Annotated in this window: 66 protein-coding genes, 2 other RNA genes and 1 riboswitch (2 of these 69 cut by a window edge); of the genes, 51 read left to right on the plus strand and 17 right to left on the minus strand. The window is 69.3% G+C overall.

The genetic code is table 11. The annotated features are described in order from the left end of the window. The 6 genes from CIB93_RS09000 to CIB93_RS09025 form a co-directional block, all read right to left on the minus strand. Positions 1-379, minus strand: partial view of a hypothetical protein gene (locus tag CIB93_RS09000; protein WP_257002104.1) — the start only. 704 nt of this gene lie to the left of the window's left edge; only the first 379 of its 1083 coding nucleotides appear in the window; it begins with the start codon at positions 377-379; its stop codon lies beyond the left edge, outside the window. A 66-nt stretch (positions 380-445) separates the two neighbouring features. Next, positions 446-943, minus strand: a complete 498-nt coding sequence (locus CIB93_RS09005) for a hypothetical protein (RefSeq protein ID WP_096625855.1) — start codon at positions 941-943, stop codon at positions 446-448. Positions 944-945: 2 nt separating this feature from the next. Continuing rightward, positions 946-1890, minus strand: coding sequence for a hypothetical protein (locus CIB93_RS09010; protein WP_257002105.1), 945 nt, complete (start codon positions 1888-1890; stop codon positions 946-948). Between the two features lie 188 nt (positions 1891-2078). Then, positions 2079-3494: a phage portal protein gene (locus tag CIB93_RS09015; RefSeq protein WP_096625859.1), complete on the minus strand. Its 1416-nt coding sequence runs from the start codon at positions 3492-3494 to the stop codon at positions 2079-2081. Between the two features lie 36 nt (positions 3495-3530). Further along, entirely contained in the window at positions 3531-5177 is a 1647-nt protein-coding gene (locus tag CIB93_RS09020) for a terminase (RefSeq protein ID WP_096625861.1), read from the minus strand. A 17-nt stretch (positions 5178-5194) separates the two neighbouring features. Beyond that, entirely contained in the window at positions 5195-5548 is a 354-nt protein-coding gene (locus CIB93_RS09025; RefSeq protein WP_257002106.1) for a hypothetical protein, read from the minus strand. Between the two features lie 842 nt (positions 5549-6390). Here CIB93_RS09025 and CIB93_RS09035 point away from each other — a divergent pair. The 41 genes from CIB93_RS09035 to CIB93_RS09240 all read left to right on the plus strand — a co-directional run bounded on the left by CIB93_RS09035 (position 6391) and on the right by CIB93_RS09240 (position 31678). After that, complete coding sequence (locus CIB93_RS09035; protein ID WP_096625867.1) at positions 6391-7395, plus strand: hypothetical protein; 1005 nt, start codon at positions 6391-6393, stop codon at positions 7393-7395. Between the two features lie 29 nt (positions 7396-7424). Continuing rightward, on the plus strand, positions 7425-8234 hold the full coding sequence (locus CIB93_RS09040; RefSeq protein WP_143660013.1) for a hypothetical protein: 810 nt from the start codon (positions 7425-7427) through the stop codon (positions 8232-8234). 79 nt (positions 8235-8313) lie between these two features. Continuing rightward, the gene (locus tag CIB93_RS09045) at positions 8314-8757 is read left to right on the plus strand and encodes a hypothetical protein (protein ID WP_096625871.1); all 444 of its coding nucleotides are present in this window, start codon (positions 8314-8316) and stop codon (positions 8755-8757) included. Between the two features lie 1250 nt (positions 8758-10007). Next, positions 10008-10265: a hypothetical protein gene (locus tag CIB93_RS09050; RefSeq protein ID WP_096625873.1), complete on the plus strand. Its 258-nt coding sequence runs from the start codon at positions 10008-10010 to the stop codon at positions 10263-10265. Positions 10266-10563: 298 nt separating this feature from the next. After that, on the plus strand, positions 10564-11133 hold the full coding sequence (locus tag CIB93_RS09055; RefSeq protein ID WP_179500041.1) for a hypothetical protein: 570 nt from the start codon (positions 10564-10566) through the stop codon (positions 11131-11133). A 79-nt stretch (positions 11134-11212) separates the two neighbouring features. Then, on the plus strand, positions 11213-11527 hold the full coding sequence (locus CIB93_RS09060; protein WP_096625877.1) for a hypothetical protein: 315 nt from the start codon (positions 11213-11215) through the stop codon (positions 11525-11527). Between the two features lie 90 nt (positions 11528-11617). Then, positions 11618-11983, plus strand: a complete 366-nt coding sequence (locus CIB93_RS09065) for a hypothetical protein (protein WP_143660015.1) — start codon at positions 11618-11620, stop codon at positions 11981-11983. A 13-nt stretch (positions 11984-11996) separates the two neighbouring features. Continuing rightward, positions 11997-12317: a hypothetical protein gene (locus tag CIB93_RS09070; protein ID WP_096625881.1), complete on the plus strand. Its 321-nt coding sequence runs from the start codon at positions 11997-11999 to the stop codon at positions 12315-12317. Then, complete coding sequence (locus CIB93_RS09075) at positions 12317-12739, plus strand: hypothetical protein (RefSeq protein WP_096625883.1); 423 nt, start codon at positions 12317-12319, stop codon at positions 12737-12739. The genes CIB93_RS09070 and CIB93_RS09075 overlap by 1 nt, the downstream gene beginning before the upstream one ends. A 9-nt stretch (positions 12740-12748) precedes the next feature. Beyond that, an RNA gene (locus CIB93_RS09080) (hammerhead ribozyme type II) lies at positions 12749-12813 on the plus strand. A gap of 22 nt (positions 12814-12835) precedes the next feature. Then, positions 12836-13024, plus strand: coding sequence for a hypothetical protein (locus tag CIB93_RS09085; protein WP_096625885.1), 189 nt, complete (start codon positions 12836-12838; stop codon positions 13022-13024). A 62-nt stretch (positions 13025-13086) separates the two neighbouring features. Continuing rightward, the gene (locus tag CIB93_RS09090; RefSeq protein ID WP_096625887.1) at positions 13087-13632 is read left to right on the plus strand and encodes an antirestriction protein ArdA; all 546 of its coding nucleotides are present in this window, start codon (positions 13087-13089) and stop codon (positions 13630-13632) included. Between the two features lie 22 nt (positions 13633-13654). Beyond that, positions 13655-14404, plus strand: coding sequence for a DUF2786 domain-containing protein (locus CIB93_RS09095; RefSeq protein WP_179500042.1), 750 nt, complete (start codon positions 13655-13657; stop codon positions 14402-14404). A 12-nt stretch (positions 14405-14416) separates the two neighbouring features. Continuing rightward, positions 14417-14770, plus strand: coding sequence for a hypothetical protein (locus CIB93_RS09100; protein WP_143660018.1), 354 nt, complete (start codon positions 14417-14419; stop codon positions 14768-14770). Next, positions 14767-14988 carry a hypothetical protein gene (locus CIB93_RS09105; RefSeq protein WP_096625893.1) on the plus strand — a complete coding sequence of 74 codons (222 nt, stop codon included), beginning with the start codon at positions 14767-14769 and terminating at the stop codon, positions 14986-14988. The genes CIB93_RS09100 and CIB93_RS09105 overlap by 4 nt, the downstream gene beginning before the upstream one ends. Before the next feature lie 17 nt (positions 14989-15005). Next, on the plus strand, positions 15006-15278 hold the full coding sequence (locus CIB93_RS09110; protein WP_096625895.1) for a hypothetical protein: 273 nt from the start codon (positions 15006-15008) through the stop codon (positions 15276-15278). A 75-nt stretch (positions 15279-15353) separates the two neighbouring features. Next, a complete protein-coding gene (locus tag CIB93_RS09115) occupies positions 15354-15902 on the plus strand; it encodes a hypothetical protein (RefSeq protein ID WP_096625897.1) in 549 nt (182 codons plus the stop codon). Between the two features lie 10 nt (positions 15903-15912). Next, positions 15913-16182, plus strand: a complete 270-nt coding sequence (locus CIB93_RS09120; RefSeq protein WP_096625899.1) for a hypothetical protein — start codon at positions 15913-15915, stop codon at positions 16180-16182. Positions 16183-16203: 21 nt separating this feature from the next. Continuing rightward, positions 16204-16521, plus strand: a complete 318-nt coding sequence (locus CIB93_RS09125; protein WP_096625901.1) for a hypothetical protein — start codon at positions 16204-16206, stop codon at positions 16519-16521. A 1-nt stretch (position 16522) separates the two neighbouring features. Next, on the plus strand, positions 16523-17836 hold the full coding sequence (locus CIB93_RS09130) for a DNA cytosine methyltransferase (RefSeq protein ID WP_096625903.1): 1314 nt from the start codon (positions 16523-16525) through the stop codon (positions 17834-17836). Between the two features lie 95 nt (positions 17837-17931). Next, the gene (locus tag CIB93_RS09135; protein ID WP_143660019.1) at positions 17932-18264 is read left to right on the plus strand and encodes a hypothetical protein; all 333 of its coding nucleotides are present in this window, start codon (positions 17932-17934) and stop codon (positions 18262-18264) included. A gap of 14 nt (positions 18265-18278) precedes the next feature. Next, positions 18279-18854 carry a hypothetical protein gene (locus tag CIB93_RS09140; protein WP_096625907.1) on the plus strand — a complete coding sequence of 192 codons (576 nt, stop codon included), beginning with the start codon at positions 18279-18281 and terminating at the stop codon, positions 18852-18854. Further along, entirely contained in the window at positions 18851-19177 is a 327-nt protein-coding gene (locus CIB93_RS09145) for a hypothetical protein (RefSeq protein ID WP_096625909.1), read from the plus strand. Before CIB93_RS09140 ends, CIB93_RS09145 begins: the two co-directional genes overlap by 4 nt. A gap of 17 nt (positions 19178-19194) precedes the next feature. After that, an RNA gene (locus CIB93_RS09150) (hammerhead ribozyme type II) lies at positions 19195-19258 on the plus strand. An 11-nt stretch (positions 19259-19269) separates the two neighbouring features. Beyond that, positions 19270-19563: a hypothetical protein gene (locus CIB93_RS09155; RefSeq protein ID WP_096625911.1), complete on the plus strand. Its 294-nt coding sequence runs from the start codon at positions 19270-19272 to the stop codon at positions 19561-19563. 373 nt (positions 19564-19936) lie between these two features. Continuing rightward, positions 19937-20500, plus strand: a complete 564-nt coding sequence (locus CIB93_RS09165) for a hypothetical protein (RefSeq protein ID WP_096625915.1) — start codon at positions 19937-19939, stop codon at positions 20498-20500. Positions 20501-20555: 55 nt separating this feature from the next. Continuing rightward, on the plus strand, positions 20556-21026 hold the full coding sequence (locus tag CIB93_RS09170; protein ID WP_143660020.1) for a hypothetical protein: 471 nt from the start codon (positions 20556-20558) through the stop codon (positions 21024-21026). Further along, positions 21023-21451 (plus strand): hypothetical protein, encoded by a 429-nt coding sequence (locus CIB93_RS09175; protein WP_096625919.1) that lies wholly within the window; start codon positions 21023-21025, stop codon positions 21449-21451. The genes CIB93_RS09170 and CIB93_RS09175 overlap by 4 nt, the downstream gene beginning before the upstream one ends. A gap of 11 nt (positions 21452-21462) precedes the next feature. Beyond that, positions 21463-21699, plus strand: coding sequence for a hypothetical protein (locus tag CIB93_RS09180; RefSeq protein WP_096625921.1), 237 nt, complete (start codon positions 21463-21465; stop codon positions 21697-21699). After that, the gene (locus CIB93_RS09185) at positions 21696-21971 is read left to right on the plus strand and encodes a hypothetical protein (protein ID WP_143660021.1); all 276 of its coding nucleotides are present in this window, start codon (positions 21696-21698) and stop codon (positions 21969-21971) included. The genes CIB93_RS09180 and CIB93_RS09185 overlap by 4 nt, the downstream gene beginning before the upstream one ends. Positions 21972-21991: 20 nt before the next feature. Beyond that, positions 21992-22150, plus strand: a complete 159-nt coding sequence (locus tag CIB93_RS09190; protein WP_257002107.1) for a helix-turn-helix domain-containing protein — start codon at positions 21992-21994, stop codon at positions 22148-22150. Positions 22151-22183: 33 nt separating this feature from the next. Beyond that, complete coding sequence (locus tag CIB93_RS09195; RefSeq protein ID WP_179500043.1) at positions 22184-23350, plus strand: site-specific integrase; 1167 nt, start codon at positions 22184-22186, stop codon at positions 23348-23350. Between the two features lie 35 nt (positions 23351-23385). Beyond that, a complete protein-coding gene (locus CIB93_RS09200; RefSeq protein WP_096625929.1) occupies positions 23386-24201 on the plus strand; it encodes an SOS response-associated peptidase in 816 nt (271 codons plus the stop codon). Between the two features lie 17 nt (positions 24202-24218). Continuing rightward, positions 24219-24878: an alpha/beta family hydrolase gene (locus tag CIB93_RS09205; protein WP_373558725.1), complete on the plus strand. Its 660-nt coding sequence runs from the start codon at positions 24219-24221 to the stop codon at positions 24876-24878. Between the two features lie 273 nt (positions 24879-25151). Then, positions 25152-25808 carry a sigma-70 family RNA polymerase sigma factor gene (locus CIB93_RS09210; protein WP_010061546.1) on the plus strand — a complete coding sequence of 219 codons (657 nt, stop codon included), beginning with the start codon at positions 25152-25154 and terminating at the stop codon, positions 25806-25808. Then, complete coding sequence (gene rsrA / locus CIB93_RS09215) at positions 25805-26125, plus strand: mycothiol system anti-sigma-R factor (RefSeq protein WP_096625935.1); 321 nt, start codon at positions 25805-25807, stop codon at positions 26123-26125. The genes CIB93_RS09210 and rsrA overlap by 4 nt, the downstream gene beginning before the upstream one ends. A gap of 98 nt (positions 26126-26223) precedes the next feature. Next, positions 26224-27645, plus strand: coding sequence for an HD-GYP domain-containing protein (locus tag CIB93_RS09220; RefSeq protein ID WP_096625937.1), 1422 nt, complete (start codon positions 26224-26226; stop codon positions 27643-27645). Next, positions 27642-28928, plus strand: coding sequence for an HD-GYP domain-containing protein (locus CIB93_RS09225; protein ID WP_096625939.1), 1287 nt, complete (start codon positions 27642-27644; stop codon positions 28926-28928). Before CIB93_RS09220 ends, CIB93_RS09225 begins: the two co-directional genes overlap by 4 nt. A 92-nt stretch (positions 28929-29020) precedes the next feature. Further along, positions 29021-30016 (plus strand): hypothetical protein, encoded by a 996-nt coding sequence (locus CIB93_RS09230; protein WP_096625941.1) that lies wholly within the window; start codon positions 29021-29023, stop codon positions 30014-30016. 120 nt (positions 30017-30136) lie between these two features. Further along, a complete protein-coding gene (def, locus tag CIB93_RS09235; protein WP_096625943.1) occupies positions 30137-30775 on the plus strand; it encodes a peptide deformylase in 639 nt (212 codons plus the stop codon). Between the two features lie 165 nt (positions 30776-30940). Continuing rightward, the gene (locus tag CIB93_RS09240; protein ID WP_096625945.1) at positions 30941-31678 is read left to right on the plus strand and encodes a D-Ala-D-Ala carboxypeptidase family metallohydrolase; all 738 of its coding nucleotides are present in this window, start codon (positions 30941-30943) and stop codon (positions 31676-31678) included. Between the two features lie 34 nt (positions 31679-31712). Here CIB93_RS09240 and CIB93_RS09245 read toward each other — a convergent pair whose 3' ends face one another. Continuing rightward, positions 31713-32693: a GlxA family transcriptional regulator gene (locus CIB93_RS09245; protein ID WP_096625947.1), complete on the minus strand. Its 981-nt coding sequence runs from the start codon at positions 32691-32693 to the stop codon at positions 31713-31715. Positions 32694-32774: 81 nt separating this feature from the next. Between CIB93_RS09245 and CIB93_RS09250 the strand changes: the two genes are divergently transcribed. Continuing rightward, the gene (locus CIB93_RS09250) at positions 32775-32990 is read left to right on the plus strand and encodes a hypothetical protein (RefSeq protein WP_096625949.1); all 216 of its coding nucleotides are present in this window, start codon (positions 32775-32777) and stop codon (positions 32988-32990) included. A 14-nt stretch (positions 32991-33004) separates the two neighbouring features. On the opposite strand, the gene CIB93_RS09255 is transcribed toward CIB93_RS09250, so the two are convergent. The 5 genes from CIB93_RS09255 to CIB93_RS09275 all read right to left on the minus strand — a co-directional run bounded on the left by CIB93_RS09255 (position 33005) and on the right by CIB93_RS09275 (position 40404). Further along, on the minus strand, positions 33005-34021 hold the full coding sequence (locus CIB93_RS09255) for a ribonucleotide-diphosphate reductase subunit beta (RefSeq protein ID WP_096625951.1): 1017 nt from the start codon (positions 34019-34021) through the stop codon (positions 33005-33007). Further along, positions 34021-36435, minus strand: a complete 2415-nt coding sequence (locus CIB93_RS09260) for a ribonucleoside-diphosphate reductase subunit alpha (RefSeq protein ID WP_096625953.1) — start codon at positions 36433-36435, stop codon at positions 34021-34023. The genes CIB93_RS09255 and CIB93_RS09260 overlap by 1 nt, the downstream gene beginning before the upstream one ends. A gap of 136 nt (positions 36436-36571) precedes the next feature. Continuing rightward, a riboswitch (cobalamin riboswitch) is annotated at positions 36572-36707 on the minus strand. Between the two features lie 179 nt (positions 36708-36886). Further along, on the minus strand, positions 36887-37090 hold the full coding sequence (locus tag CIB93_RS09265) for a YbdD/YjiX family protein (RefSeq protein WP_096625955.1): 204 nt from the start codon (positions 37088-37090) through the stop codon (positions 36887-36889). Further along, positions 37087-39312, minus strand: coding sequence for a carbon starvation CstA family protein (locus CIB93_RS09270; protein WP_096625957.1), 2226 nt, complete (start codon positions 39310-39312; stop codon positions 37087-37089). Before CIB93_RS09270 ends, CIB93_RS09265 begins: the two co-directional genes overlap by 4 nt. A gap of 117 nt (positions 39313-39429) precedes the next feature. Further along, on the minus strand, positions 39430-40404 hold the full coding sequence (locus CIB93_RS09275) for a helix-turn-helix transcriptional regulator (protein ID WP_096625959.1): 975 nt from the start codon (positions 40402-40404) through the stop codon (positions 39430-39432). A gap of 230 nt (positions 40405-40634) precedes the next feature. Here CIB93_RS09275 and CIB93_RS09280 point away from each other — a divergent pair, with 230 nt between their 5' ends. Beyond that, positions 40635-41567 carry an aldo/keto reductase gene (locus tag CIB93_RS09280; protein ID WP_096625961.1) on the plus strand — a complete coding sequence of 311 codons (933 nt, stop codon included), beginning with the start codon at positions 40635-40637 and terminating at the stop codon, positions 41565-41567. 109 nt (positions 41568-41676) lie between these two features. On the opposite strand, the gene CIB93_RS09285 is transcribed toward CIB93_RS09280, so the two are convergent. Further along, complete coding sequence (locus tag CIB93_RS09285; RefSeq protein ID WP_096625963.1) at positions 41677-42837, minus strand: endonuclease/exonuclease/phosphatase family protein; 1161 nt, start codon at positions 42835-42837, stop codon at positions 41677-41679. 123 nt (positions 42838-42960) lie between these two features. On the opposite strand from CIB93_RS09285, the gene CIB93_RS09290 reads away from it, so the two are divergent. The 7 genes from CIB93_RS09290 to CIB93_RS09320 are packed head-to-tail and all read left to right on the plus strand — an operon-like array spanning position 42961 to position 50705. After that, the gene (locus CIB93_RS09290) at positions 42961-44004 is read left to right on the plus strand and encodes a glycosyltransferase (protein ID WP_257002108.1); all 1044 of its coding nucleotides are present in this window, start codon (positions 42961-42963) and stop codon (positions 44002-44004) included. Continuing rightward, entirely contained in the window at positions 44001-45098 is a 1098-nt protein-coding gene (locus CIB93_RS09295) for a lysylphosphatidylglycerol synthase domain-containing protein (RefSeq protein WP_096625967.1), read from the plus strand. The genes CIB93_RS09290 and CIB93_RS09295 overlap by 4 nt, the downstream gene beginning before the upstream one ends. Beyond that, on the plus strand, positions 45085-46485 hold the full coding sequence (locus CIB93_RS09300; RefSeq protein WP_096625969.1) for an aspartate aminotransferase family protein: 1401 nt from the start codon (positions 45085-45087) through the stop codon (positions 46483-46485). The genes CIB93_RS09295 and CIB93_RS09300 overlap by 14 nt, the downstream gene beginning before the upstream one ends. Continuing rightward, positions 46479-47501, plus strand: coding sequence for an NAD(P)-dependent oxidoreductase (locus tag CIB93_RS09305; RefSeq protein WP_096625971.1), 1023 nt, complete (start codon positions 46479-46481; stop codon positions 47499-47501). Before CIB93_RS09300 ends, CIB93_RS09305 begins: the two co-directional genes overlap by 7 nt. A gap of 11 nt (positions 47502-47512) precedes the next feature. After that, a complete protein-coding gene (locus CIB93_RS09310) occupies positions 47513-48409 on the plus strand; it encodes a UbiA prenyltransferase family protein (RefSeq protein ID WP_096625973.1) in 897 nt (298 codons plus the stop codon). A gap of 38 nt (positions 48410-48447) precedes the next feature. Continuing rightward, positions 48448-49455 carry a glycosyltransferase family 2 protein gene (locus tag CIB93_RS09315; RefSeq protein WP_096625975.1) on the plus strand — a complete coding sequence of 336 codons (1008 nt, stop codon included), beginning with the start codon at positions 48448-48450 and terminating at the stop codon, positions 49453-49455. Further along, entirely contained in the window at positions 49452-50705 is a 1254-nt protein-coding gene (locus CIB93_RS09320; RefSeq protein ID WP_096625977.1) for an endonuclease/exonuclease/phosphatase family protein, read from the plus strand. The genes CIB93_RS09315 and CIB93_RS09320 overlap by 4 nt, the downstream gene beginning before the upstream one ends. A gap of 41 nt (positions 50706-50746) precedes the next feature. Here CIB93_RS09320 and CIB93_RS09325 read toward each other — a convergent pair whose 3' ends face one another. The 4 genes from CIB93_RS09325 to CIB93_RS09340 form a co-directional block, all read right to left on the minus strand. Next, the gene (locus CIB93_RS09325; protein WP_096625979.1) at positions 50747-51496 is read right to left on the minus strand and encodes an AfsR/SARP family transcriptional regulator; all 750 of its coding nucleotides are present in this window, start codon (positions 51494-51496) and stop codon (positions 50747-50749) included. 90 nt (positions 51497-51586) lie between these two features. Next, complete coding sequence (locus CIB93_RS09330) at positions 51587-51847, minus strand: hypothetical protein (RefSeq protein WP_257002109.1); 261 nt, start codon at positions 51845-51847, stop codon at positions 51587-51589. A 70-nt stretch (positions 51848-51917) separates the two neighbouring features. After that, positions 51918-52130: a hypothetical protein gene (locus CIB93_RS09335; RefSeq protein WP_096625981.1), complete on the minus strand. Its 213-nt coding sequence runs from the start codon at positions 52128-52130 to the stop codon at positions 51918-51920. Positions 52131-52464: 334 nt separating this feature from the next. Then, positions 52465-53229: a GntR family transcriptional regulator gene (locus tag CIB93_RS09340; protein WP_096625983.1), complete on the minus strand. Its 765-nt coding sequence runs from the start codon at positions 53227-53229 to the stop codon at positions 52465-52467. A gap of 279 nt (positions 53230-53508) precedes the next feature. Between CIB93_RS09340 and CIB93_RS09345 the strand changes: the two genes are divergently transcribed. After that, a protein-coding gene (locus tag CIB93_RS09345) for an extracellular solute-binding protein (protein WP_096625985.1) crosses the window boundary here: on the plus strand, positions 53509-54029 show its start. It continues 769 nt past the right edge of the window; the window shows 521 of its 1290 coding nt (coding positions 1-521); it begins with the start codon at positions 53509-53511; its stop codon lies off the right edge, out of view.

Consider the following 54029-nt stretch of genomic DNA (forward strand, 5'->3'; position numbering starts at 1 on the left):
GGGCCACGGCCTTGACCTGTGGGCGCAGGAGCTTGGACCACTGGGTGATGTCGAAGTCGTTCTGCTCGTCCGTCAGCTTGACGCCGTTGTAGACGTTGCCGCCGAAGGTGACGGGGATCGTCCGCTCGGCGTACTCGTCGAACACGACGCGCTGACGGGTGCCAGGCGTGGAGCTGCCGGCCGAGCCGGAGCGCCACTCGTAGTCATGGAACGGGAGAACGCCTTCGACCTTGACGTTGATCGTGTCGTTCTTGGCGCCCTTGAAGCGGTCGACGCCTTCCTTGGTGAACAGGTTCGGGACGAGGAGTTCCTGCTCCAGCATCCCGATGGCGGTGGCGATCAGCTTCTCCGGCTTGATTACCTGATGTTCGGCTGTCACTAAGCCTCCTGGGGGCATGAAAAAAGCCCCCGGCGACCGGAGGCGTGGCTAATGGGTGGGGCAGGTTCAGCGGGTGGTGAGCCGGGCGAGCTTGCGCGGGTCCAGCTCCCCGTCGTCCCCGTCGTTCGGGTCGAGGCCGCCGCTGAGGCTTTCCGGGGGAGCCAGGCGCAGGAGAGCACTCAGGGCCTTGGCGTCGGCTTCCAGCTCGTCCACGGACTCACCCCGCAGCCGGTTGGTCAGCTCGTCGGGGAGGCCGTGCTTACGGGCGACCGCTGACACGCGCAGCTCGCGCTCCAGTTCGGTGTTCTTCGCTCGGACCTCGGCGAGTGCGGCCTCCACCTCCTCCGGAGTCTTGGCCTGACCGAGCTTGGTCTCGGCGTCGCGCAGGCGGGTCCGGTAGGAGGCGGCCTCGCCGCGGACCTTGGTCAGCTCTTTGCGGGCCCACTCCGGAAGCTCGTCCTCCGAAGGGTCCTGCGGTGCTGCCGACTGCGGCTCACCCTGCGGCGGCTCGCTCTCGCCGGGCTTCGCGCTGTCGTCCTCGGGGGTGGGGGTCTGCTGGGTCACGGTCACGCCTCCTGGGTCGTGGTCGCGGCACGCCGCGCCTCCAGGGCAGCGGCCTTGTGCCTCTCGCGTTGCTTCTGGCGGATGAACCGCCGCCAGACGGTCACGGCTGCCTTGCCGGTGTGGCCCTTGGTGACCTTGGGCCACAGGGCCTCGTACTCGCGGTTCAGGGCGAAGAGTTCTGAAGAGCCGTACTGCTGGCGGGAGAAGACCGGCTCCGCGTAGCAGTGACACCGGTCGTGGTAGAGGTCCCCGTCCCTGAAGGTCGCCGACGCCTCGCTCTTGTAGGACACGCCCCGGCTGATCAGCATGGCGCACCAGCCGCACGGAGTGCCGGTGCGGGAAAGCCGTACGTACCCCAAGGCCCGACGGTCCCGCTGCATGTGGTTCCAGGTGGTCGACCGGCCGCCGTTCATGGCGACTCGGGATGCCGCTGCGGCCTGCTGAGCCCCGGCTTGCCGGTGGGCTTCGCCGCGTTGCCGGTCGGCGTCCTTTGCGGTCTGCTCGTCGTCGACCTGGGCCAGTCGACGGTCGAGGTTCCGGGTGCCGAGTGCGTCAAGGACGGTGCGAAGTTCCTCCTCCGCCTCCCGCTCGATCCGCTCCTCGTCCTCCCTGAGTCCGTCGAGCTCCTCGACGAGGATGTGCTCCCAGTCCTCTGCGTCGTCATCGAGTTCCAGGCCGTCGTCATCGGGCGCGTCCTGGCCGTCCTCCTCTGCTGGCGCCGACGTGTCGAGGGGAGCGGGCGAGGCTTCCCCGGACTCGCCGGTCGCGGCCTCGCCCGCAGGCTCGGAGGCCGGGGGCTGGTAGGTGCCGGCCAGGGCGGTGAACTCGCGGCGCAGGTCGCCGAGCGTCACATGCGTCGGCTCGGGGTGGTACGGGTCCGCCACCGTCGTGCGGGTCTGGAGCGCTCGGGCGAGCCGGTAGTAGGCCCGCGCGAGATCCCGCGACATGCGCCGACGGGACATCACCAGCGTGATAGCCCTACGTAGCCATCCGATTGCAGTAGGGCCCTGCAGGGCGATGGGAACCTCCGCCCACAGGTCCAGGGCCTCAGCTGTGGTCGCCGCGCCGACCTGCGCCAGCGCGAGGTGGAAGGCGACTGATGCCCGCTCAGCCTCCGCCTGCCGCGCTGTGCTCGTCACGCCGCTTCCGGGACACTGCGGTCAGCGGTCGCCCGAGTCAGCGCCGTCGAGAGCTGCGCCACGGAGTCGTCGTCCTCGCGCATCTGCTCCCAGTCCTCAAGTTCGGTCTGGGTGACACCGGGGACGCGGCGCCAGAGCCCTCGCTCGGGGATGCCGAGCTGCTCGCGGAGCTTTCCGAGAGCGTCGGCGGCGTGAGCCAGGGAACGGGACTCCATGTCGCGCCAGACGACTTCGCCGCGGAAGTCGTCGGCGGACGAGGCATTGCCGGCCAGCTCGGCGGCCAGACGGAAGACCCTTTCCCAGGACTCGCCGAAGCTGGTCCGGAACTCCGCGATCATGCGACTCAGAGACACCTCGGCGGCCTGGAGGGCCTCGGCTGAGAGGTTGGCGATCTGCCCCAGCATCGCGTGCGGAGGCACCTGTGCGATAGCGCTCAGGTGTCGGACGGACATGTCGATCGACTCGATGAATCCGGCGAGCGGAGTTTCGTCGAGAGATCCGAATCGAACATCCGGATCTTCGGCAAACAAAAACCTGCGGGAATTGTGGTTGATCTGAAGGGGGATCGGATTGCCCAGTTCATCGAGAACGGGCTCACCAGTCTCAGAGTCGCGCTGGACCGGCGGAGCCATTCCGCTGACCGTCCGCACCTTCGTGCTGCCGTAGGTCTGGGCCAGGAGCAAGTCGAATACGGTCTGATTGATGCGGTCTTGAAGCGCGATCATCGGCTCGATGACGCCCAGCGTGCGACCTTCCAGGTCGACGCTCGCGGCGAAGCGGGTCACGGGGCATTCCTGCGCGCCGTGAAGAACGCTGCCGCGGACACGGACCGACTTCTCGTCGCTCAGGGACAGGAAGGAGACCTTGTACTCACGTCGGGTATCCCACAGCCGGGCGCGGCCCGGCTGCTCGTCCTTCGGCCATGCGGTGACGGTCAGCGCCGCCGCAGGGGTGTCGTCGTTGGCCGGGTCCTCATAGAGCGCAGCCGTCTTCAGTGCGGAAAGGCCCTTGGTGACGATGGCGCCGGACCGGCCCTTCTCGGTCACCGTGAAGGCGTGCCCGAAGGCCAGAGCGCCTCGGTAGACGGCGGCCTGACGTGCGTCGAGGCGGCTGCGCTGCCAGTGCTCCCACTCGGGCGTGGCACTGTCTGGCTGTGAGGCTGCCGTGGCATCGGCACCGGCGCGGTAGCCATCAACGTAGAGAGCCTGCGCCGGAGTTCCCACCAGCAGGGGCATCCAGTTCGACACGGCCCTCTTGGCGAGGAGCCGGTACTCGTCGTCAGCCATCGGGGGCATGTACGGGTCTGCGTGCCGGCCGTGCAGGTAGGCGTCGATCTGCGCCAGCCGTCCACCGTCGCGATGGAGGATTGCGAGGAGCTGCTGCGCAAGCGTCAGCGGGCCAAGGGAGGCCATGGGTCACCGCCCTTCGTGCACGGTTTAGCGGGTGAATCACAGGAAGTAGCCACGGCCAGTCCGCTTGCGGACCTTCCGGCCACGAGCGCGGAGATCGAAAAGGGCCTCGTGAGCCAACATCAACGCTGCGTATGCATCGACCTTCTTCGGACTCTCGCGGCTTTCCTTGCCGAATGAGACGCCGAAATTGTTCACGCGGCGTCGTGCATTGAGTACGTGTCGGCGAAGTTTGCGGTCGCCGTCGTGGGAGACCTTTCGGTCGAAAATCGAGCGCATCAATCGCTCGTTCGCGCGCGTCGAAGCCTTCAGGCTGGTGCGCATGTCCCAGCCGATTGCGTCCTTGCCCGGAGCCTTGATGGCCAGGCCCTCGCCGTAGAGTTCGGCCCACTCGGAGATGTAGCTCTCCCAGAGAGCCACGTCCGCGTACATGCCCTGCACGCTGAAGGTGCTGAACGCTTCGTGGACGGCGCTGTCGACTTGGTCGCGGGGGACCTCCCAGTCCTTCCCTGCGGGGCCGTCCGGCTTCTCCCAGAGCCCGAGGGTGAAAGCGCACATGTCGCTCACGCGGAGGGCCATCAGGCATGTGGAGTCGTCGCGGAGACCACCATCGAACCCGAGGGTGATCGCGTCGCCGGGCTGAAGGGTCTTGCTGTCGTCGCGAAGCACATCCCACTCGGCCGGGCCGAACAGCGCGTCTTCGGACGCCACGATCTGGTTCAGCCACATCCGCCGCGAGCGGCTCGGCGCAATGGTCGTGTCGAGGATGGACTGAAGAATCGTTTCGACTCGCAGCCACACCGCGTCGCCGCGGATCTTCGGCAGCACGATCCTGATCGCCTCGGGCGTCAGGGGAGTTGCCGGGTGTGCCTCGATGCTGTCGTAGAGGAAACCCACATCGGCGGCGCGGCCTTCGAGGATCTTCTCGTACGCCTCGCGCATCTTCTCGGCGACCGAGTCTTCGCCGGGGAGGTACGCGTTCGTGATCGCCAGGTAGCGCGAGTCCTTCTTCGTCGCGTTGCCGTCGATCGTCTCGTACATCCGGTCGCCGGAGTTGCCCGTGACCCAGTGGTGCGTTTCGTTGAGCACCGTGAAGGTCACGCGCCCGCCTTCGAGGGCGCGGAAGGACGAGGTGACCGCTTCGAGTCTCTGCCGGCCGCCGTGCGCGCGGATCAACTCGGCCCCGGCCTTGATGCCGTACGTCTCGATCATCTTGTCCGAGATCAGGGATGGCATCAGGGTCATGGTGTTGCGGGTCTGGTCCCGACTGACGGCCGCCACCTGCACCCACGCCTGCGGATGGGGGACGCCGACCGGTTGACCATCCGGGCCCCAGTGCGAGAAGCGACTCGGGCCGACGAACTCGACGAGCGAGATCACGGCCAGCAGGGGGTCCTTGCCCCAGCCCTTGAGGCGCTGCAAGACGCCCTTGCGGTGTGTGAACCGGCCGTTCTCGTCCACCGCGTACCAGTGGAGGAGGAAGCGAAGCTGCTCGCGCGTGAAGCGCCAGGGGCCGCCGTCCTCGGCCTTCAGATACTCCGCGCACCACCCGGCGATCTGCCATCCGAGCGTGCGCGTCGGCAACGACCAGGAGCCGTCCGGCTCGCGCCTCCACGTAGGCCCGAGGAACGTAGGCTCAAGTCTTTCGATGTCCTCGGCCGCGAGCGCGGGGGGAGCCTTCGGCATACGGCTCACCTCCGGCGCTACTCGGCGAGTCCGAGATCCTTCTTGTAATCGGCGATGGCGAGCACGGCCGCCGACTGCTCCTCCGGCTCCGGCTCGTGCAGTTCGATGCGCACGCGGCGCCGGTCGCCCTCGGCGACGAGGAGTCGCTCAAAGGCGGAGTAGATGGTCTGAAGCATCTGGCCGGACCTTTTTCCTGACTTCTTGTAATAGGAGAGGTCTTCGCACAGCGAGTAAGCGAAAGCCCAGTCGCTGTTCTGGTAGAAATCGACCTGCCCACTCGACTTGAGGGAATCCCAGAGGCGACGGGAAATCGGATGCCAGTCGCGGTCAGCGTTTGGGATTTTCACGTCACGCAGAACACCCTTGGTCACGGACTGGACTTCTCCGCCCTTGCGCTCTCGGGGGCGGGCGAGATCTGCCTCGCGGCTCGGCACAGGGCCAGGCATCGCGTCCACCTCCGTTCAGGTTTGAGGCCCCGGAGACGGAGAGCGGTCTCGGGGGCCGGCGCGAGCTCAACAGGCATGCGGCCTGGAGCTCCAACGCGGTCACAGGAGGCCCGGGTGATCCTCGGTCCTGCGGAAGCGGCGCGCGTTCCGCCTGCGAACGGCGGCACTGGCCACCGCGCCCTCGCGAGAGGACTTGACCCGGTGATGCCACCCGCAGAGCGATTGAAGGTTGGCTTCTCGATGGTCGTCACCGGGCTTGATGTGGTCCACGTCCGTGGCGATCTCAGGGCACCGCACGCCGTATTGGTTTCTGGCCGTGCATTGGTTTCTGTCCCGCCGAAGGACACGGGCGCGGATTTGTGGCCAGTTCGCTGGCAGGCGGTCTCTTCGACTTGAGCTTGACCAGCCCATCGAACCCCCTTGAAATCTTGAAGAAGGGGGCTGATGGCAACGGCGGATAGGTCCTGTAGGTAGACCTAAGAGGCTTCGCCCGGTGGGCCCCGAAGGGGGCCCATTGAGAAAGTCATAATGCCAAGCGCGAAAGCCTTCTACTTGTATATACGGAGCCCGCAGGCGTTTCCGGAAAGACTCAACGGTGTGACGGTGGTCACGTCAGCCCGAAGGGTCGGCGAGGGCAAGCTAGCTTCAAGTCTTGCAAAGAGGTCACACTATGTCGTAGGTTCCGTGGCACCGTAAGCAAACGACCCCGGGTCACAGGTGCAGGCACACCTCGCCGGGGTCGTCGACACCGAGAGGGGTAACTCTCGATGCGCGTGCATCGTAACCGGCACGACTGCGCCTTCGTGGTCATGCCGAACCAGGCAGCCAGGCACAAGAAGCTGTCCCTGACCGCCCGCGGGCTCCTGGTCACTCTGCTGTCCATGCCCGACGAGGCGAAGGCCACCGTCGAGAGCATCACCGACGCCGTCGACGAAGGCCGACAGGCCGTCTCCAAGGCGTTCCGACAGCTCGAAGACGCGGGTTACCTGCGCCGCGAGCGCTACCAGCACCCCGAAACCGGACGCTGGTGCACCCAGACACACGTCTCAGACCTTCCGAGCAACCACATTCCGGCGGCCGGTGAGCCGGGTACCCGGTCAGTCGGCGGATCTCCCAAGGGAGTAAAGAACCGGGTAAAGAACCTCCTCCCCGGACCCTCCGTTGAGTGCGAGGGCGCCGAGCAGCGCGAGGCCCGCGAGGAGGAGGGGAGAGCCTCTGGCGAGAAGAGCGACCAGGGCACTCCGGCTGAGGGCGAGACGGGCAAGGCCGCATCGACCCTGGCTCGCCTGGCTGACGCCGACCATCGCCTCAAGCTCAGCACGAGCGAAGTCCTCCGCCTCACTCCGCTCGCCGCTGTTTGGCTCACGGAGGGGCACAGTTCCTCGGAGATCGTCACCGCCTTGACCACGCGCCTGCCAGAGACTGTCGACTCCGCCGCCGCACTGGTCTCGTATCGGCTCAAGAACCAGATGCCAGCCAAGCCGAAGCCGAGGCCGAAGCCCGCTCCGGACACACGTGCTCGTTGCGAAGGCTGTGGCGCCGTCTTCCCGCAGGGGCGGACCGGAACGGTTTGCGGCTCCTGCCGCGACGAGGAGGACAGCGCCACCATCCGTGGGGACCTGGGTACTCCGGCCCCGGCCATGGCAGTGCCTCCGGAGCCTTCTGCCGTGAGTCCCGAGGCGGCTGAGCTCCTGGCCGCGATCCGCCAGCGGCGCGACAGCGGGGTTGTGGCCAAGGGCAAGAAGTGCCGCCCCGTCCTCGCCGCTGCCTGACAGCCACCGCGTAGCAGAAAGGCAGACATATGTCTCCCATGCACATGCCCTGGTACGCCCGCTCGGTGTTCACCGCTGGCAGGCCCCTCGTCCTCGTCGCCGCCCTCGTCATGTCCGTCCCCGGAGAGATCCGGATGGCAGAACTGGCGGGCTGGCACGGCTGGATCACCTGGCTCATGCCAGTGTCGATCTCCGCCTACGCCGCCTGCGCCGCCGTCATCTCCGACGTTCGCCGTCGAGCCAAGGCGCCCGGCCGCGTCACTGCCACCATCGGTGCAGGTCTGGCACTGGGCTTGGCACTCGCGGCTCAGGTGGTGGCACACCTGATCGACAGGGGCTACATGGCAACGTCGGCCGTTCTGGTTGCCGTCGTCTCCGCCGTGCCGCCGCTCGTCGTGGCACACATGCTCCACATGGCAGCGACACCGCCGGCCTCGGTGACAGCGGAGCAGCGTATCGCCGAGCTGGAGGAGTCTCTCCTTCTCATGGCACTCCAGCTCGGCGAGGCCCTCGACCTCGAAGGGCGAGTGCTCCTGTCGAAGATCCACGGCGTCAAGAACAGCCTCGACGAGCTGACGCAGGCGGCCGAGGAACTGGCACAGGAGAACGAGGATCTGGCGGAGGAGATCGCCGAGGAACTGGCAGTGGCCAAGGTGACGGAGCGCGCTCCCCGGCAGAAGGCGCGTGCCAAGAAGGCTGTGCCTCTCGCCGTCGTGAAGGAGGCCGTTGCCGCCATGAAGGCAGAGGGGGCGAAGGTCTCCGGACCGGCACTGGCAGACAGGCTTGGGTGCTCCGTCCGCTCTGGCTACCGGTACCTCGGCGAGGTCCAGGCAGCCTGACCTGCCGCTCCAACACTGGTCAACGCCTTTATCGGTAAAGCACTTGACTGGTCAAGGCGTTGACTGGCATCCTGGCGGCATGGCAGAACACGAAGCTCTCATCTTCGAGTACACGATCGTCGGCCCCGACCTCCAGCTCATCGACGGCCGGGAGATCGCCGCCGGCATCGCCGCGGACTGGACGGGGACCGCTCACGACCTCGCCCGCGAGATCCTCAAGCGCTGGCGAACCGACCCCCCGGCCGAGCACGCTGAGGAACACGTCATGGCGGTGGAGGTGACCGGCACGAACGGTACCTACGCCGCAGTCGACGACCCCACGCCAGTCGAGCCTTCCGTGCACGCTCTCGAAGTGGCCATTGAGGCGAAACTCATCGCTGACCACGTGGCGGAACAGGCCGGCAAGGATCTGGCGGAGGCAATGCGCAACGCACACCGGGCAGGTCTGTCGAAGAATCGCGTCGCCGATAAGGCGGGCCGCGTCATGTCCCGCCCGACAGCACTCAAGGCGCTGAAGGGGTGACGAAGAGAGGCTGAAGGCCCGCTTTCTGCACGCGTCGCAGCCCCGTTTGCCCCGGTGGCAGGCGGGGCTGCGACCACTGGTCGACCCCGGAACCGTGGCAGAATCCGAGCTGCTAAGACGTGGCGGTCCGGCTCTTCGCCTCCAGGGGGTCACCCCCCACCCCCCAGAGGGAACCGCGTACGCGCGCGGCGCGCGGAGCCAAGGAACGCGCGCACATCGCGCACTGAATCCCTAGGAACCGGCCCTGACCTGCGAATACGCCAACGGGATTGCAATAGTTGATTCTCTTGGGGTAATGTTCTTCCTGTCGCCGCAACGGGACGCCAGCCGCGAGGCAGGTGGAGCAGAGCGACGGCACGCCACTCGAAGCGATTGCAAGAGTTGCGAAACACGATTCCGATCCGCTAAGATCGGAATCACCGCCGAACGGAACACCCGGGCAGCGGTCAGGACAAAGGGATTGCCTGGCCGACCGGCTTTCAGGGCGGATCGCAGCGAAGCATTTGATAGAGTTGCGAAAGATGACCGAGGCCCGCTAGGGTCGGAGTCACCGCCAAGCGGGAGACCGCGAGGCACCAACACTTCCCCGGCCGATCGGCTTACATGCCGCGACTGGGCAGCGAAACCACCGTCCCGTTACCGCCGTGAGGCAGGCAGCGGGGGTGAAGGATGGGCGACCACGGCCCTGAAGCTGGAGCGAGCGTAGGTAGGGCATCCTGCTGTCTGATGTGAGCGAAGGTGGATGGCGACGAGAACCCCGTCGGGTACAGCCACCCAGGTGAAAGGAACGTTGCCCGTACCGGTCTATCCAGCCGGTAGCGGTCGGGCGCCGCATCCAACTGACGTAACTCGCTGTGCCGGTCCGTGGGATGCCCTGCGGTCTGGTGTCCAGGGGGTCGGAAGGATCGGTAGGCGGGAATGTGACTGCGGTGTCCAGGGCTCACCGTCCATCATCGGACGGCCGGAAACGGGTCGAGAACTTCGGAAGCGAGGTGATCGGAACGGGAACGGCTTCGAAGATGGGCGGTGAGATGAGGTACTGAGCGGGCCTCACCCACCAACCGCTCAAGTTGAACATCCGGCCACTGGCCGGAGCCTCCCGGCGCCACAGGGCGTAGGTGCGAAGCCACCGGGAGGCGCCATGATCGCGAAACGTTTGTAATAGTTGACGCGACGTGATCGAGTCGCTTCACATTCGGTGGAGCGTCACGCCGCCGGGTGACCGCCTGGCATCGACGAAGGGGAGAAACATGAAGACGGGCATGCAGGGCGTATCTCTGGCGAAGGTTCCGAGTGGTTACCAGCCGTCTGTGGAGGAGTGGATCGAGAACCTGACCAGCCGACTCGAATTGGTCGCCCGGGAGCTCGACGCCGCCCGCGTTGAGCTCGCGGTTCGACGCGAGTCCGAGGACGAGATGGCGCGGGTCGCCCTGGAGGTTGCGTTGGAGAACGAGGTGCTCCGCCTGGTGGTCGGCGAGCTGGGTGGCGTGCTGGTTCTGGGCGTCTGACCTGCGAGGCGTTTGTAATAGTTGAACAGTGGTGCTCCGGGTGAGTCCTGGAGCACCACCCGATGCGAGGACAGACATGAACCGGATGCCCGTGCCGACAGAAGCGGCCCTTGCGAAGTACGCCGCCTGCCTCGACGAGGCGCACCGATCTTGGCCCTCATGGCGCGATGCCTGGAGTGATGGGCCCACACACGTCGAGATGTTCTGGTGGCACCACGATTCCGCCGGATGGATCGGTGACAAGTCGAACTTCGAGACCGCCCGCGATCTGATTCGCGAGGCCGCTGACGAAGGTTGCTTGGACACCGAGACTTCGGACGAGCACGTTTGCGAGCTCGGGCGCGGGTCGAGCGCCTGGGACGTTGGTCAGCTCTTCGTGCAGGTCTACGAGGGTGGCTGCGATGACGACTGCCCCGGCACGCACACCGACGAGTGCCCGTCGCACTGCGATGCCTCGGTGGGCATCTGCGAGGGGTACGAGTGCGAGGGCGACTGCCACGGCACCCGCACCTACACCGCAGCCTTCCGCACGGCCGTCGCCCTGGCCGAGTACATCGAGCATGAGCACCCGTTCCTCAACGAGGACGACTACTACGAACAGCGCCGCGAGGAGTTCGAGAAGAACCTCGCCGAGGTGCTCCAGGACATCAAGCTCCACTACCCCTACGACTCCGAGGCCGACCACCAGAGCACCGTCGAGCACGCCTCCGAGCGGCTCTGGGACCTCTCGGACTACGAGCCTGACGGTTATGCGGACTGGGACGACGCCCGAGAGGCGTACGACTACGGCCGCACCGAGCACTTTTTGAACCTTGGGCGCGAGTTCATGCGCAACGAGATCCCCGGTCAGCTCGCCCTCATGGCCTGACCCATCCCCTGATCTGCCGCCCCTCCCTGGCCTTCCCCCTCATAGGGAGGGGCGGCTTCCCCTGCGATTGCGAGGACACATGTCTGCCACCGCCCGCCCTTACGAGGTGCGCGTCTGGAACGAGGTCGCCGATCTCCTGGGCCTGTGGGAGGTCGAGCCGGACGGGCCCGGCTTCCTCGTCACCCACGACCACCGTGAGGAGACCCGCTTCGCCACCGAGGACGAGGCCCTGAGCTTCGCCCGGCTCGGAGCTGAAGCGCTCGTCGAGACTTCCCGCCGCGACTGCCCCTGCGAGGGCGACCCCGACTGCGGGGTCTGGGAGCCGCACGGCATCTCCGTCCAGGAGGTCGCAGGCGAGCTCTCCCTGATCACCCCGCCCCTTCTCTGCCTCTAGCCACACAACCCCCTGGAGCAACACACCATGCGTGCCTTCAAGCGCCTCGCCCTCCCATGCCTGACTGCGGTGAAGTCTGCGGCGAGTCACATGCCGGCCGTCCTCTCGTGGCTGAGCCGGGCCCTGAATCCGTGGGGTGCACTGCGGATTGAGCGGCAGACCACGGCGCTCTACATGGCCCTGGCCACCGATGCGGTGGAGATGGCTGTCGACCGTCTTGGCCAGTACCGCTCTGCGGCCTGCGATCTCGCGGATCTCTTCGACGACGGGATGCTGGCCAGCCACATAGCCGACAAGCTGACCTGCTCGGAAGCCGAGTCGCTCGCGGACTTCTTCCGCGCCGTCGACCATCCGCATGTCGCCGATCTGTGGCTGGAGTGTCACGCCGAGGGTGACGACGACGAGGACGACCTCCACTACCAGGGGGAGCGGTCTGAGCTCGCCCTCGTGGCCTGACGGGGGATCGGACATGTCCACATGTGACTTCTGTAGCCTGCCTGGTGCCCGCTGGCTGTACGTCCCGCAGGACCGCGCTCACGTCGCCCTGATGAGCGACGACGGGGTAGTGACGCCGCTCCCGAACGACGGCCGGTGGCGGGCCTGCGACCTCTGCTCCGACCTCGTCGACACCGACGACATGGCCAGGCTCATCGAGCGCTCCCTCACCACTCTCCGAGTGCTCGGGGCTCCGGTGCCGGACGGCGGCCAGCTCCTCGAAGACATGGCCATGGTCATGATGGCGAACTTCGCAACCGTACTGGCCGGGCGCCCCACCAAGGAGCACCTGTGATGGAGCACTCCCCGGCCTGGACGTATGACCTCTATATCTGCGAGTCCGTTGGCGACAAGCCGGAGGAACACGGCGACTCGTGTACCTCGTGGCGTCACGGCGGCACGTGGCTGGACTACGGATTCCGCGCCGCTTATCGAGAGGCGGCACGCCAGGGCCACGCCTACGTCGAGACGACCAGCCCACACAACGGGGCTACGGCCATCGGATTCGAGCACCTCGATGGCGGGGGCCTGTGCGAGCTGTGTGGCCCTACCACCGGCCGACGCGGTCCGTGGACCCGCACGCCATCCAACCGTCAGTTCCTCTGCGACGTGTGCGGCCGGGAACTCCAGCAGGTATTTGACGACCTGCACAAATCACTTGGCGTCTCCCGGAGCCGTGACGTGCGGCCTGTCCTCGAAGACGCCGACGAATTCTGACCCATGCGAAGGCGAAACCTCCGAAAGGAGGTCGGCGGGAGGTGGTTCCTCCCCCCTGATGATGCCAGCCCGCATCAATTCACTGAGGAGTTTTCCATGAAACAGCTTGTCAACGCGCTCGTCGAGAGCTCCCTTGCCGGGGCATTCGCTGCCGCCTGTTGGGTCCTGATCGACGTGGACCCGAATCTGTGGCAGTTCACGGCCTCAAGCGTCGCCGCCTTCGTTGCCCTGGAGTCCGTCAGGTCGCTCCGCCGCCACGTCGAGCGCCGCGCCGTCCAGAGCTGACCCCCTTGCCGCCGGGGCGAGCGACATCACCCCGGCGGCCCCAACCGAACGCGAGGAACAACATGAGCACCACTTTGTCCACCGGCATACAGCCAAGCGTGTGGATCGGCTGTCTGGCCTGCTACAACGCCGGCCGCCTGGTGGGCGACTGGTACGACGCCGACACCGCCGACCTTGTCACCCCGGAAGACCTGCACGGCCGCGAGACCAACCATGAAGAGCTGTGGGTCATGGACCACGAGGGATTCTGCGGAGTCCTCGAAGGCGAGTGCTCGCCGTCCGAGGCGGCTGAGCTCGCGGAGGTCCTGGCCGACCTGTCCGAGGACGAGGCCGCGCCGTTCTCGGCCTGGGTCGAGGTGTATGGCGAGCAGTCCGAACGGGCCCACTGGGTCGAACGGTTCCGTGAGGAGTTCCGCGGATTCCACAAGAACGAAGGGCACTTCGCCCAGGAGTGGGCCGAGGACACATCCCAGCCGGAGGACCAGGCGCGCATGCAGGTCTGGCCGTTCAACGCCATCGATTGGGACTATGCCGCCCAGGAGTTGTTTAGCGGCGGATTCCACTCCGAGGACGCTCCTGGCGGCGTGTACGTCTTCTGCCCGCGCTAACACCCTAGCAAGAAGAGTGACCATGAATTCCCAGACACACGACAAGACACTTGCCAAGATCCGCGCCATCCTTGCGAAAGCCGAGGACCCGGCCGCATCCCCCGAAGAAGCACAAGCGTACTTCGCCAAGGCCGCCGACCTGATGTCCAAGTACGGCATCGAGCGGGCCATGCTCGCCGAGAAGGCACCCGAGACCGACAAGCCTGCACAGCGCGTGCTCTACATCAAGGGGACCTACCTTCTCGACCGTACGTTCCTGCTCGGCTCCATCGTCAAGGCCCTCGGGGGGCAGAGTATCCGTTGGCGGGTCTACGACCGCGAGTCGGGCAAGTACGTCCAGAAGTTCAAGATGTACGGCTACGAGTCGATGCTCGAACGCGCCGAGATGCTCTACACCTCCCTCCTGCTCCAGGCGTTCAACGGGATGAAGCAGGGGCGGCCTCAGCCTGGAGAGTCGACCACCAGTTACCGCAAGGCGTGGCTGACGGGCTTCCGCTACGCGGTCAAGAAGCGCCTTGAGCGGGCCGAACAGGTGGCCGTCGAGGAAGCGGACCTCACTCTCCCCGGCGGCTCGGCATCTACCGCGCTGGTCCTTGCTCAGCGCGAGGACACAATCCGGGCGATCTTCACCGCCCAGCACCCCAAGGTCCGCCCCGCCGCCAAGCGCAACCTTCGCGGAAGCGGCTGGCGGGACGGCGACTTGGCCGGCCAGCGTGCGGACCTCGGCTCGAAGCGCCTGAACGACGCGCGCAAGTCCGCGCTCGCGTCGTAGCCGCGCCGCCCGGTGAACACCGAACTGTGCGTCGAGTGCGGCCACGTGCCCGAGCTGCTCGACGAAGACCTGACCTGCGGCCCGTGCCGTATCCGAATCCACCTGGGAGTACCCGTGCCCGAACCGATGAAGCCGTGGACCGTAGCGGCCCTGCACGACGAAGACAGTCAGGAGCTCTTGATCGCCGGGATCTTCCCGGGCCACCACGGCGAACAGAGCAGCAGCTTCTACTCGACGCACAACCTGTACCGCTTCACGCGGCTCGTCGAGGCGCCCACGGCTGATGACGCAGAGGCATTGGTGGAGAAGCAGTTCACTGCGGCCCTCGTCGAAATGAGCCGCGAGGCTGACGAGGTGGCGGCGTGAACAAGATCGTCAAGTTCCCTGTCGAGATCGTCACGCACGGCGAGATCGAGATCGACATCGACGTACCCGACGAGTTCCTCGACGAGGACGGCGACGTGTGCGACGAGGACGGCCTTCGCGACTGGCTCAACGACAACGAGAACGAGTGGTACGAGCTCGTGCCGCCCTTCGAGGAGATCCAGTCCAAGGAAGTCATCGAGATCGCCAACGTCTACTAACCCCGCCGGAGAACCACATGAAAGACCGCGTCAAGCACCTCGTGAGCGAACTGGACGAGGCCGTCAAGAACATGCGCCAGGAACCCGAAGAGGGCCACTCCTGGCCGTGGGAGGACGAGCACGTGGCGGGCCTGAATCTCGCCGACGCCGCCGAAGCCCTGATCCTCGCGCTTCCCACCGACACCTGGCCGGCCTCGTGGTTCGAGGAGGAGTCGAGGGCCCCCCGAACCCCGCTCAGCAACTACGAGAAGCAGCTCGTCTCCGAGCTCATCGACCGCCTCAACCTCTGATCTCTCACACGCAGACGGCGCCTGCTCCTCCCCGTTGGAGTCGCGGAGGGGCGGGCGCCGCCCGAAAGGATACCCATGAGCCACGACGCCACCTACCCGTTCCCCGAAGGGGACCTGCACGTCACGATCATCGCCGCGAAGTCCAGAAGCGCGTACTGGGGCGACCAATGGCAGGTCCGCCCCGAGGCCCGGCTAGCGATCAGCTCCTCGCTCGACGAGAAGGGCGAGCCCGGCTACGTGAAGATCCGCGGGCGCAAGTACCGCGTGGCCTCGCGCCGATCCCGTGTCCACGCCCTAACCGAAGCCGCCATGCGCGAGAACAGCAACGACCCCGACCTCTGGCAGCGGGAAACCCCCCTACGTCGGCAGGAGTTCGCGAACGAGCTGGACCGAGGGGTCGGGGAATCGACCGCTGCCCGCACCCGGCTGAACCAGATGGTCACGGAGGCCGCGATCCGCTTCGAGGCCGACCATCCGGACTGGCGGCTCGTCAGCGAGCGGCTGGAGCTGGAGGGCGAACTAGACGGAGCCGAAGCGGTCGTCAGCGGAGCCCGCGATGCGCTGCGAAAGGCCGAAGCCCGCGCAGCCGACCTTCGCGCCCGAATCGCCTCCTACACCGCCTGAAGGTCCCCTGATGCTGCACATCGTCAACACCGCCGAGGACGCGCCAGTTGGCACCTACGTGGTCCTGACCTATCTCTCCGACCACTTTCACGGCCGCGTCAAGCGCCACCTGTCCCACCAGGGGGAGATCCGCTTCGACATCGAGCCGACCCCCGGCCGCTGTACGCGACCCATCGCCGGGGCCGTGATCAAGCCCGGCTTCCTGGTCGTCGACCCCAGCCCCTTTGAGCCGTGCGGAGGCTGCCAGCGCCGCCGTCAGCGTGAAGCCCGCACCCACTGACCACCCGATCTGAGGAAGACCATGATCCCTGTAGCCGTACCTCGCCGCATCACCCTTGTTGTTCGCTGGGAAGCCAGCGCCGAAGGCGTTTCCTACGACCTGCCATCGATGATCTGCACGGTACCTGTGCCAGCCGACCTCCACGACGACGAGGTACTCAACCTCGCCCACCGCATCACTGCCGAGCGTGTGGCCGACGCCTACCCCCATGGCCCCGATAGCGATGAGCCGATTGAGCCGAGCTGGGTGTTCGAGGACGACGCTCTGTGTCTGGTCGAGGCCGTCTTCGAGGGAGAGCCCGCCCTGATAGGCGCCTGGGCCCACTCGACGGTGATCTGACATGACCACAATTACCCGCCCGCGCTCCTTCGCACGGCTCGACACGGCCGGGGCACTCGGAACTCCCGAGGAGTCAGACCTCACAGGCAAGACACCGGAAGAGCTCGCCGAGATCGCGGCCCCCTGGCCCGCCGAGTGGCTCTTCCCTCCGGAGCCATGGGAGGCCGAGCGAGTCATCAACCTCTTTGCAGGACCCGGTGGTTGGGACGTTGGTGTACGCGATGTGCTGGAGTACGACCTCGACACCGTTGGCGTCGAAATGCACAAGGACGCCTCCGCAACCGCTTCCGCAGCCGGATTCCGGCGCATCACCGCAGATGTCCGCTCCCTCGACCCGAAGCACCCCGCGCTGCGCTGGGTCGTCGGCCTGGTCGTCTCGGCGCCGTGCCAATGCTGGTCCCCGGCCGGCAAGAGAGCCGGGCAAGACCCGCGCAATCAGGAACTCCTCCTAGACGTGTTCACCATGGCCTTCGAGGCCACCTTCGGGCACTGGCACGACAGTGGAGAGTGCAGTCCCTGCGAGTGGGCAGACCACTGCCTGATTTGTAGCAACCCCGACTGGGATGGCTACGCAGGCTTCACCGGCCCTCTGCTCACCCTGGACGAGGTCCGCGCTCCCATAGCCCAGATGACGGACGAGCGGATCGGCCTGCTCGCCGAGGTGCTGATCTGGGCGCTCACCCTGACTGCGCAGTGGGACAACCTCCGCTGGCTGGCCATGGAACAGAGCTCAGCTCTCCCAGAGACGATCCTCGACGGGATACGCGAAGAGCTGTGGTCGGCGGACTGGTGCAGCGCCGAGTACCGCGTACTGGACGCCGTCGACTACGGACTGGCCTCCCGCAGGAAGCGCGTCTTCCTCATGGCCGCCCGCCACTCCTACGTCGACATGGCCGCTCTCACCCCCGCCGAGCCCCTGCCGACCACCACGGCCGCCGATGCCCTCGGCTGGCCGGAGGGCATCAGCGTCAATACCAGAGGCGTCCGAAAGACGGCGGGCGGCAACTGCTGGAGCGCGGACAAGCCCGCGACTGGCATCACCTCGAAGATTCGCGGCTGGTACTGGGAGCACAACAAGGACCGGAAGTTCAGCCTCGACGAGGCCGCGCTCCTGGTCGGGTTCCGCAACGGCTACCCGTGGACTGGCTCACGGTCGAGCTGCACGCAACAGATCGGCGACGTAGTCGCCCCACCGATGGGCGCCGTCGTCATCGGAAGCCTCCTCTCCCACCACTGGGAGAAGCCCTTGCGGCGATACCTCGCCGACATCTACGCCCACACCCCTGCCGAGCCCGAGCACACGCTCGCCGCCTGACCGATCGAGAGAACATGCGCGCAAACCTCCTGCTCATGCACTACGCCCGAAGCCCCTTTGACTGTCCCGTCTGTGAAGCGGACCGCCTCACCTCCATGGCCGATGCCCGAGCCGGCATCTGTACCGCCTCCGGCGTCGCCATCGACGACATCGACCCCGCCACCGGCTACGACCACTCCCGACGCGGATACGAACGGGTCCGCGCTTCCTGGGTCGACCTGATCTGCCAGCACGGTGCCAACGAGTTCCACGAGATACGCGACATCGCCGAAGTCCGCTCCTACTGGTCCGAGAAGCGGCCCGAGTTCACCGACGGCGACGACTGGCTGACCGAGGCGTTCGAAGCCCACCGGCAGTTCATCGCCGAACTCGGCCGACCGTGCCGCCGCTCCACCTGTGACATCCACTTCCCCGTCCCCACGGCCTGAAAGCAAGGACCGACATGACCGAGATCATCGCGACCACCGACGACGGACGCTTCCGCGTCAGGCTCGCCACCGACGAACACGCCACCAACCCTCGCCACGACTACGACCACCTAGCCCACGTCATCACCGTCGACACCCACCTCGGCCAGTACGAACCCGTTGACAAGGACGGCGGCCCGCTCGCCGAAGCGTGGAACCGCGTGAGCTGGAACCGCTGGAAGGGCATCGAGACGTTCACCCGCTGGGCCAGCATCTTCCACAACGCCATCGTTATCGAGTCCCGCCCGGCACACGGCCCAGTCTCCCTCTGGTACCTGATGCGCGAGGACGCCGAAGACCTTGGAATGCTCCCCGAGGGGTACCTCGACGCCGAGCGCAAGGAGTACGAGGCGTGGGCCGAAGGCGACGTGTACGGCTACATCGTGGAGGAAGCCGTCGACTGGGTCCGGGCCGACGATGAGGGCGAGACCATGTCCACCTGGGAAGAGGTCGACTCGTGCTGGGGCCACTACGGCTACGAGTGGGCCACCGCCGAAGCCCGCCGGGCCCTGGCCTTCTACGTCGGGAAGCGCCAGGTGGTCGCGGCATGAAGACGCGCACCGAGCCCATCACACTGTCGGACGGAGCCACGATCCGTGTGCGAATCGAGCGCGGCCCGACCGGCGACACCATCCTCCACGAGGACTACGCCCGCCACCACGACGCCAGCGCGATCTACTGGCGCGGCCACCAGCTCTACCTGGTCTGGGAAGACCAGCTCCACCCCATCGAGCACCCTCAGTTCAAGCTCGCCACCACGCTCGACGAAGCCGCCGAGACGGCCCTCGCCTTCTTCGCCAAGTGCGCCGAGGACACGATCACCCACGCACGAGAACACGGCATTCCTGTAGAGGCGTGCTACTCACAGAGCTGATTGTAAGAGTGTAACTAAGGCGAAACCTCCCGAGAGGAGGTCGTCGCGGGAGGCTCCCGCGGCCTGAAGAGCCAGCCAGTAAGGAGGACACCATGAGCAAGAACCCTGGAGCCGCTGAACCGGACCACGTACCGCATACGCAGGAGATCGGAGAGCTCAGGGCGGGCCAGCGGGTAACGGTGACGGGTAAGGACACTCGCGGCTACAGCGTCACCCGAACCGGCCGCATCCTGGCCGCCCCGAGGAAGGTGATGGCGCAGGACTGGGGCAAGCGCGTCAAGCGTTGGCGCCTGCATGTCTCCGATGAGCCGGACGCCATGCCGGCGCACTCGAACTCGGTGGCCACACCCCTGAACGCCACGGCCGAACTCCTCCCCGACGCGTGACGCACCAGATGCGGAAGCGGCCCGAACAGCGCTGGCAATGCCTCCACTGCCGGGCGGCATTCCTCGACCCAGAGCGCGCGAAGGAGTCCCAGTTCGCATGCCCCGGCCACCAGCTCGTTCACGGGCTCCTCGGCCGCCGCGAACACGTCTTGTACCCCACGTGGGCGAAGGACCGGAGCTGCGAAGCGTGGAGTTGCCCGGACCCCGACCCTGCCCACGACTTCCATGGCCCCGACCCCTACTGCGACGAACCCTCCTGCGGTATCTGCCTGCACGACTGCGACTGCGATGTGTGCGAGGGGCGAGTGCATGCCCCCGGCCTCCACCGCCTCGTCGACAGCCGAGAAACCTGAACCGAAAGGAAGCCCAGCTCATGAAGACCTACTTGATCGGACTCGCGGGCGCCGCCCGCTCCGGCAAGGACACCGCAGCGACCCACCTCGCCCGCGCCGGGTGGGAGCGCAAGGCGTTCGCCGACCCCGTGCGCGAGGCGCTGTACCGCCTCAACCCGGTACTGATCGACCCGCTCGGCGAAGCTGGCACAACGACCGTTGCATACGAGGTCGACAACCACGGCTGGGAGTACGTGAAGAGCGAATTCCCGGAGGTGCGCGGCTACCTCCAACGGTGCGGCACTGAGGTCGGACGGCGGACGCTGGGGGAGGACGTGTGGGTCGACACCCTGTTCCGCGACTACGAAACCTGGGATCGCCCGACAGTGATCACCGATGTGAGGTTCCCGAACGAGGCGCGGGCCATTGAGAGTCGAGGCGGCCTGGTGGTGCAGGTGGTCAGGCCAGGCCGGAGCCCCATTCAGGAGTCGGCCCACATTAGCGAGCGAGCTCTCGACGGGTGGTCCTTCGACGCCCAGCTCGTCAACGACGGCACGGAGGCCCAGCTCGGGCGCCGAGTGACGAACCTCGTCGCCGCACTGTAAGAGTTGATGCACCCCGGTGATTGATATAGTGTCTCAGGCGAGAGAGAGGGAGATCGTGACCAGCACTACGACATGCCTGATTGAAGAACCGGCCGTCCTTGATGCACTCCCGGCCGGCATCGAGGTTCGAGACGCGGATGGCGACACCGGAACCAAGACGCGAGATGGCGCCTGGAAGGTCGCAGGCTTCCCCTGGGGCCTGGACCCCGACTGGTTCACCTTCCCCGTCCGGGTGGTCCGTCCGACCAGGGAGACCGCACAGCTCGTCACTGACCTGCGTGAAGCGGGGCGAGTGCCTGCGATCATGGCCGAGCTGCGAAGCATCGTGGGTGAGATCCAGAACCGGTTCGAGAAGCAGGTAGCGGATCTCGACGAGATCCGAGACGAGAACGGGGACGTGCCCCACTCGCGCCTCACCGAGTTGGACGAGCTCATGGACGACATCCACGAGGAGGACTCCGAGATGCTCGCGGCCGTCCTGGAGCGGCTGGAAGCCCTCGTCGGCTCCGGCCAGGGCGGCGCATGAGGCTCACTCCCCGCCGGGAGGAGATCGACGCGGTGAAGGCGCTCTTGGAGGACGACTCCTTCGAGAGCGCCGACCAAATGGCCCGAACCCTGATCAAGGAAGTAGCCGGCATCCTCCAGATGCGCGACTGGATCGCTCTCGTGCACACCTGGAAGGACGGGAGCCGGGGGCTCAACTGGGCCCCTTTCGGCAACGAGGCAGAAGCCAGGTCGTTCGCCTCGAAGCTCGCGATCGGGGGCACCGGTCGCCTCGTCAAGCTCCACAGCCCTGGCGTGATGCTTGCCAACACCACCGGCAAGAAGGGCTGGAAGGGCTACTGCCAGCACCCCGAGTGCGGTCACGCCCCCTTCACCCACTCCGCAGCCAGCGCCGCACGAGGCGCATGTCAGATACCCACCTGCCCGTGCGCCAAATTCCAGAAATGAGGACAGCAGGCATGACCATCAGAGCCGTCGCCTTCAGTAAATGCCGGTGCGGAAAGGAGCGCGGCTACGACGACGAGCGAACCGCCGAGAAGGCACTCGGACGTGCCCAGGCCAAGCGGGACCGAGCAGGGGCCCGAAAGGGCACCCGCCGCGGCCTGTACCGCGAGAACCGCTTCTACGAGTGCGACTACGGCATGTGGCACCTCACCTCACAGTCCCGCGCTGAGTACCTCGGGGCCGCCGCATGAAGCACAGCGAGAAGGCGCTTGCCAACGGCTGGGGCTGGGTCCTTGGAGTATCGGGTCAGGAATGCCGGGTGTACTCGCGCCCCGCCCAGCAATCTCCGGCGGTTGACCCGGCGGAGGTGCTCGGACGGGCCGCGAAGCTGCTCGGTGTGGAGGATCTGGAGCAAGTGCCGGCAGGCATCCGGCAGCTCCGGGACGACCGCGAACAAGCCCTCGCCTCTGCCGATACGGCATGGCGTGCCGTGCGCACAGCCAGCCAGGTGACCTGGCGCTGATGCAGGGCGGGAGCAACCGGTTGCTGACGCCGGAAGAGGTAGCCGACTGGCTCAAGGTCAGCGAGATCACCGTCAAGAACAAGTACCGGACGTGGGGACTCAAGGCCCAGAAAGTGGGCCGCCTCCTCCGGTTCCGTGAACGCGACATCGTCACGTACCTCGATCAGCATTACGGATGATGCACGAGCGTACGTTTAATGAGAGGAGAGCATGTGGCCAGCGTGATCCAGAAGTGCAAGACAGATCCGGCGAACAGGAACCACCCGTGCGAGAAGGTTCGCTGCGGTCATCCGTGGACTGTTCGGTACAGGGAGCCCGGAGGGCGAACCGGAAGGCAGCGGGAGAAGAGTTTCCCCACCAAGAAGCAGGCTGAAGGCCACGGCCTGAAGATGGAGAACGACAAGCGAGAAGGGACCTACCTCGACCCCAAGCGAGGTGCCGTTCCTCTCAAGGTCTACGCCGAGAAGTGGGTGGCGCGCCAGCACCTGGCAGTCGGAACGGAAGGCGTTTACGACCGAGCGTTCCGGCTGCACATCTTCCCCGCCCTCGGTCACCGCCTGCTCTCCACTCTCCGGCCGGAGGACATAGAGACGCTCGCTCGCGAGATGACGGCGGCAGGGCTCACCGCGAACTCCGTCGATGCCTACATGACCCCCCTTCGGTCCGTGTGCAAGGCGGCCGTGAATAACGGTGACATCGGCCGGAACCCGTTTACCGGTGCCAAGCTCCCGAAACTGCCGAGCAAGGCAGTGGACGATAAGCGACTCCCTAACGGGCAGCAGATCCAGGACATCGCGGACGAGTTTCGCCGAGAACTTGCGTTGTCGGTGTGGCTCATGGCCGGGCTCGGGCTGCGTACCGGTGAGGTGCTGGGTCTCAGGGTCGGCGACTTCGGCGAGGACCGCGTACGGGTCCGTCGGCAGATCACTCGGGGGAAGGGCGGCCGGGGACTGCTGGTGGGGCCTCTCAAGCACCGCCGTGAGGGCGACTGGCGGGATGTGCCGCTCCCGACGAACCTCCGTGAGGCTGTGGCCGAGCACGTTGCCACGTACGGCACCGGGCCGGATGGCGCACTGTTCCAGACCGGCACTGGGAAGTACGTTGCCACGTCGGATTTCGCTACGCACTTTCGCAAGGTGGTCAAGCTCCTGGGCCACTCGTGGTCGCCCCACGATCTCAGGCATTGGTTCGCCTCTACGGCACTCAGCAGCGGTCTGCCACTCTTGGACGTGTCCAGGTGGCTGGGACACAGGAACATCAGCGAGACGGCTGATACGTACGGGCATCTGACACCGGACAGCACCGGACGGGCGATCCGGGTGATGGATGGAGCGATTACTCAGCACCGTGCTGGTTTGGTGCTGGATGTGGCCGCATGATCTAGCGTTCATGCAGCTCAGAGGGGTGGAGCGGAATGTGCGGACGGTATGCAGCGAGTCGGAAGCCCGAGGACCTGACCGGACTCTTCGGCGTCGAGAAGTGGGAACCCACCGAGGCCTTGGAGCCGGACTGGAACGTGGCGCCGACCAAAGAGGTCTACGCGGTTCTGGAGCGTCCTGTTAAGGACGCGGACGACCGGCGTCCGGTTCGCCAGCTGCGCACCCTGAAATGGGGGCTCGTCCCGTCCTGGTCGAAGACCCCCGAGGGCGCCGCCCGGATGATCAACGCCCGCGCGGAGACCGTCCACGAGAAGCCCTCCTTCCGGAACGCCTTCGCTCAGCGCCGCTGCATCCTGCCCGCCGACGGCTACTACGAGTGGGTCACCGGCGCGGAGGAACGGCAGCTGGAGGAGAAGAAGGGCAAGAAGCGGGCGCGCAAGCAGCCGTATTTCGTGACCCCCGCCGACGGCTCGGTCTTCGCGATGGCCGGACTGTACGAGTTCTGGCGCGACCCGACCCTGCCCGGCGACCACGAGCTGGCCTGGTGGGTCACCTGCTCGGTGATCACCACCGAGGCGGAGACCGCACCGCTGGCGGTCGCCCCCGCCGAAGGACCCGGCGCCCTCGCCGACATCCACCCCCGGATGCCGCTGATGCTCACCCCGGACCGCTGGGACGCCTGGCTGGACCCCTCGCACACGGGCCTCCACGAGCTGCGCGCGCTGCTGGAGCCGCCGCCCGGCGGGCTGATGCGGGCCTACCCGGTCGCCACCGCCGTCAGCAACGTCCGCAACAACGGACCGGAGCTGCTGGAGGAGCTGGCCGCGCCGGAGGAGTCGACGCTGTTCTGAACGGGAGGGGAGGCAGGATGGGACGCGTGAGCCGTGAGAAGAGCGTGCAGAGCATCCCCACCGACGCCGGAGAGGCCCGGATCACCTGGCTCCCCGCCACGACCGGCTCGCGGCCCCGCCTCGTGCTGGCCGTGAGCCACGGGGCGGGCGGCGGCATCGAGGCCCGCGATCTGAAGGCCCTGGCCGCCGCCCTGCCCGGACAGGGCGTCACCGTCGCCCTGGTGGAGCAGCCCTGGCGGGTGGCGGGCAAGAAGGTGGCGCCCGCCCCGAAGACCCTCGACACCGGCTGGCGCGGACTGTGGCCCGCCCTGGCCGAGCCCGGGCTGCCCGTCGTCGCCGGGGGCCGCAGCGCCGGGGCCCGGGTCGCCTGCCGCACCGCCACCGAGCTGGGCGCGGCGGCCGTCCTCGCGCTCAGCTTCCCGCTGCACCCCCCGGGCAGGCCCGAGAAGTCCCGCGCCGACGAACTCCTCGGCGCCGGGGTGCCCACCCTCGTGGTGCAGGGCGGCAACGACCCGTTCGGGCGGCCGGAGGAGTTCCCGCCCGGTCCGTACGAGCTGGCCGAAGTGCCGTACGGGGACCACGGCTTCGCCGTACCGAAGAAGGCCGGGCTGAGCGAGGAACAGACGATGGGCATCCTCACCGAAGCGGTCAGCGGGTGGCTCATGTCACTCGGGTGACACGGGCCCCGGGAATGCTCCGCACGGGGGCGCTGTTGTTCGGGACGTCGGTACAACAACGTCGTACGTGGAGAGGGAGTCCGTCGCATGGGTTCGACCATCTGCCCGAGCCGCTCGAACACCGCTGACCTGGAGTGGAGCGTGCTGCCCGCGGCGAGGACCACCCCTGAGCGACCCCTGAGCGGCGGTAATCGACAGGCCGTCTCCAAGCAGGGTCGACTATTCTCCGATGCGAGCGGGTCCGGTTTCGGCTCCGCCACATCGTTGGAGGAGGTGGGTCCGGTCACTGGGACCGACACAGGGACCGACGACGGCCGCGCACCGGAGACGCCCGCCGAGCGCAACGCGCGCTTCGAGCGCGACGCCCTGGGCTTTCTCGACCAGATGTATTCGGCCGCGCTGCGCATGACGCGCAACCCCGCCGATGCGGAGGACCTGGTCCAGGAGACCTACGCCAAGGCGTACGGCTCCTTCCACCAGTTCCGCGAGGGCACCAACCTCAAGGCGTGGATGTACCGCATCCTCACCAACACCTTCATCAACTCGTACCGCAAGAAGCAGCGCGAGCCCCAGCGCAGCGCCGCCGAGGAGATCGAGGACTGGCAGCTGGCCCGCGCCGAGTCGCACATGTCGACCGGTCTGCGCTCGGCCGAGTCCCAGGCCCTCGACCATCTCCCGGACTCCGACGTGAAGTCGGCGCTCCAGGCGATCCCCGAGGAGTTCCGCATCGCCGTGTATCTCGCCGATGTCGAGGGCTTTGCCTACAAGGAGATCGCGGACATCATGGGGACTCCCATCGGTACGGTGATGTCCCGGCTGCACCGCGGCCGCCGCCAGCTGCGCGGCATGCTGGAGGACTACGCCCGTGAGCGCGGGCTCGTCGCAGCCGGTGCCGGTGACTCGGACGATCGGAAGGGCTCGGCCTCATGAGCTGCGGAGAGCCGCACGAGACGGATTGCTCGGAGGTGCTCGATCATCTCTACGAGTTTCTCGACCGGGAGATGCCCGCGGGCGACTGCACCAAGTTCGAGGTGCACTTCGAGGAGTGCTCCCCGTGCCTGGAGAAGTACGGCCTCGAGCAGGCCGTGAAGAAGCTGGTGAAGCGCTGCTGCGGTCAGGACGACGTCCCGGCCGACCTGCGCTCCAAGGTGATGGGCCGGATCGATCTGATCCGGGCCGGCGAGTCCGTGCCCGACCAGGATGTGTCCGTGCACAGCACGGACCGGTCGGCGACCGCCACCGAATAGTCACCCGAATGTGCTAATCGGATCCGTAGCGGCTCGGTGAGCCGGACAACTCGCTAGCGTGGCGCCTCCATCGAGCATGCTGGGGGGCGAGTGCGGGCGTGAGGGGCACACCGGCGGCGGCGCGCGTCTGCATCCTGGCCGCGGTCGTCTGCGCGGTCTGCTGCACGCTCCCCGTGTACGCGGCTGACGCCCCGGTCCCGTGGGGCACGACGGCGCTGCTCGCCGCACTGGGTCTCGGTTCCGAGCTGGCCGCCCGTCGCCGTCACGCGGGCGGCTCCCTGACCGCCGGCGCCGTATCGTCCGTTCCGTTGCTCCTGGCCGCGGCTTTTCTGCTGCCGCCCGCCGCCGCCGCGCTGGTGGCGGTCCCGGGAGCGCTGGCCGGGCGGGTGGAGCGGCCCCCGCACGCCGCCCGCCGGATCTGGCGGGCCGCCCAGCTCGCCCTCACCTGTGCCGCCGCCTCCTGGGTCCACACCGCCCTCGGCGGACCGGCGACCCTCGGCGGCCCCGGCCTGGCACCGGACTTCCCGCGCGCCCTGCTGCCCGTCTGCGCCGCGTCGGTCGCCTTCAGCCTGGTCCTGACCGCGCTCGACGGGGTCATCCTCGCGGCGGCGGAACGGCGGCCCGTGCACCGCACCTGGCGCGGTCTGCTTCCGCGCGCGCTCGGCCCCCACCTGGTGCACGCGCTCTCCGGGCTGCTGATGGCCGTCCTGTGGCGCAGTTCGTACGGGCCGGTCTCCGCGCTCCTCGTCCTGCTGCCGATGTCCGTCTCCTGCTGGGTCTTCGCCCAGTACCACCGCGAGCGGGCCGCCCACCGGGCCACCATCCGCGCGCTCGTCCACGCCGTCGACATCAAGGACACCTACACCCGGGGCCACAGCGAGCGGGTCGGCCGGGCCTCCGTGCTGATCGCCCGCGAACTCGGCATGGACGACAGCCGGGTGGAGGCACTCCGCTTCGCCGGGATCCTGCACGACATCGGCAAGCTCGGCGTACCCACCCGGGTGCTCCGCAAGGACGGCCCCCTCACCTCCGAGGAGCGCCGGATCATGGAGCTGCACCCGGAGTACGGGCACGAGATCGTCCGGGGCATCGCCTTCCTGGACGAGGCGCGCGACGCGATCCTGCACCACCACGAACGCCTCGACGGCAGCGGATACCCCTACGGCCTCAGGGGTTCGCGCATCCCCGAGTTCGCCCGGGTCGTCGCGGTCGCCGACGCGTTCGACGCGATGACCTCCAACCGCTCCTACCGGCGCGCCCGGCCCGTGCCCGCCGCGCTCGCCGAGCTGAAGCGGTGCGCGGGCAGCCAGTTCGACCCGCGCATGGTGCGGGCGCTGGGCCGTGCCCTGGAGCGGCACGGCTGGAGTGCCGCCGACACCGCCGTCACGGCGGACGAACCGGGGGGTGCGGAGGACGGGACCCGCCGGGAGGCGGCCCAGGTGCCCGGCGCGCGGTCGGCGGGGCACGGCGCACCGGGCTCCGACCCACGCCCGTCCCCGTCCCCCGGAGGCCGTCGGTGAGCGGCGGGTACGCGGGCGCCCCGCCGGCCCCCGTCGTCCTCGCGGTGCGCGGGACCGCCTTCGCCCTCGCCCTCGCCGCGTTCACGCACACCCTGGTGCAGGGGCTCGTCGGGCCGGGACACGCGTTGGCCTTCGGGCTGCTGGTGGTCCTCGGGGAGGCCGCCCGCCGGGGTGCGCACCCCGGGGAACGGGAGCCCGCGCCGCTCGGGGCCGCCGGGGCGCTCGCGTACGCCCTGCTCGGGGACAGCGCCGGACGGCCGACCGGGCACGGGGCGCTCCAGGTGGTCGCCGTGGTGGTCGCCGCGCAGGCGCTCGCCGCCGTGCCCAGGGCGGCGAGCGGCCACCGCGTGGACGCGGACCGGGCCGCCCGCCGGACGCTGACCGTGGGCTTCGCCGCCGTCTGCTTCCAGCCGCTGTACAACTCCGGGCAGGCGGTCCGCTGGTTCGGCGACGGGCTGGCCTTCGCCCTGTTCCTGCTCCTTCTGCTGGCGCTGACCGCGCTGTGCGACGCCCTGCTGGCGGCCCTCCTGGCCCGCTCGGCGGACCGGCCCGCGGGTCCCGGCGCCACGCCTCCGTACGCACCGCTCCTCGGTGACGAGCTGCGCGCGCTCGCCGGGATCGGGCCGGCGGTCGGGGCGACCGGCGTCGTGCTGGCGCTGGGCGTCGCGGTCGCCGGGCTCTGGGCGCTGCCCGTGCTGTGCGGGCCGCTGCTGCTCACGCAGGTCTCCTTCCGCCGGTACGCGGCCGCGCGCACGACCTCCCGCCAGACCGTCTCCTCGCTCGCCCGCGCCACCGAGATCGCCGGGTACACCCCGCCCGGTCACGCCCGCCGGGTCGCCGCGCTCGCCACCGCCGTAGGCCGGGAGCTGGGGCTGACCGGACCGCAGCTGACCGTCCTGGAGCACGCCGCCCTGATGCACGACATCGGCCAGCTCTCCCTTCTCGACCCGGTCGCGGGCGGGGCCACCGTCCGGCTGCCCGCCGCCGAGCAGCGCCGCATCGCCCTTCTCGGCGGGGCGGTCGTCCGGCGCACCGGTGTGGACCCGGCGGTGGCCGCGGTGGTCGAGCAGCAGGCCGATCCGTACCGGGAACAACTGCCCGCCGCCAGGATCGTCAGGACGGTAAACGCATACGACGACCTGTGCGGGGAAAGCGTGAGCGGGCCGCTCGGCGCACTGGAGCGCCTCAGGCTCGGCACCGGGCACGACCACCAGCCGCAGGTGGTGGAGGCGCTGGGACGAGTCCTGGCGCGGGGCGGTCTGACCCCGGCCGGGGCTGGGTAACCCATGGGTAATGAGCGGGCGTCGGGCCGGGCATGGTTGGATGCGAAAGCAGAGCGGATAACGAGGGTGTCCAGTCGGGACAGGCGGGAATCGTGAGGATCTTCGGGAAGGTACGGCATCGTCCGTCCGCCTCTTGGCGGCAGGCCACGGACCGCGCGTTCACGCTGATCGGCGACGGCCGGTACGAGGACGCGGGGGCGCTGCTGACGCGCGCGGCGGATCTGGAGCCCTGGCTCTCGGAGTCCTGGTTCAATCTGGCGCTGCTGCACAAGTTCCGGCACGACTGGGAGCAGGCGCGCGCGGCGGGCTTGCGGGCGGTCGCGCTGCTGGACCGCGAGTCCGGCGCCCCGGACTGGTGGAACGTCGGCATCGCGGCCACCGCGCTCCAGGACTGGCCACTGGCGCGCCGGGCCTGGCAGGCGTACGGCCTCAAGGTCCCCGGCAGCGGCCAGCACAGCGCGGCGACCACCGAGCCGACCGGCATGGAGCTGGGCAGCGCGGCGGTGCGGCTCTCGCCGGAGGGCGAGGCCGAGGTGGTCTGGGGCCGCCGCCTCGACCCGGCCCGGATCGAGGTGCTGTCCATTCCGCTGCCGTCCTCAGGGCGGCGCTGGGGCGAGGTCGTCCTGCACGACGGGGTGCCCAACGGCGAGCGGGTCACCGCGGCCGGGCCCGCCTATCCGGTGTTCGACGAGATCGAGCTGTGGGCGCCCTCGCCGGTGCCGACCTGGGTGGTGCTGCTGGAGGCGGCCACCGAGGACGACCGCGACGCCCTGGAGAAGCTGGCCTCGGACGCCGGGTTCGCCGCCGAGGACTGGTCCTCCTCCGTACGGCTGCTGTGCCGGGACTGTTCGGAGAGCCGGATGGAGAGCGACGAGGGGGACGGGGAGCACCTGGACCCGCACGACCACAGCGAGCCCGGCCACCCGGGCCCGCTGGGCCACCGCATCGCGGGCGCCGGTGACCTGTGGGTCCCGGAGCGCGAGTGCGGTCTCGCGGCCCCCGCCGGGCTGGTGCGCGGACTGCTGGACGGCTGGGTCGCCGACAGCCCCGACAGCCGTGAGTGGCGGGATCTCGAAGAAGTCTGCTGACCGCTGCCCGTAGGCTGTACGCGCACCGATCGCGGTGCTGCTCCTCCCGTGGTTCCCGGTTTCCGGCGGGTTCGGCGGGGTTCACCGAGTTCAGGTTTTGCAGGAAGGCGTACGGCGGACATGTCGCAGCAGGAGACGGACGGGACGATCGGCGTGGACGACGAGGGGTTCATCGTCGACACCGAGGACTGTGAGGCGCGCGAGGCGGCGTACCGCGAGCGCGGCACCTCCCGTCCGATCACGGTCGTGGGCAACCCGGTGCTGCACAAGGAGTGCAAGGACGTCACGGAGTTCGGTGACGAGCTGGCGCAGCTGATCGACGACATGTTCGCCAGCCAGAAGACGGCCGAGGGCGTGGGCCTCGCGGCCAACCAGATCGGTGTGGACCTCAAGGTCTTCGTCTACGACTGCCCGGACGACGACGGGAAGCGGCACACCGGTGTCGTCTGCAACCCGGTCCTGGAGGAGCTCGCCCCCGAGCGGCGGGTGCTGGACGACTCCAACGAGGGCTGCCTCTCGGTCCCGACCGCGTACGCGTCCCTCGCCCGCCCCGACTATGCGGTGGTGCGCGGCCAGGACGCGAAGGGCAACCCGATCCGGGTCAGGGGCACCGGCTACTTCGCGCGCTGCCTCCAGCACGAGACGGACCACCTCTACGGCTACCTGTACATCGACCGGCTCTCCAAGCGGGACCGCAAGGACGCGCTGCGGCAGATGGAAGAGGGCACGCCGCGCTACGAGACCGTCCCCAACGGCTGAGGCCGCGCCGCAGGGGCCCGACGCCGTTCCCGGGCGCCGGGCCCCTTGGCTTTCCGGATACCACCGGGCGGATAACTGCCGTTTGCTTAGTGGTAGTTGACGCGCGTCGACTCCTGGGCCAGGCTCACCTGGACACCGCCCGTGACGTTCAGAGGGAGACCCCCTGTGCTGAGACGTACCGCACGCGTTCTGCTCGGACTTGTCATGACCATCACATTCGCGTTGGGTGGGGCGGTGCTGACCGCCGGCCCCGCGCAGGCCGACGGCTGCTACACCTGGACCCGTACGCTCTCGTCCGGAGCCACCGGCAACGACGTCACCCAGCTCCAGATCCGGGTGGCGGGCTGGCCCGGCTACAACTCCGTGCTCGCCATCGACGGCGTCTACGGTCCGGCCACCACCGCCGCCGTCAAGCGGTTCCAGGCGGCCTACGGCCTGGCCGCTGACGGGATCGCGGGCCCGGCCACCCAGGCCAAGATCTACGCGCTCCAGGACAACGACTGCACCCCGATCCACTTCACCTACCCCGAGCTGAACAAGTGCAACAGCACCTGGGCCGGCGGGAAGGTCTCGGCGGGCACGGCCAGGGCCAACGCGCTGAGCAGCATGTGGAAGCTGGAGGCGCTGCGCCACGCGCTGGGCGACCAGCCCATCCGCGTCACCAGCGGCTTCCGTTCCGTCTCCTGCAACGCGGCCGTCGGCGGAGCCTCCAACAGCCGCCACCTGTACGGCGACGCGGTCGACCTCGGAGCCTCGCCGCACTCCCTGTGCACGCTGGCCAGGCAGGCTCGCTACCACGGCTTCAGGGGAATCCTCGGCCCGGGCTACGCTGGCCACGGTGACCACGTGCACGTCAACCAGGGGCCCAACCGCTTCTGGTCGGCGTCCCAGTGCGGCATCTGACCCACACCCCTCCCGGTGCCCGGCCCGGCGGCGCTCAGGCGACGTCGGGCACGGCCGCGGCCGACGGGCCCCGGAAGGCGCGGCGGTAGGCGTTCGGCGTGGTCCCCAGCGACCGTACGAACTGGTGTCGCAGGGTCGCCGCCGTGCCGAAGCCCGTCTGTCCCGCGATCGTGTCGATCGTCAGGTCGGACGTCTCCAGCAGGTGCTGGGCCAGCAGCACCCGCTGCCGCAGCAGCCAGCGGTACGGGGTGGTCCCGGTCTCCTGCTGGAACCGCCGGGCGAAGGTGCGCGGCGACATGTGCGCCTGCGCCGCCAGCTGCTCCACGGTCAGCTCCTGGTCGAGATGGTGCTCCATCCACGCCAGGGTGGCGCCGACGGTGTCGCACGCGTTCCGGGGCAGCGGGCGGTTGATGTACTGCGCCTGGCCGCCGTCCCGGTGCGGGGGCACCACCATCCGCCGGGCGATGGTGTTGGCCGCCTCCTGTCCGTACGCCTGGCGGACCAGATGCAGGCAGGCGTCGATCCCGGCGGCGGTCCCGGCCGAGGTGACCACCGGGCCCTCGTCCACGTACAGCACGTCCGGCTCCACGATCGCCTTCGGGTAGCGCCGGGCCAGCTCCGCCGCGTGCCGCCAGTGAGTGGTGCAGCGGCGGCCGTCCAGCAGCCCGGCCGCGCCGAGGACGTACGCCCCCGAGCAGACGCTCAGCACCCGGGAACCGCGCTCCACGGCCCGGCGCAGCGCGGCAAGCACCTCCTCGGGATACTCCCGATCCATGAAGTGGCTGCCCGCCGGCACGGCGATGAGGTCGGCCTCCTCCAGCCGGTCCAGGCCGTGGGGCGTGCTGATGGTGAAGCCCGCGTGGGTGCGCAGGACGGGGCCCTCGGCGGAGACCACCGCGAAATCGTGCACCGGCAGGCCCTCGTCGCTGCGGTCGAGGCCGAACACCTCGCACAGCACGCCGAGTTCGAAGGGGTGGACCTCGTCCAGGAGCAGGGCGGCGACATTGGTCAGCATGGACTCAGTGTGGCAGTAATTGGATGTTCCATGGCAGTGCTGCCACTGATGATTTCTGCCCGGGTGGACCAGAGTAGAGGCATGAACACATTCCTGAACTACCTGGTCGTAGCAGCACTTTTCGCCCTTGTCGCGGCTCCGGCCGTCGTCGGCCTCGCCCGCGAGCGCCGGATCGACCGCGAACTGCGGGAGGCGGAACGGAAGGCGCGGACGGCCGGGCCCCCGGAAACGGAAGGCGCCGCGCAACCGGTCACGGCTGCGCGGCGCCCCTACCTCAGAAGCTGGGCCAGGATCTGACGGATCCCGGGCGGCTAGAAGTCGTCGTCGAACCCGACCGAGCCCTCGACGGCCACCTGGTAGGCGGACGGGCGGCGCTCGAAGAAGTTCGTCAGCTCCTGGACGCCCTGGAGCTCCATGAAGGAGAACGGGTTCTCCGAGCCGTACACCGTCGGGAAGCCGAGGCGGGTGAGCCGCTGGTCGGCGACGCACTGGAGGTACTCGCGCATCGACTCGGTGTTCATGCCCGGCAGGCCCTCGCCGCACAGGTCGCGGCCGAACTGGAGCTCCGCGTCGACGGCCTCCTTCAGCATGTCGGTGACCTGCTGCTGGAGCTCGTCGTCGAAGAGGTCCGGCTCCTCCTTGCGGACGGTGTCCACGACCTCGAACGCGAAGTTCATGTGCATCGTCTCGTCACGGAACACCCAGTTGGTGCCGGTGGCGAGACCGTGCAGCAGACCTCGCGAGCGGAACCAGTACACGTACGCGAACGCGCCGTAGAAGAACAGCCCCTCGATGCAGGCCGCGAAGCAGATCAGGTTCAGCAGGAAGCGGCGGCGGTCCGCCTTCGTCTCCAGCCGGTCGATCTTCTCGACCGAGTCCATCCACTTGAAGCAGAACTGCGCCTTCTCACGGATCGAGGGGATCTCCTCGACCGCGTCGAACGCGGCGGCCCGGTCGTCCGGGTCGGGCAGATAGGTGTCCAGCAGCGTCAGATAGAACTGGACGTGCACGGCCTCCTCGAAGAGCTGCCGCGACAGGTACAGCCGCGCCTCGGGGGAGTTGATGTGCTTGTACAGCGTCAGCACGAGGTTGTTCGAGACGATCGAGTCACCGGTCGCGAAGAACGCCACCAGCCGGCCGATCATGTGCTGCTCGCCCGGCGACAGCTTGGCGAGGTCGGAGACGTCCGAGTGGAGGTCGACCTCCTCCACGGTCCAGGTGTTCTTGATCGCGTCCCGGTAGCGCTCGTAGAAGTCCGGGTAGCGCATGGGACGCAGGGTCAGCTCGAATCCCGGGTCGAGCAGGTTCTTGTTGTCGTCGGTGCTCATTACTGGCAGGCCTCGCAGGACTCAGGGTTTTCCAGGGAGCAGGCGATCGCGTCCGCGTCGGGAGCCGACGCCTGCTGTACGGGAATGGGGGCGGCGGCCGACGCCTGACCGGACGCGGCACGGGCGATCCGGGTCGCCGGGCGCGAACGCAGGTAGTACGTCGTCTTCAGCCCCTGCTTCCAGGCGTACGCGTACATCGAGGAGAGCTTGCCGATGGTCGGCGTCTCCAGGAACAGGTTGAGCGACTGGCTCTGGTCGAGGAACGGCGTACGGGCCGCCGCCATGTCGATCAGGCCGCGCTGCGGGATCTCCCACGCGGTGCGGTACAGGGCCCGCACGTCCTCGGGAATCCAGGCGAAGCCCTGCACCGAGCCGCTCGCCTCGCGCAGCGCCTCACGGGTGCGGGCGTCCCACACGCCGAGCTTCTTCAGCTCGTCCACCAGGTAGGCGTTGACCTGGAGGAACTCACCGCTGAGCGTCTCGCGCTTGAACAGGTTGGAGACCTGCGGCTCGATGCACTCGTACACACCGGCGATCGAGGCGATCGTGGCGGTCGGCGCGATGGCGAGCAGCAGCGAGTTGCGCATACCGGTCTTCGCGACCCGGGCGCGCAGGGCGTCCCAGCGCTCCGGCCAGTTCAGCTCGGTGTCGTAGTGGTCGGGGTGCAGCACACCGCGCGCGGCACGCGTCTCGGACCAGGCGGGCAGCGGGCCCGACCGCTCGGCCAGGTCGCAGGACGCCTCGTACGCCGCCAGCATGATCCGCTCGGAGATCTTCGTGGAGAGCGCGCGGGCCTCGGGCGAGTCGAAGGGCAGACGCAGCTGGAAGAAGACGTCCTGGAGACCCATGGCGCCCAGACCGACCGGCCGCCAGCGGGAGTTGGAGCGCCCGGCCTGCTCGGTCGGGTAGAAGTTGATGTCGACGACCCGGTCCAGGAAGGTCACGGCGGTGCGCACGGTGGCGTCCAGCCGGTCCCAGTCGATCGAGCCGTTCGCCACGAAGGCGCCGAGGTTGACCGAGCCCAGGTTGCAGACGGCCGTCTCGCCGTCGTTGGTGACCTCAAGGATCTCGGTGCACAGGTTCGAGGAGTGGACGACCCGGCCCGGCTCGGCGGTCTGGTTCGCGGTCCGGTTGGAGGCGTCCTTGAACGTCATCCAGCCCTGGCCGGTCTGCGCGAGGGTACGCATCATCCGGCCGTACAGCTCACGCGCGGGCATCGTCTTGCGGGCCAGCCCCCTGGCCTCGGCCGCGCGGTAGGCCGCGTCGAACTCGTCGCCCCACAGGTCGACCAGCTCGGGCACGTCGGCGGGGGAGAAGAGCGACCACTCGGTGTCGGCGTCGACGCGGCGCATGAACTCGTCCGGGATCCAGTGCGCCAGGTTCAGGTTGTGCGTACGCCGCTGGTCCTCGCCCGTGTTGTCGCGGAGTTCGAGGAACTCCTCGATGTCCGCGTGCCAGGTCTCCAGGTAGACCGCCGCAGCGCCCTTGCGCCGACCGCCCTGGTTCACCGCCGCCACCGAGGCGTCCAGCGTCTTGAGGAACGGCACGATGCCGTTGGAGTGCCCGTTGGTGCCCCGGATCAGCGAACCCCGGGCGCGGATGCGGGAGTAGGACAGACCGATGCCGCCCGCGTGCTTGGAGAGCCGCGCCACCTGGTGGTAGCGGTCGTAGATCGAGTCCAGCTCGTCCTTGGGGGAGTCCAGCAGATAGCAGGAGGACATCTGCGGGTGCCGGGTACCGGAGTTGAAGAGCGTGGGGGAGGAGGGGAGGTAGTCCAGCTTGCTCATCAGCCCGTAGAGCGCGGCGACCTCGTCCAGCGCCCGCACCGACTCGTCCTCGGCCAGGCCCGCGGCCACGCGCAGCATGAAGTGCTGCGGGGTCTCGACGACCTGGCGGGTGTGCGGGTGGCGCAGCAGGTAGCGGCTGTGCAGCGTACGGAGACCGAAGTAGCCGAAACGGTCGTCCGCGCCCTCGGACAGCGTCCGCTCGACCAGCTCGTCCAGCGCCTTCGCGTGCAGCTCGACGAAGGCGGCCGTGCGGTCCGCGATCAGGCCCTCGCGGTGGCCGACGGCGACCGAGGCGGAGAAGGACGTGGCGCCCTGGCTCGCGGCCTCGTCGGCGATCGTGCGGGTCAGCAGCCGGGCGGCGAGCTTGGAGTACGCGGGGTCCTCGGAGATCAGCCCCGCGGCGGCCTCGGTGGCCAGCGAGCGCAGCTCGGCCTCGTCGGAGCGGGCGTTGCGCCCGCGCAACGCGGCAGCGGCGACCCGTCCGGGGTCGGTGTCGGGCAGATCGACGGTGAGGTCGGTCAGGGTCCGCAGCAGGGCGGTCCCGGGTCCGTCGTTCGAGGCGTCTCCGGACGTGGTGGACACTGCGGATTCGGTGGCTGAAACCGGATCGGCGGGCGCGATGGTCACTGGGCTTTCCCTCGCTCGGCTGGGGGCCGGCAGCAGGCGGGGAAGCCGGGCAGCGCGAAGCCCGGGTCAGGGCAGCACTGCTGACGGCGTCCACCGGCCTATCCGCGAGGCCCGGACGTCTGGCATCCGGTTCGGTCGATCCGGACGCACTGTCGACAGGTCTTCGGACTTCAGGTGTGCAAAAGCACACTGATCACACCGTTGCGGGACAGTTCCGGATTCGCACCGGATTCCCCTGCGACGACAGCGAGGTCGAGCATACATGTGGGGGCCGCCTGATGAGGTAGCCCCCACATGTTGTGTCGGCCGACATAACTTTTCCGAGGCGGTGTGGATTCTTCGCCCTGCTTTTCTCCGGTTCGGCCGGGAGCGGACGGGCCTGCACGAGGGCGCGAAAAGGGGCCGCCACGCCCCTGGGAGGGGTGCGGCGGCCCCGCAGGACCGGTGGCGCTCAGCAGCAGCGGAAGCCCTCGCGGGGGTCCGCCTCGCGGGCGTCGGTGCGGCTGTGCTCGAAGGCGCGGCGGGTCATGACCGGTGTGTCCGGATCGTGCGCCCGCGCGTGCGCCACGTAGCGGTCGTAGGCCGACTCGCCGGTCAGCTCGCGCACGTACCAGCGGATGCGGCCGGCGATCCGGCGGACGTCCCGCACACTCATGTCCGGGCCTTCGGCAGGTCCGTACCGCCGTCCTCCACGCGGATGCCGCCCTCGGGGCCGACGCCCGCCGCGACCAGCTCGGCCTTCTCCTCCTTGGTCGCGAGGATCGACGCCGGGGCGACCAGCCTGGACTGGACGAACGGCGCCTCGTGGAGCTTGACGCTCTCCGGGTCGCGGATGGCGTTGAAGCAGACCCGTCCGGCGTCCACGAGGACCACGATGATGAGGACCGCGAAGAGCGCGCACAGCACCCCGTCGACCGTGGAGTTGGTGACGACGGTCCGCATCTCCTCCATGTTCTTCGCGGGGGCCAGCACCTCACCGGCGTCGATGCCCGCCTGGTACTTGTCGCGCTGGGCGAAGAACCCGATCTTCACGTCCTCGGAGAAGATCTTCTGCCAGCTCGCGGTGAGCGTGACCGCCACGTCCCAGGCCAGGGGCACCGCGGTCACCCAGGCCCACTTCAGCCGGCCGGACTTCACCAGCAGCGTGGTGCAGACGGCCAGCGCGACCGCGGCCAGCAGCTGGTTGGCGATGCCGAACAGCGGGAAGAGCTGGTTGATGCCGCCCAGCGGGTCGTGCACACCGACCCAGAGGAAGTAGCCCCATCCACCCACGACGACGGCGCTGGCGAACCACACGCCCGGCTTCCAGCTGACCTCGCGGAACGGCTTGTGGACGTTGCCCAGCATGTCCTGGAGCATGAAGCGCCCCACGCGGGTGCCCGCGTCGACGGTGGTGAGGATGAACAACGCTTCGAACATGATGGCGAAGTGGTACCAGAACGCCTTCATGGCGGTACCGCCGATCACTGCGGAGAAGATCTCCGCCATGCCGAGCGCGAACGTCGGTGCGCCACCGGTCCGGGACAGCAGACTCTGTTCCTCGACGTCCTTGGCCGCCTGGGCCAGCGCCTCGGGGGAGATGGAGAAGCCGAAGTCGGCCACGGCCTCGGAGGCGGCCTGGACGCTGTCACCGATCACACCGGCCGGTGCGTTGACGGCGAAGTACAGACCGGGGTCGATGATGCAGGCGGCGATCATCGCCATGATCGCCACGAACGACTCGGTCAGCATCGCGCCGTAGCCGATCATCCGGATCTGGGTCTCCTTCTGGACCATCTTCGGGGTGGTGCCCGAGGAGACCAGGGAGTGGAAGCCGGAGAGTGCGCCGCAGGCGATGGTGATGAAGACGAACGGGAACATCGAGCCCGCGAAGACGGGCCCCGAGCCGCTGCTCGCGAACTCGGTGACCGCGGGCATCTTCAGGGTGGGCAGCGCTATCACCACACCGAGGGCCAGCAGGGCGATCGTGCCGACCTTCATGAAGGTGGAGAGGTAGTCGCGCGGCGCCAGCAGCAGCCACACGGGCAGCACGGAGGCGAGGAACCCGTACACGATCATCCAGACGACCAGCGTGCCCGGTTCCAGAGTGAAGAAGTCCGCCCAGGACGACTCGGCCACCCAGCCGCCCGCGACGATCGCGAGCAGCAGCAGCGCGACGCCGATGAGCGAGACCTCGCTGACCTTGCCGGGGCGCAGGATCCGCAGATAGACGCCCATGAAGAGCGCGATCGGGATCGTCATGCCGATGGAGAAGACGCCCCAGGGCGAGTGGGCGAGCGCGTTCACGATGACCAGCGCGAGAACCGCGAGCAGGATGATCATGATGATGAACACCGCGACCAGGGCGGCGATCCCGCCGACCGGGCCGATCTCGTCGCGCGCCATCTGGCCGAGCGAACGGCCGTTGCGGCGGGTGGAGAAGAAGAGCGTCACCATGTCCTGGACGGCACCGGCGAAGATGACGCCGACGACGAGCCAGATCGTGCCGGGCAAGTAGCCCATCTGCGCCGCGAGTACGGGACCGACCAGCGGCCCGGCGCCCGCGATGGCGGCGAAGTGGTGGCCGAAGAGGACCCGGCGGTCGGTGGGATGGAAGTCGACACCGTTGTCGAGCCGTTCGGCGGGGGTCGCGCGGTTCTTGTCGGCCCGCAGTACCCGGTTGGCGATGAACCGGGAGTAGAAGCGGTAGGCGATGGCGTACGAGCCCAGGGCCGCCGCCAGCATCCAGGCGGCGGAGACCTCCTCACCCCGCGAGAGTGCGAGGATGGCCCATCCCATGCCGCCGACCAGGGCGACCGAGACCCAGATGGCGACGGACTTCGGGGACAGGGTCCGCTGCCCCTGTTCCGGCGGGGCTGGTGCGGGCGTTTGCGGCATGACGATCCGTCCCCTCGCGCGATCACTGGCTCAACGTGCGCGAAATCTAGATCCTGTGACCGCCGTGCGTAACCCCCCGTCCGCATATCGGTACGGCAACGGGGCGACCACCGCAGGTCAGAGCCACCCCTCCTTGACGGCCCGTACCCCCGCTTCGAACCGGCTGCGCGCGCCGAGCCGGTCCCGCAGCTCCGAGCTCATCCGGCGTACGGTCCGCAGGGAGATCCCGAGCCGCCGGGCGGCGAGGTCGTCGGTGCAGCCGATGCCGAGCAGCATGAGCAACTCCCGCTCCCGCGGGGAGAGGTCGTGCTCGTCGCGACGCGGTGCCTCGCCGAAGGGGGTGCCCGTGTCCCAGAGCTGGTCGAAGAGGACCACGAGTGCGTGCACGAGGCCGGGGCTGCGGACTTCGAGGGCGCCGGCGCGCCCCTCTTCCGGGTCGACCGGGACGAGCGCGGCCTCACGGTCGACGATCACCATGAGCATGGGGACCACGGGCACGGTCCGCGCCTCGCCGCCGAGGTCGCAGTACCAGCGCACGTAGTCGACGGTCGGGGGGTCGTTGCGGAAGCTGTCCTGGTAGATCGAGCGGATCCGCACCCCGCGTTCCAGGCAGAGTTGGTCGAGCGGCTGGCTCGCGTCCATCGTGTCGGGCAGCTGCGCCCCGCCCGGGAGCAGGGAGAGGCATTCGGTGCGGGCGTTCGCGGCGAGGTCCTCCAGGCGCCGGCGGACGGTCTCCAGGCCCACCACCCGGTGCACCACGTCGTGGCGGGCGGAGCGGTCGGGGCGTGCGGCGAGGATGTCGGCCACCGCCCGCTCGGCGCGTTCGACCTGGCGGCGACGGCGGCTCAGCTCGCCCTCGGCGCGCGAGAGGAGGAAGGAGAACCCGACTTCGGGATCGAACGGCAGGATCTCCCCGGAATCGTCCTCCATGGAGATGAGCCGCGCCTCTGTGAGCCGGCCCAGTTCCTCGCGGACCCGTTGCTCGGTCCAGCCGAGCCGGCGGGCCATGTCCGCCACCCCGTAATCGGGCCGTTCGAGCATGAGCCGATAGACGATCTCGGCGGACTGTGCTATTCCCAGCGCCTCCAGCAAGGCGATCTCCCCCTGGTGAACCCCATCGTGCCGTTGACTGTCCGTGCCGACGTGCGGCCGGCCGTGTTGGCAAGGCCGCCGCCGATTGTAGGTCTAGACCAATTGAACCTCCTGTGGGGCAGCTTGAAATCCCCTGCGTCGGACAGGGGTTGACCGGCCAAACGCCTGCGCCGCACGCGCGGATGATCCAAGATGGTCTAGTCCAAGTGCCTCCGAGAAGGACTGTATCCATGGCGATCCCGCAGCGCACCCTCATACTCGGCGCCCTGCCGTTCGGTACGACCGTCGACGAGGCCACCTCGTTCGCCGTGCTCGACCGCTTCACCGAACTGGGCGGCACCGTGATCGACACCGCCAACAACTACGCGTACTGGGCCGAAGGCGGCACCGGGGACGAGAGTGAGGAGACCGTCGGCCGCTGGCTCGCCGCGCGCGGCGGCCGCGACGGCCTGGTCCTCTCGACCAAGTGCGGCGGCAGGCCCGCCGCCCCCGGCTCCCCGGACGTCGAGGGGCTCTCCGAGAAGGCGGTCAGGAGCGCCCTGGAGGGCAGCCTGCGCCGGCTCGGCGTCGACCGGGTCGACGTCTTCTGGGCCCACCTGGAGGACCGCACGGTCCCGCTCGGTGAAACCGTCGCGGCCCTGGCCGACCTCGTCGACGAGGGGAAGACCGCCGAACTCGGCGTCAGCAACCACGCCGTCTGGCGCGTCGAGCGCGCCCGTGCCCTCGCCGGAGAGCGCCCGCGCTACACCCACCTCCAGTACCGCCACTCCTACCTCCAGCCCCGCTTCGACAAGGCCCTCCCCTCGTCGGGACACGTCCATGTCACCCGGGAGATCCTCGACTTCGCGCGAAACGGGGGCGACCTCACGCTGTGGGCGTACAGCGCGCTGCTCTCCGGCGGCTACACCCGCCCCGAGGTGGGGATACCCGCCGCGTACGACCACCCCGGCACCGCCCCGAGGCTCGCGGCGCTGCACGAGGTCGCCGGAGAGCTCGGCGCGAGCGTCAATCAGGTGGTGCTGGCCTGGCTCCTCGGCGGCGAACCGTCCGTACTGCCCGTCGTCGGGGCGAGCCGGGTCGAGCAGGTGGAGGAGGCCATGGGGGCGCTCGACCTCACCCTCGACCCGGAGCAGCGGCGCCGACTGGACGAGGCGGGCGCCTGAGGGAGCCACGGGCGCGGGCATGGACGGCGGGGCCGGGCCCGCGGCCGGGGGAGGGTCACGGAGGGTGCGGGTCCGCCCTCCGCGACCCTCCCCGCCCGTCTCCCCCGGTTCAGCCGGCCGGGGAGACCAGCATCTCCTGGCCCCTGTGGTCGGAGAGGCCGGACGCGGAGACCAGCGCGTAGCGGTGCACGCGCAGCCGTTCGTCGGTGAACGTCCAGTCCAGCCGCCACAGCGGCAGCCCCTCGCCGCCCCATGTGCCGGGAAGGAAGGACGAGCCGGCGGGCAGCGCGTCGCGGAACTCCCCCCGTAGGCCGTCCAGATCGCCCATGGCCGGGGTCGTGTTGAAGTCGCCCGAGATGAGCAGCGGATGGGGGTTGGCACGCGCGTCGCGGAGCAGCGCCGCGTAGTGCTCCTTCCGGACGGCGTCGGTGTCGCGGACCACCCGGTAGAAGCCGGGACTCAGCCAGCTTCGCTCGATGTCCAGCTGTACCGGGATGTGCACGTTGTAGAACGACACCACCGTGCCGGCGACGTCCACGTCGGTGCGCAGCACCTTGTGCCACTCGAACCGTTCCCGCCAGGACGACGACGGGCCCGGCGGGCGGCCCGGCCCCACTTCGGGCGCGGCGACGACCGGGTACCGCGAGAGGGTGACCAGCTCCCCGCGCGCCACGAGGTGGTAGCCGGGGAACTCGGCGCGCAGCCGGTCGAGCCGGTCGATCTCGGTATGCCTGCCGTCCTCCCGGCTCAGGTGCTCCTGGAGCAGGTAGACGTCGGCGTCCTTGGACCGCAGATGGCGGTGGAACGCTGCCGGATCGTCGGTCGTGTCCCAGTAGAGCGTGTTCCACGAGAAGACCTTGAGCGCGCCCGCCGGGGCGGGGCCCGGGCCCCCGCCGGGTACCAGCGCCCCCCAGTGGAGCCCCGCCCTCCCCACCCCCGCCGCGAGCAGCACCGCGAGGACGGGGAGCAGCCACCGGCGGGCGCGCCGGGTGGCCACGGCGCCGGACAGGACGATCAGCAGGGCGGGCACCGCGACGAAGGCCGGCGGGGGAGCGAGGTCCGGCAGCAGCCACAGCCACCACCGGCCGCTCAGCGCCTGTCCGAGGCCGAGGAAGAGCGCCCACGCGGCGGTGGTGCCGATGAGGAGACCGGTGGCACGCCGTCTTCCGCGAGTGGCTGGAACCGGACGTGGAACGGGGGGCGGCGAGGCGTTCGCAGAGACGCTCCGGACGGTCTCGTCACGGGCGCCGGGGAGGGTTCGAGGACTCACGCCCCGGAACGCTAACAGCTCTCAACTTCCTTTCTTCCAAGGCTTGTTAGCCGTCTCAGACTGCGAGAAGAGGCGATACGCGATCGATATGCCGTCAATACGAGGGCCCGATGTCCTCTTCCCATGACGCGAACCGTGTCGGTCGTCATACCGGCCTACAACTCCTCACGCACCCTCGACGCCTGTCTGAGATCCGTCCATGCGCAGACCCACCCCGTCCACGAGGTCATCGTCGTCGACGACGGCAGCACCGACGGGACCGCCGAGATCGCCCGGAACCATCCGTGCGTCCTCATCGGAGGCGGGGGCAACCGCGGAGTCTCCGCGGCCCGGAACGCGGGAATCGCCGCCGCCACCGGTGACGTCCTCTTCTTCCTCGACTCCGACGAGGCGCTCACCCCGGACTCGGTGGCCAACGCCCTGGAGATCCTGCGCGACGATCCCTCCTGCGGCTGTGTGCACGGCGTCATCGCGCCCGAGCCGCTCTTCGACGACGGGCCCGTCGAGTGGTACAAGGTGCTGCACGCGTACTGGTGGCGCGCCCGGGGCGCCGGAGTGGTGGAGACCGCCTTCTTCGCCCAGGCGGCCGTCCCCCGCGAGGTCTTCGAGGTGCTCGGAGGCTTCGACGAGCGGCTGCGCGACTCGGAGGACCTGGAGTTCAGCGACCGGCTCGCCCCGCACTACCGCATCGTGCTCACCGAGAGGGTGATGGCCCGCCACGACGAGGAGCACCGGTTCGGTCCCCTCCTCTCGGAGACGTACCGCAGGGCCCTGCTCCTCGTGCCCGCCCTGCTCTCGGCCCGCCGCGGGGGCCGGAGCAACCTGACGGCCAACAGCCCGGCGTCGGTCCTCGCCGCGGCCCTGTGCCTCGGCTCCGTGCCGCTGCCGCTCCTGGCCCTCCTCCTGTCGTGGCCCGCTCCGGCCGTACCGGTCCTGTCGGCCCTCCCCGTCGCCGGGCTGCTCGCCTTCTGCCTGGCCAACCTCGGGCTGCTGCGCTTCGCGGCCCGGCGGCGGGGAGCCTCCTTCGTCCCCTTCTTCACCGGCGTCCACCTCGCCAACCACGCCGCGCTGCTGGCCGGTGCCGCGAGTGGCGCCGTCCGCGCCCTCACGGCCGGCCGGACCGCCACCGGCGGCCGGCGGAGCTCCGAGCAGGCGGCGGCGCGATGACCGTGTGGCTGCGCAGGCTCCTCACCCCGGTCGTCGTGGTGGCCGCGCTGGTCGGCGTGTTCTTCCTCGTCCGGGGCGAAGGACCCAAGGCGGTCGAGGCGTTCGCCCACGCCGACGCCGTTCCCCTGATCGTCGCCTCGGTCGTCGCCAACATCGGCGGACTGGTCCTCGCCGTGCACGCCTGGCGGGCCCTCATCCCCGGCGACCATCCCATCCGCGGTCTTCGCGCGGCGAAGATCTACTTCCTCGGCCAGCTGAGCAAGTACGTGCCCGGCAGAGTCTGGGGTGTCATCACCCATGTGGCGCACGGCCGAGAGGCCGGTGTGCCCGGCGCCCAGATGACCTCCGCCTACGTCCTGAGCCTGGCGCTGACCCTGCTCACCGGAGCGGCGGTCGGGCTGGTCGCGGCGCCCGCCGCACTGCCCGGGCACTGGATGTGGCTGTGTCCGCCGGCGCTCTTCTTCCTCGCCGGGGTCGTACGGCCCTCCCTGATCACCCGGCCGGTCGTGGCCGCGGCCCGGCTGGTGAAGCGGCCGGTCGTACCACCGCCGGACGGTGCCGTCCGCAAGGCCGTGCTGCTCGCGATCGCCTCCTGGACCGCCTCCGGACTCCACCTGTGGTTCCTGCTCCTGGCGGTCGGAGCGCCGCCCCTCGCCGGACTCGGCGCGGCCGTCGGAGGCTTCGCCCTGGCCACCGTGATCAGCAGCCTGGCGCTGATCGTGCCCGACGGCTGGGGCGTGCGCGAGCTCACCCTCACCGCCGCCCTCTCCACCGTCCTTCCCGGTGGTCTGGCCGCCACCGCGGCGATCGCCAGCCGGCTGGTGTGCGTCGTCGCCGAACTCGCCAGCTCGGCGGTGGTCCTGGCCTGGTCGCGAGCCAGGGACGCCAAAGCCGCCCGTGCCGCCCGTACCGCTGCCGGTGTCGCCGGGGCCGCCGCCGGGGCCGTCCCGACAGCCGCAGGGCCCCGTGTCCCCGGTACCCCCCGCGTCCGCCGCGCCGGGCGGGCCCCCGACGCCCTGGCCTTCCCCGCCCCCCTCGTCCCCCCGATCCCCCCCACCGCCCCGATGGGAGAAGAAGCCCGTGTACACCCTTGACGACGTCGAGAAGCTCCAGGTCGACGAGGTCCACGACCTCTACCGCCGCTACGTGAACAAGAGCCAGGTGTCCCTGATGACCTCGTTCGGCTTCGGCCGCGAGCTCGTCCGGAGTGCCGAGGGCGCCTATCTCACCCTCGACGACGGCAGGCGAATACTCGACCTGACCGGCGGCGTGGGCGTCCTCAACCACGGCCACAACCACCCGCGCATCCTCGCCGCCCGCGAACGCTTCGCCCGCGACCGGCGCATGGAGGTGCACAAGACCTACTTCTCGCCCTACCTCGCGGCCCTCGGCCACAACCTGGCCGAGGTCCTGCCCGGCGACCTGAACATGGCCTTCCTGCCGAACTCGGGAGCCGAGGCGGTCGAGGGAGCGGTGAAGCTCGCGTACAAGTACCACAACGGCAAGCGGAACACTGTCCTGCGCGCCGACCGCGCCTTCCACGGCAAGCTGCTCGGCTCGGGCGGCCTGACCGGCCAGGCCCAGTTCGCCTTCCCCACCATCCCCGGTGTGGACACCTTCCGCTACGGGGACCTCGACTCCGTCCGCAGGGTCGTCGCCGCACACCGCGGCGACGTGTACGCCCTGCTCATCGAGCCGTTCAGCGCCTCCACCATCCAGTGGTGCTCGGAGGAGTTCCTGCGCGGCCTGCGCGAGATCTGCGACCGAGAGAAGATCGTGCTGATCTTCGACGAGATCTACACGGGGTGGGGGAAGACCGGCTCCCTCTTCCACTTCATGCGCTATCCGGGCCTGATCCCCGACGTGCTCACCACGTCCAAGTCCTTCGGCGGCGGCAAGTCCTCCATCTCCGCCTTCGTCGCCCGCGAGCCGGTCTTCCGCAAGGCGTACGACAGCCTCGGCGACGCCCTGCTCCAGTCCACGTCCACCACCTACTACGGCTTCGGCGAGGAGTGCGTCACCGCCCTCGAAGCCGTCAACATCGCGATGGAGGACGACTATCCGGCGCGGGCCCGCGCACTCGGAGCCGTACTCGGCCCCGGTCTCGAACGGCTCGCCGAGCAGTACCCCGACGCGATCGGCCGCGTGGCGGGTGCCGGTGCCCTGTGGGGCGTGTTCATCGAGGGCGGCCCACGGATCCTCGACCTCGTGGCGAAGCTCGCGCCCGGCGGGATGGCCAGGGACCCGCGGTTCAAGACGAAGGTCGTCACCTGTGCCGTGATCAACGCGCTCTACCAGGACCACGGCATCTTCACGTACTACACGCTCAACGGCGACAACCCCCTCGTCATCGGCCCCTCCCTGGTCACCGAACCGGAGGAGGCCCAGCGCGTGGTCGACGCCCTCGACGACGTCCTCAGCCGCGGCCTGACCGGTCTCGTGGCCCGTTTCATCAAGCAGAAGGTGAGCTCCCAGTGGTGATCACGATCACCGGCGCGGCCGGCATGCTCGGCTCCCGGCTGGCCGAACGGCTCCTCGCCGAGGGCCACGAGGTGCGGGGCGTCGACCTCAGGCCCGGCCCCCTGGTCCTGCTCACGGGCGACATCCGCGACCGGGAGCTCATGGACCAGGCCCTGGACGGGGCCGACGTCCTCGTCCACGCCGCGGCCGCCCTGCCCAGTTACCCCGACGAACAGATTCGCTCCATCATCGTCGGCGGGACCGAGAACGTCTTCGCGGCGGCCGGGGCCGCCGGCACCCCCCGCGTCGTGCACATCTCCTCGACCGCGGTCTACGGCCTGCCCACGATCGTGCCCACCCCCGAGGAGTACCCCCGCGAGCCGGTCGACACCTACAGCCGGGCCAAGGCCTCGGCCGAGGAGATCGCCGAGCGGTACCGGGCCGGGGGCATGTGCGTCCCCATCCTGCGGCCCAAGACCTTCGTCGGCCCCGGCCGCATGGGCCTGTTCTCGATGCTCTTCGAATGGGCCGAGGAAGGCCGCCACTTCCCCGTCCTCGGCAAGGGCGACGTACGCATCCAGATGTTCGCCGTCGACGACCTCGTCGACGCCGTCGTCACCGTCCTCACCGCACCCGACGAGGTCGCGAACGACACCTACAACCTCGCCGCGGCCGAGTTCGGCACCCTCCGCGAGGACTTCCAGGCGGTGCTCGACGCGGCGGGACACGGCAAGCGCGTCATCGGCCTGCCCGCGCGCCCCGCCCTGACCCTCCTCAACGTCCTCCAGCGGGCCAAGCTCTCGCCGGTCTACGGCCGGCTCCTCCACAAGCTGATGGACGACTCCTACGTCAGCATCGACAAGGCCAAGGCGAAACTCGGCTTCTCCCCGCGCCTGTCGAACGCGGACGCCGTCCTGCGCACCTACGAGTGGTGGCGCACCGCCCGCCACACCGCCCCGGAGACGGGAGCCACCGGCCGCACCAGCCGCGACCCGTGGAGTCAGGGCCTGCTGTCCACCGCGAAGATCTTCTTCTGAGAGGCCGTGCCATGACCCAGCTCGCCGGACACACCAGCGCCCCGGCACCGGTACGGACAGGAAGGCTGCCCGCGCCGCTCGCCCTGCTCAGACCCGGTCAGTGGCCCAAGAACCTGCTCGTGGTGCCCCTGGCCCTGATCGGCGGCGCCCCGGACGCGACGACGGCCGTCCGGGTCGCCGTCGCGCTCGGCGCCTTCGTCCTCGCCTCATCCCTCGTCTACGTCCTGAACGACATCGCCGACGTGGAGCGGGACAAGCGGCACCCCGTCAAGCGTCACCGTCCCCTCGCCTCGGGGCAGATGAGCATGGCCTCGGCCGTGGCCACGGCCCTCGTGCTGGGCGCCCTGCTCGTCCCCGCCCTGCTGACCCTCGGGCCCGGGTCCGCCCTGATCATCCTGCTGTACCTCGCCGTGAACGGCGCCTACAGCTGGAAACTCAAGCACCTTCCCCTCCTCGACGTCTTCGTCGTGGCCGCCGGCTTCGTGCTCCGCCTGCTCGGCGGCTACGAGGCCGCCGAACGCCCGGTCGAGATGTGGCTGGTGCTGACCGTGCTGGCGTCCTGCCTGGTCCTGATCCTGGGCAAGCGGCGGCACGAGCTCAGCGTCTCCGGCACCGGGCACCGGCCGGCCCTCGTCGGCTACTCGGCCCACTTCCTCGACCTCGTCCTGGTGCTGTGCTCGGCCCTGGCCCTCTTCGGCTACCTGCTCTATCTGCGCACCGAGTCGGGGTTTGGGCCGTACGCCCTGCTCACGGCCGTGTGCGCGCTCTTCGCCCTCTTCCGCTACCTCCAGATCGTGATCGTGGACGGCGGCGGGGGCGAGCCCGTCAAGACCCTCCTGCGTGACCGGGTCATGCTTGCCAACTCCGCCGTCTGGGGCGCGCTGCTGGTCCCGCACCTGGTCCGCTGACCCCCGCCCCAGCCCCTCCACCACCGACGAGGAATCCCATGTCAGCACCTCTCGTGTCGGTCGTCGTCCCGATGTACAACGACCGCCGAACCATCGACCTCTGCCTGCGTTCCATAGGTGAGCAGAGCTATCCCCACATCGAAGTGATCGTCGTCGACGACGCCAGCACCGACGGCTGCGCGGAGATCGCCGCCACCCACCCCGTCCAGCTCGTCCGCGTCCCGGAGAACGGCGGACCCGGCTCCTCCCGCAACGAAGGCGTCCGCCGCTCCAGGGGCGAGATCGTCTTCTTCCTGGACGCCGACCTGACCATGCACCCGGAGGCGGTCGCCGAGGCCGTCGCGCTGTTCGACGAGAACCCCTCGTACGGCGCGGTGTTCGGCATCCCCGACAAGGAGCCGCTGTTCGACGAGCCGCTCGTCGGCCAGTACCGCATCCTCCAGTACCACTACTGGCGCAAGAGCGCCGAAGGCCTGGTCAGCGGGGGCTTCTACGCGCTGGGCGCGGTCAGCAGGGCCGCCTTCATGGAGGCCGGGTGGTTCAATACCGCGCTGCGGCAGACCGAGGAGATCGACCACGCGGAACGGCTCGCCGCCCGGCGGCCCATGCTGCTCACGTCCCGGATCAGGGGGCGGCTGTCCGACGAGAGCCGGATGCGGCCCCTGCTGCGCAAGGCGTTCGTCCGCAGCCGGCTCCGGGTGCCGTTCTACTTCGACCGGGGCCGCGCCATGCAGGGCATGGAGACCGGCGGCCGTGCCGTCGCCTCCGCGCTGGGCGGCCTCGCCGTCGCGGCCCTGCCGTTCGGGTTCCTCCATCCGGCGGTCCTCCTGGTGCCGCTGGCCGCCCTCACCGGGTCCGTGGTCGCGGACCTCGGGCAGTACCGCTTCGCGCTCCGTGAGCGCGGTCCGCTCTTCACGGCGTTCTTCACCGGCGTGCACCTGCTGGTGAACGCGGCGGTCGTGGCGGGTCTCGCCGTCGGTCTCGCGCAGTACGCGGCGAGTCGGCGCTTCCGGCGCATGTACCAGCCGCAGGAGAGCATGGCATGACCGCGGGCAGCACACCGTCCGCGCACGCGGTGGATCCCGGGGACACCGCACCCGCCGGGGCAGCCGGAGGGGACAGGACGGCCGGGGCGGCACGCACGGCGGTGGCGGGGGAGGAGCTCGGTCGTCCGCGCCGGATCGCCCGCCTCCTCAGGCTCTGGTACGGCAGGCTCGTCCTCGCCGTCGCGGCGCTGTGGCTGCTGTACGCCGTGACGCGGGTCCTGCTGAGCGACCGCTGGCACTGGTCCCTCGTCCTCGACGCCGTACCACCGCTCCTCCTGCTCGGTGTCCCCGCCGCCCTCCTAGTCGCGGCCGCCGGTGCGTGCGGCCGGCGCCGCCCCCTCGCGGCCGGCACGGCCGCGCTGGCCCTGGCGCTGGCCCTGACCACGGGCTCGGGCCTCAACTGGCCCGCCCTGTGGCGCGATCCCGGCCCGGTGCCGTCCGGCGCGCTGCGCGTGGTGTCGCTGAACACCCAGTACTGGGGGAAGGCGGCCGGTACCGACCGGCTCCGGGCCTTCCTGGGCGAGCATCCGGCCGACGTCTACCTGCTCCAGGAGCACGTCGCCTGGACCCCGGGCCTGGGGGAGGAGGGCTACGCACGGCTCGACGACGACGAGGCGCTGCGCCGGCAGTTCCCCGGCTACCACATCGCCCGCAGGGGCGAACTCCTCACCGTCTCGCGCTTCCCCGTCCTGTCGCAGACCTCCGTGGGCGTGCCTCCCGCCACCGACGGGAAGGACGACTTCGGCCGGGAGTTCCTGCGGGAGAAGGTGCTGCGGACCGATCTCGCGGTCGGTGACCGGGTGCTCAGCACGTACAACGTGCACATCACCGTGCCCATGGCCCTGGACAACCTGAACCCCTTCTCGGAGTTCGACCACGACGCCTACTTCCGCCGCAAGGACGCCTGGCGGCGGGAGGAGCTGCGCGGACTGGAACGGGACGTGGCGGCCAACCCCCACCCGTCGGTGATCGCCGGGGACTTCAACACCACCGCCGCGAGCAGGGCGCTGGACGGGCTGCGCGCCACCGCCACGGACGCCACTCCGGTGAGCGGCGAGTTCCTCCCGCTGAGCTGGAAGTACGCCTCCCCGGGAGAGTTCTCCTTGGGAGGCGTACTCGACCGGCCCCTGCCGTTCTTCCGTCTGGACTGGGCCTTCACGGCAGGCGGGGCCGAGGCGCACCGGTACGAGTTCGTGCCGACCGACGGGCTGTCCGAGCACCGGATGCAGGACCTGTGGATCTCCTTCTGAGCCGTCCGGCGGGGGAGCGGGGCCGCCCGTGCCGGGGGCGGTCACGCGCTCAGGCACTCCCCGAGGAGGATGGACCGCTCCATCGCGCTGAGCTTCGGACCGGGCTCTATCCCCAGCTCCTCGACGAGGGTCAGACGGATGCGCCGGTACGCGGCCAGCGCCTCGGCCGTCCGGCCGGAGCGGTGCAGCGCCAGCATCAGCTGGGCGTGCAACCGCTCACGGAAGGGGTACGTCGACGTCAGGGCCATCAGCTCGCCGACGACGTCCTCGTGCCATCCGAGGTCCAGTTCGAGGCTGAGGCGTTCCTCGGTCGCCCGGATCCGCAGTTCTTCGAGGCGCCGGATACCCGGGTCGAGGGCCGGACTCGTCTGCCCGGCGAGCACGGGCCCGTTCCACAGGGCGAGCGCGTCGCGGAGCTCAAGTGCGGCCTCGGCCCTGCGGCCGTCGCCCGACAGCACGCGGGCGCGTTGCACGCGGCTCTCGAAGACGGCGGAGTCCAGGTCGTGGGGGCCGAGGCGGAGACGGTAGCCGTACGAGTGGGTCTCGATCAGCCCGGGTGCTCCGGCGGCGGCGAAGGCCCGGCGCAGCGTGGAGACGCAGATGCGGATCTGGGCACGGGCGCTGGCAGGGGGGTGGGGGCCCCAGACCGCTTCGACGAGGCCCTCGACCGAGACGGCCCAGTCGGCCTCCAGCGCGAGAGCGGCCAGGACGGTCTGCGTCCGTCTGCCCCCGAGGGGTACGGGGCGGTCGGTGACGGTGGCGTGGAGGGGGCCCAGAATATGGACGAACACGGCTGAATTCCCCGTTCACTTCTCTGTTCTCTCCGGTCGGCACGTCCTGTGCCGGACCGGCGGAGGGGTTGCGGGAGGGGTCGGGAGGTCTCACAGGAGTCTGCAGTCGGTGATGCCGTAGCCGCTGAACTCGGGGGAGCGCCCCAGCATGCGCAGGCAGATGCCCAGCGCGCGCCCGATGGCTTCCAGTTCGTCCGGGCAGTCGAGGCACAGTGCGATCCGGACGGAGCGGTCCCCGACCAGCGCGCGGGCGGTCTCGACGGGTTCCGTCGGCTCGATGGACCGGTACAGCGCCGCCAGCACGCCGCTGGGGGTGGGGTGTTCGGGGTCCGCCGCGGCGGACGCGGACATCGAGATGCCGATGAGGTAGATGGCGGGTCCTGCGGGGAGCGTGGGTCCGGCCGGGCGCGACGTGTGCCGGTCAGCCCCACGAGAAGCCGTCGGATGAGGCGGACGGCGTCGGTGTGGGCGCCGGGGCCTGAGCGGCCGCCGAGGTGGTGGCGACGACCGGCGACGGCGTGGTCGCGTCCGGGCCCGCCGTAGCGCCGGCGGACGGTCCGGCGGTGGCGAGCAGGGCGCCGAGGGCGGCGAGCGGGGCGGCGGCGAGGGCGAGACGGCGGGCGGAAGAGCGCATGACGGAGACACCTCTGGGTTCGGGATTCTGTGGAATGTGTCGATTGCCCGTTCGTGGGGCCCTTTCGACACGTTCAAGAATGCTCGAACGAGGCCGGAGTGTCAGCGTCCATCGCTGGCAGTAACCGCCCGGGCGTTTGGCGCCACCTCGCGGCCTCCCGTCCCGGGACGGCCCCACCAGGGCGCTCGCGGGTGGTGTCACCTTCCTGCCGGGTAGAAGGTGCCGAGGCTCCGGGGGCGGGGTGCGGCCGAGTCCGGCGCGTGTGTGGCCGGAAACGCGAAACGAGGGGGCCGCCGTGGGTTCGGCGTCCCCCTCGTCCGGTCTGCGGCTCCGCTCAGTCGTTGGGGCGCTTCAGGCGGGCCACGAACTTGTACCGGTCGCCGCGGTAGACGGACCGTACCCACTCGACCGGCTCGCCCTGGGCGTCCAGTGAGTGACGGGAGAGCATCAGCATCGGCAGGCCCACGTCCGTGCTCAGCAGCCCCGCCTCGCGCGGGGTGGCCAGGGAGGTCTCGATGGTCTCCTCGGCCTCGGCGAGGCGGACGTCGTACACCTCGGCGAGCGCGGTGTAGAGCGAGGTGTACTTCACCAGCGAACGGCGCAGCGCCGGGAAGCGCTTGGCCGAAAGGTGGGTGGTCTCGATCGCCATCGGCTCCCCGCTGGCGAGCCGCAGCCGCTCGATGCGCAGCACCCGGCCGCCCGTCGAGATGTCCAGCAGACCGGCGAGCGTGTCGTCCGCCGTGACGTAGCCGATGTCCAGCAGCTGGGACGTCGGCTCCAGTCCCTGGGCGCGCATGTCCTCGGTGTACGAGGTGAGCTGGAGGGCCTGGGAGACCTTCGGCTTGGCGACAAAGGTGCCTTTGCCCTGGATGCGCTCCAGCCTGCCTTCGACGACCAGCTCCTGGAGAGCCTGGCGCACGGTGGTGCGCGAGGTGTCGAACTCGGCCGCCAGGGTGCGTTCGGGCGGCACCGGGGTGCCGGGCGGCAGGGTGTCCGTCATGTCGAGGAGATGCCGCTTGAGCCGGTAGTACTTCGGTACACGCGCCGTGCGCGTACCGGTACCCGTCTCGTTCCCCGAACTGCCCCCGTCGGCACCCATGGCCCGCCTTCCCGACTGCTGCGTTGCTGCCGTCACCGGCTCCTCCGTCTGTTGCGGCTCACATGGTGGCACGGTCCGGTCACGGGTCCCTGCCCTCCCTCAGGTGTCGGTCCGATAACGGACGCGAGTGCACTTCTTATACACCCTTGACACCCCCAAAGGTCTAGGCCAAGCTCCCGGTACTGGTCTAAACCATTAAAGACCAGGTCCAGCCCCGGTGGAACTCGTCGAAAGTCTTCACGGTGGGTGGGGTTGCAGCATCCCTGAGGAGGGTTTGACGTGAAGCGCAAGCTCATCGCGGCTATCGGTGCCGCGGGCATGATGGTCTCTATCGCCGCGTGCGGTACGGACGGCGACACGGGCAAGGACGGCAAGGCGTCCGGGGGAGACAAGACCCTGACCGTCTGGGTCATGGACGGGTCGGCTCCCGACGCATGGATGGCCGAGGTCAACAAGGCCTTCGAGGCCAAGCACCCGGGCGTCAAGGTCAAGGTCGAGAAGCAGGTCTGGAACGGCATCCAGGAGAAGATCACCACCTCCCTCTCCGAGGACACCCCGCCGGACGTCCTGGAGCTCGGCAACACCCAGACCGCCGGCTACGCCGACACCGGCGGCCTCGCCGACCTGACCGGCGACAAGGCCGCGCTGGGCTACGACGGCTGGAACAAGGGCATGGTCGCGTCCAACGAACTGGACGGCAAGCTCTACTCCGCCCCGTGGTACGCCGCCAACCGTGTCGTGGTCTACGACAAGGCGGCCTTCAAGAAGGCGGGCGTCACCCCGCCGAAGACCCGCGCCGA

Source organism: Streptomyces sp. WZ.A104 (assembly GCF_002382885.1).
In the GTDB taxonomy this organism is placed as follows: domain Bacteria; phylum Actinomycetota; class Actinomycetes; order Streptomycetales; family Streptomycetaceae; genus Streptomyces.

Excerpts from the sequence above, each read along its gene's own strand:
- CIB93_RS09255 (WP_096625951.1), bottom strand. The coding sequence starts at position 34,021 with ATGAGCACCGACGACAACAAGAACCTGCTCGACCCGGGATTCGAGCTG.
- CIB93_RS09270 (WP_096625957.1), bottom strand. The coding sequence starts at position 39,312 with ATGCCGCAAACGCCCGCACCAGCCCCGCCGGAACAGGGGCAGCGGACC.
- CIB93_RS09130 (WP_096625903.1), top strand. The coding sequence starts at position 16,523 with ATGACCACAATTACCCGCCCGCGCTCCTTCGCACGGCTCGACACGGCC.
- CIB93_RS09290 (WP_257002108.1), top strand. The coding sequence starts at position 42,961 with ATGACGCGAACCGTGTCGGTCGTCATACCGGCCTACAACTCCTCACGC.
- CIB93_RS09335 (WP_096625981.1), bottom strand. The coding sequence starts at position 52,130 with ATGCGCTCTTCCGCCCGCCGTCTCGCCCTCGCCGCCGCCCCGCTCGCC.
- CIB93_RS09205 (WP_373558725.1), top strand. The coding sequence starts at position 24,219 with ATGGGACGCGTGAGCCGTGAGAAGAGCGTGCAGAGCATCCCCACCGAC.
- CIB93_RS09060 (WP_096625877.1), top strand. The coding sequence starts at position 11,213 with ATGTCTGCCACCGCCCGCCCTTACGAGGTGCGCGTCTGGAACGAGGTC.
- CIB93_RS09015 (WP_096625859.1), bottom strand. The coding sequence starts at position 3,494 with ATGGCCTCCCTTGGCCCGCTGACGCTTGCGCAGCAGCTCCTCGCAATC.
- CIB93_RS09140 (WP_096625907.1), top strand. The coding sequence starts at position 18,279 with ATGACCGAGATCATCGCGACCACCGACGACGGACGCTTCCGCGTCAGG.
- CIB93_RS09165 (WP_096625915.1), top strand. The coding sequence starts at position 19,937 with ATGAAGACCTACTTGATCGGACTCGCGGGCGCCGCCCGCTCCGGCAAG.
- def (WP_096625943.1), top strand. The coding sequence starts at position 30,137 with ATGTCGCAGCAGGAGACGGACGGGACGATCGGCGTGGACGACGAGGGG.
- CIB93_RS09070 (WP_096625881.1), top strand. The coding sequence starts at position 11,997 with ATGTCCACATGTGACTTCTGTAGCCTGCCTGGTGCCCGCTGGCTGTAC.
- CIB93_RS09145 (WP_096625909.1), top strand. The coding sequence starts at position 18,851 with ATGAAGACGCGCACCGAGCCCATCACACTGTCGGACGGAGCCACGATC.
- CIB93_RS09175 (WP_096625919.1), top strand. The coding sequence starts at position 21,023 with ATGAGGCTCACTCCCCGCCGGGAGGAGATCGACGCGGTGAAGGCGCTC.
- CIB93_RS09295 (WP_096625967.1), top strand. The coding sequence starts at position 44,001 with ATGACCGTGTGGCTGCGCAGGCTCCTCACCCCGGTCGTCGTGGTGGCC.
- CIB93_RS09180 (WP_096625921.1), top strand. The coding sequence starts at position 21,463 with ATGACCATCAGAGCCGTCGCCTTCAGTAAATGCCGGTGCGGAAAGGAG.
- CIB93_RS09340 (WP_096625983.1), bottom strand. The coding sequence starts at position 53,229 with ATGGGTGCCGACGGGGGCAGTTCGGGGAACGAGACGGGTACCGGTACG.
- CIB93_RS09035 (WP_096625867.1), top strand. The coding sequence starts at position 6,391 with ATGCGCGTGCATCGTAACCGGCACGACTGCGCCTTCGTGGTCATGCCG.
- CIB93_RS09265 (WP_096625955.1), bottom strand. The coding sequence starts at position 37,090 with ATGAGTGTGCGGGACGTCCGCCGGATCGCCGGCCGCATCCGCTGGTAC.
- CIB93_RS09200 (WP_096625929.1), top strand. The coding sequence starts at position 23,386 with ATGTGCGGACGGTATGCAGCGAGTCGGAAGCCCGAGGACCTGACCGGA.
- CIB93_RS09050 (WP_096625873.1), top strand. The coding sequence starts at position 10,008 with ATGAAGACGGGCATGCAGGGCGTATCTCTGGCGAAGGTTCCGAGTGGT.
- CIB93_RS09085 (WP_096625885.1), top strand. The coding sequence starts at position 12,836 with ATGAAACAGCTTGTCAACGCGCTCGTCGAGAGCTCCCTTGCCGGGGCA.
- CIB93_RS09310 (WP_096625973.1), top strand. The coding sequence starts at position 47,513 with ATGACCCAGCTCGCCGGACACACCAGCGCCCCGGCACCGGTACGGACA.
- CIB93_RS09090 (WP_096625887.1), top strand. The coding sequence starts at position 13,087 with ATGAGCACCACTTTGTCCACCGGCATACAGCCAAGCGTGTGGATCGGC.
- CIB93_RS09115 (WP_096625897.1), top strand. The coding sequence starts at position 15,354 with ATGAGCCACGACGCCACCTACCCGTTCCCCGAAGGGGACCTGCACGTC.
- CIB93_RS09250 (WP_096625949.1), top strand. The coding sequence starts at position 32,775 with ATGAACACATTCCTGAACTACCTGGTCGTAGCAGCACTTTTCGCCCTT.
- CIB93_RS09045 (WP_096625871.1), top strand. The coding sequence starts at position 8,314 with ATGGCAGAACACGAAGCTCTCATCTTCGAGTACACGATCGTCGGCCCC.
- CIB93_RS09020 (WP_096625861.1), bottom strand. The coding sequence starts at position 5,177 with ATGCCGAAGGCTCCCCCCGCGCTCGCGGCCGAGGACATCGAAAGACTT.
- CIB93_RS09155 (WP_096625911.1), top strand. The coding sequence starts at position 19,270 with ATGAGCAAGAACCCTGGAGCCGCTGAACCGGACCACGTACCGCATACG.
- CIB93_RS09120 (WP_096625899.1), top strand. The coding sequence starts at position 15,913 with ATGCTGCACATCGTCAACACCGCCGAGGACGCGCCAGTTGGCACCTAC.
- CIB93_RS09010 (WP_257002105.1), bottom strand. The coding sequence starts at position 1,890 with ATGTCGCGGGATCTCGCGCGGGCCTACTACCGGCTCGCCCGAGCGCTC.
- CIB93_RS09185 (WP_143660021.1), top strand. The coding sequence starts at position 21,696 with ATGAAGCACAGCGAGAAGGCGCTTGCCAACGGCTGGGGCTGGGTCCTT.
- CIB93_RS09135 (WP_143660019.1), top strand. The coding sequence starts at position 17,932 with ATGGCCGATGCCCGAGCCGGCATCTGTACCGCCTCCGGCGTCGCCATC.
- CIB93_RS09315 (WP_096625975.1), top strand. The coding sequence starts at position 48,448 with ATGTCAGCACCTCTCGTGTCGGTCGTCGTCCCGATGTACAACGACCGC.
- CIB93_RS09095 (WP_179500042.1), top strand. The coding sequence starts at position 13,655 with ATGAATTCCCAGACACACGACAAGACACTTGCCAAGATCCGCGCCATC.
- CIB93_RS09075 (WP_096625883.1), top strand. The coding sequence starts at position 12,317 with ATGGAGCACTCCCCGGCCTGGACGTATGACCTCTATATCTGCGAGTCC.
- CIB93_RS09280 (WP_096625961.1), top strand. The coding sequence starts at position 40,635 with ATGGCGATCCCGCAGCGCACCCTCATACTCGGCGCCCTGCCGTTCGGT.
- CIB93_RS09110 (WP_096625895.1), top strand. The coding sequence starts at position 15,006 with ATGAAAGACCGCGTCAAGCACCTCGTGAGCGAACTGGACGAGGCCGTC.
- CIB93_RS09125 (WP_096625901.1), top strand. The coding sequence starts at position 16,204 with ATGATCCCTGTAGCCGTACCTCGCCGCATCACCCTTGTTGTTCGCTGG.
- CIB93_RS09040 (WP_143660013.1), top strand. The coding sequence starts at position 7,425 with ATGTCTCCCATGCACATGCCCTGGTACGCCCGCTCGGTGTTCACCGCT.
- rsrA (WP_096625935.1), top strand. The coding sequence starts at position 25,805 with ATGAGCTGCGGAGAGCCGCACGAGACGGATTGCTCGGAGGTGCTCGAT.
- CIB93_RS09245 (WP_096625947.1), bottom strand. The coding sequence starts at position 32,693 with ATGCTGACCAATGTCGCCGCCCTGCTCCTGGACGAGGTCCACCCCTTC.
- CIB93_RS09330 (WP_257002109.1), bottom strand. The coding sequence starts at position 51,847 with ATGTCCGCGTCCGCCGCGGCGGACCCCGAACACCCCACCCCCAGCGGC.
- CIB93_RS09320 (WP_096625977.1), top strand. The coding sequence starts at position 49,452 with ATGACCGCGGGCAGCACACCGTCCGCGCACGCGGTGGATCCCGGGGAC.
- CIB93_RS09065 (WP_143660015.1), top strand. The coding sequence starts at position 11,618 with ATGCCGGCCGTCCTCTCGTGGCTGAGCCGGGCCCTGAATCCGTGGGGT.